Source organism: Pantoea sp. Lij88, from assembly GCF_030062155.1.
Taxonomy (GTDB): Bacteria; Pseudomonadota; Gammaproteobacteria; order Enterobacterales; family Enterobacteriaceae; genus Pantoea.
In genome coordinates, this window is record NZ_CP118269.1 from 1 (window position 1) to 57,671 (window position 57,671).

55 protein-coding genes (1 of these 55 running past the window's edge) are annotated in these 57,671 nt (G+C 56.7%); 16 read left to right on the top strand and 39 right to left on the bottom strand.

Annotation, left to right across the window (positions count from 1 at the left end; all coding sequences use genetic code 11):
* From dnaA to PU624_RS03895, 7 genes are all read left to right on the top strand, one after another.
* Positions 1 to 1,416: a chromosomal replication initiator protein DnaA gene (dnaA, locus tag PU624_RS03865; protein WP_031591042.1), complete on the top strand. Its 1,416-nt coding sequence runs from the start codon at positions 1 to 3 to the stop codon at positions 1,414 to 1,416.
* Positions 1,417 to 1,420: 4 nt separating this feature from the next.
* Complete coding sequence (dnaN, locus tag PU624_RS03870) at positions 1,421 to 2,521, top strand: DNA polymerase III subunit beta (protein ID WP_090966562.1); 1,101 nt, start codon at positions 1,421 to 1,423, stop codon at positions 2,519 to 2,521.
* A 245-nt stretch (positions 2,522 to 2,766) separates the two neighbouring features.
* Positions 2,767 to 3,852 carry a DNA replication/repair protein RecF gene (gene recF, locus PU624_RS03875; protein ID WP_283546657.1) on the top strand — a complete coding sequence of 362 codons (1,086 nt, stop codon included), beginning with the start codon at positions 2,767 to 2,769 and terminating at the stop codon, positions 3,850 to 3,852.
* Between the two features lie 18 nt (positions 3,853 to 3,870).
* Positions 3,871 to 6,279: a DNA topoisomerase (ATP-hydrolyzing) subunit B gene (gene gyrB, locus PU624_RS03880; protein WP_283546658.1), complete on the top strand. Its 2,409-nt coding sequence runs from the start codon at positions 3,871 to 3,873 to the stop codon at positions 6,277 to 6,279.
* Between the two features lie 191 nt (positions 6,280 to 6,470).
* Entirely contained in the window at positions 6,471 to 6,950 is a 480-nt protein-coding gene (locus PU624_RS03885; protein ID WP_283546659.1) for a NanQ anomerase/TabA/YiaL family protein, read from the top strand.
* 99 nt (positions 6,951 to 7,049) lie between these two features.
* Complete coding sequence (gene yidA, locus PU624_RS03890; protein ID WP_090966570.1) at positions 7,050 to 7,859, top strand: sugar-phosphatase; 810 nt, start codon at positions 7,050 to 7,052, stop codon at positions 7,857 to 7,859.
* A gap of 117 nt (positions 7,860 to 7,976) precedes the next feature.
* Entirely contained in the window at positions 7,977 to 9,245 is a 1,269-nt protein-coding gene (locus PU624_RS03895; RefSeq protein WP_283546660.1) for a YidR family protein, read from the top strand.
* Here the strand turns inward: PU624_RS03895 and PU624_RS03900 are convergent.
* On the bottom strand, positions 9,211 to 9,579 hold the full coding sequence (locus tag PU624_RS03900; protein ID WP_283548061.1) for a YceK/YidQ family lipoprotein: 369 nt from the start codon (positions 9,577 to 9,579) through the stop codon (positions 9,211 to 9,213). The two genes, PU624_RS03895 and PU624_RS03900, sit on opposite strands and share 35 nt — an antisense overlap.
* A gap of 290 nt (positions 9,580 to 9,869) precedes the next feature.
* On the opposite strand from PU624_RS03900, the gene ibpA reads away from it, so the two are divergent.
* A complete protein-coding gene (gene ibpA, locus PU624_RS03905) occupies positions 9,870 to 10,286 on the top strand; it encodes a small heat shock chaperone IbpA (RefSeq protein WP_003849623.1) in 417 nt (138 codons plus the stop codon).
* Between the two features lie 283 nt (positions 10,287 to 10,569).
* Here ibpA and PU624_RS03910 read toward each other — a convergent pair whose 3' ends face one another.
* Genes PU624_RS03910 through PU624_RS03935 form a run of 6 tightly spaced genes read right to left on the bottom strand, consistent with a single transcriptional unit; the run spans position 10,570 to position 16,304 of the window.
* The gene (locus PU624_RS03910) at positions 10,570 to 11,481 is read right to left on the bottom strand and encodes an EamA family transporter (RefSeq protein WP_283546661.1); all 912 of its coding nucleotides are present in this window, start codon (positions 11,479 to 11,481) and stop codon (positions 10,570 to 10,572) included.
* Between the two features lie 21 nt (positions 11,482 to 11,502).
* Positions 11,503 to 12,003: a YbaK/EbsC family protein gene (locus PU624_RS03915; RefSeq protein WP_283546662.1), complete on the bottom strand. Its 501-nt coding sequence runs from the start codon at positions 12,001 to 12,003 to the stop codon at positions 11,503 to 11,505.
* Between the two features lie 41 nt (positions 12,004 to 12,044).
* Complete coding sequence (locus PU624_RS03920; RefSeq protein WP_283546663.1) at positions 12,045 to 12,845, bottom strand: 2OG-Fe(II)-dependent halogenase WelO5 family protein; 801 nt, start codon at positions 12,843 to 12,845, stop codon at positions 12,045 to 12,047.
* Positions 12,846 to 12,850: 5 nt separating this feature from the next.
* Positions 12,851 to 13,558, bottom strand: coding sequence for a class II glutamine amidotransferase (locus PU624_RS03925; protein WP_283546664.1), 708 nt, complete (start codon positions 13,556 to 13,558; stop codon positions 12,851 to 12,853).
* On the bottom strand, positions 13,546 to 14,820 hold the full coding sequence (locus PU624_RS03930) for an ATP-grasp domain-containing protein (protein ID WP_283546665.1): 1,275 nt from the start codon (positions 14,818 to 14,820) through the stop codon (positions 13,546 to 13,548). Before PU624_RS03930 ends, PU624_RS03925 begins: the two co-directional genes overlap by 13 nt.
* Positions 14,821 to 14,837: 17 nt before the next feature.
* Entirely contained in the window at positions 14,838 to 16,304 is a 1,467-nt protein-coding gene (locus tag PU624_RS03935; RefSeq protein WP_283546666.1) for a hypothetical protein, read from the bottom strand.
* Positions 16,305 to 16,472: 168 nt separating this feature from the next.
* Between PU624_RS03935 and PU624_RS03940 the strand changes: the two genes are divergently transcribed.
* Positions 16,473 to 17,933, top strand: a complete 1,461-nt coding sequence (locus PU624_RS03940; RefSeq protein WP_283546667.1) for an aminotransferase-like domain-containing protein — start codon at positions 16,473 to 16,475, stop codon at positions 17,931 to 17,933.
* Here PU624_RS03940 and PU624_RS03945 read toward each other — a convergent pair.
* The 9 genes from PU624_RS03945 to PU624_RS03985 all read right to left on the bottom strand — a co-directional run bounded on the left by PU624_RS03945 (position 17,930) and on the right by PU624_RS03985 (position 27,032).
* Positions 17,930 to 19,180: a valine--pyruvate transaminase gene (locus PU624_RS03945; RefSeq protein ID WP_283546668.1), complete on the bottom strand. Its 1,251-nt coding sequence runs from the start codon at positions 19,178 to 19,180 to the stop codon at positions 17,930 to 17,932. The genes PU624_RS03940 and PU624_RS03945 overlap by 4 nt on opposite strands.
* A gap of 81 nt (positions 19,181 to 19,261) precedes the next feature.
* The gene (ghrB, locus tag PU624_RS03950) at positions 19,262 to 20,236 is read right to left on the bottom strand and encodes a glyoxylate/hydroxypyruvate reductase GhrB (protein WP_283546669.1); all 975 of its coding nucleotides are present in this window, start codon (positions 20,234 to 20,236) and stop codon (positions 19,262 to 19,264) included.
* 74 nt (positions 20,237 to 20,310) lie between these two features.
* Positions 20,311 to 21,591, bottom strand: coding sequence for an MFS transporter (locus tag PU624_RS03955; protein ID WP_283546670.1), 1,281 nt, complete (start codon positions 21,589 to 21,591; stop codon positions 20,311 to 20,313).
* A 32-nt stretch (positions 21,592 to 21,623) separates the two neighbouring features.
* Positions 21,624 to 22,583, bottom strand: a complete 960-nt coding sequence (locus PU624_RS03960) for a sugar kinase (protein WP_283546671.1) — start codon at positions 22,581 to 22,583, stop codon at positions 21,624 to 21,626.
* 9 nt (positions 22,584 to 22,592) lie between these two features.
* A complete protein-coding gene (locus PU624_RS03965) occupies positions 22,593 to 23,342 on the bottom strand; it encodes an IolE/MocC family protein (protein WP_283546672.1) in 750 nt (249 codons plus the stop codon).
* Between the two features lie 139 nt (positions 23,343 to 23,481).
* A complete protein-coding gene (locus PU624_RS03970; protein WP_283546673.1) occupies positions 23,482 to 24,507 on the bottom strand; it encodes a LacI family DNA-binding transcriptional regulator in 1,026 nt (341 codons plus the stop codon).
* A 65-nt stretch (positions 24,508 to 24,572) separates the two neighbouring features.
* The gene (locus tag PU624_RS03975; protein ID WP_283546674.1) at positions 24,573 to 25,556 is read right to left on the bottom strand and encodes a LacI family DNA-binding transcriptional regulator; all 984 of its coding nucleotides are present in this window, start codon (positions 25,554 to 25,556) and stop codon (positions 24,573 to 24,575) included.
* Positions 25,557 to 25,692: 136 nt separating this feature from the next.
* Complete coding sequence (locus tag PU624_RS03980; RefSeq protein WP_013359583.1) at positions 25,693 to 26,355, bottom strand: OmpA family lipoprotein; 663 nt, start codon at positions 26,353 to 26,355, stop codon at positions 25,693 to 25,695.
* Between the two features lie 110 nt (positions 26,356 to 26,465).
* Positions 26,466 to 27,032 carry a DNA-3-methyladenine glycosylase I gene (locus tag PU624_RS03985; RefSeq protein WP_283546675.1) on the bottom strand — a complete coding sequence of 189 codons (567 nt, stop codon included), beginning with the start codon at positions 27,030 to 27,032 and terminating at the stop codon, positions 26,466 to 26,468.
* Between the two features lie 155 nt (positions 27,033 to 27,187).
* Here PU624_RS03985 and PU624_RS03990 point away from each other — a divergent pair, with 155 nt between their 5' ends.
* The 5 genes from PU624_RS03990 (at position 27,188) to PU624_RS04010 (ending at position 31,418) form a co-directional block, all read left to right on the top strand.
* Positions 27,188 to 27,874, top strand: a complete 687-nt coding sequence (locus tag PU624_RS03990; protein WP_283546676.1) for an autotransporter — start codon at positions 27,188 to 27,190, stop codon at positions 27,872 to 27,874.
* A gap of 74 nt (positions 27,875 to 27,948) precedes the next feature.
* On the top strand, positions 27,949 to 28,629 hold the full coding sequence (locus PU624_RS03995; protein WP_283546677.1) for a hypothetical protein: 681 nt from the start codon (positions 27,949 to 27,951) through the stop codon (positions 28,627 to 28,629).
* A gap of 111 nt (positions 28,630 to 28,740) precedes the next feature.
* Positions 28,741 to 29,277 carry a primosomal protein DnaT gene (gene dnaT, locus PU624_RS04000; protein ID WP_283546678.1) on the top strand — a complete coding sequence of 179 codons (537 nt, stop codon included), beginning with the start codon at positions 28,741 to 28,743 and terminating at the stop codon, positions 29,275 to 29,277.
* A complete protein-coding gene (gene dnaC / locus PU624_RS04005; protein ID WP_033734618.1) occupies positions 29,277 to 30,017 on the top strand; it encodes a replicative helicase loader DnaC in 741 nt (246 codons plus the stop codon). The genes dnaT and dnaC overlap by 1 nt, the downstream gene beginning before the upstream one ends.
* A gap of 267 nt (positions 30,018 to 30,284) precedes the next feature.
* Entirely contained in the window at positions 30,285 to 31,418 is a 1,134-nt protein-coding gene (locus tag PU624_RS04010) for an ROK family protein (RefSeq protein WP_283548062.1), read from the top strand.
* A 59-nt stretch (positions 31,419 to 31,477) separates the two neighbouring features.
* Here the strand turns inward: PU624_RS04010 and xylR are convergent, their stop codons facing one another.
* From xylR to xylF, 4 genes are all read right to left on the bottom strand, one after another.
* Positions 31,478 to 32,656, bottom strand: coding sequence for a D-xylose utilization transcriptional activator XylR (xylR, locus tag PU624_RS04015; RefSeq protein WP_283546679.1), 1,179 nt, complete (start codon positions 32,654 to 32,656; stop codon positions 31,478 to 31,480).
* 93 nt (positions 32,657 to 32,749) lie between these two features.
* On the bottom strand, positions 32,750 to 33,934 hold the full coding sequence (xylH, locus tag PU624_RS04020) for a xylose ABC transporter permease XylH (RefSeq protein WP_003849574.1): 1,185 nt from the start codon (positions 33,932 to 33,934) through the stop codon (positions 32,750 to 32,752).
* Entirely contained in the window at positions 33,927 to 35,447 is a 1,521-nt protein-coding gene (locus tag PU624_RS04025; protein ID WP_283546680.1) for a xylose ABC transporter ATP-binding protein, read from the bottom strand. Before PU624_RS04025 ends, xylH begins: the two co-directional genes overlap by 8 nt.
* 28 nt (positions 35,448 to 35,475) lie before the next feature.
* A complete protein-coding gene (gene xylF, locus PU624_RS04030) occupies positions 35,476 to 36,468 on the bottom strand; it encodes a D-xylose ABC transporter substrate-binding protein (protein ID WP_283546681.1) in 993 nt (330 codons plus the stop codon).
* A gap of 344 nt (positions 36,469 to 36,812) precedes the next feature.
* On the opposite strand from xylF, the gene xylA reads away from it, so the two are divergent.
* Positions 36,813 to 38,135, top strand: coding sequence for a xylose isomerase (xylA, locus tag PU624_RS04035; RefSeq protein ID WP_283546682.1), 1,323 nt, complete (start codon positions 36,813 to 36,815; stop codon positions 38,133 to 38,135).
* A gap of 17 nt (positions 38,136 to 38,152) precedes the next feature.
* On the top strand, positions 38,153 to 39,595 hold the full coding sequence (gene xylB / locus PU624_RS04040) for a xylulokinase (protein WP_283546683.1): 1,443 nt from the start codon (positions 38,153 to 38,155) through the stop codon (positions 39,593 to 39,595).
* Positions 39,596 to 39,705: 110 nt separating this feature from the next.
* Here the strand turns inward: xylB and PU624_RS04045 are convergent, their stop codons facing one another.
* From PU624_RS04045 to mnmG, 19 genes are all read right to left on the bottom strand, one after another.
* Positions 39,706 to 40,944, bottom strand: a complete 1,239-nt coding sequence (locus PU624_RS04045) for an MFS transporter (RefSeq protein WP_283546684.1) — start codon at positions 40,942 to 40,944, stop codon at positions 39,706 to 39,708.
* Positions 40,945 to 41,051: 107 nt separating this feature from the next.
* Entirely contained in the window at positions 41,052 to 41,786 is a 735-nt protein-coding gene (gene phoU / locus PU624_RS04050; RefSeq protein WP_003849553.1) for a phosphate signaling complex protein PhoU, read from the bottom strand.
* A gap of 17 nt (positions 41,787 to 41,803) precedes the next feature.
* Positions 41,804 to 42,577, bottom strand: coding sequence for a phosphate ABC transporter ATP-binding protein PstB (pstB, locus tag PU624_RS04055; protein ID WP_283546685.1), 774 nt, complete (start codon positions 42,575 to 42,577; stop codon positions 41,804 to 41,806).
* A 44-nt stretch (positions 42,578 to 42,621) separates the two neighbouring features.
* The gene (gene pstA, locus PU624_RS04060; protein WP_090966628.1) at positions 42,622 to 43,512 is read right to left on the bottom strand and encodes a phosphate ABC transporter permease PstA; all 891 of its coding nucleotides are present in this window, start codon (positions 43,510 to 43,512) and stop codon (positions 42,622 to 42,624) included.
* Positions 43,509 to 44,471 carry a phosphate ABC transporter permease PstC gene (gene pstC / locus PU624_RS04065; protein WP_090966630.1) on the bottom strand — a complete coding sequence of 321 codons (963 nt, stop codon included), beginning with the start codon at positions 44,469 to 44,471 and terminating at the stop codon, positions 43,509 to 43,511. Before pstC ends, pstA begins: the two co-directional genes overlap by 4 nt.
* A gap of 86 nt (positions 44,472 to 44,557) precedes the next feature.
* A complete protein-coding gene (gene pstS / locus PU624_RS04070; protein ID WP_283546686.1) occupies positions 44,558 to 45,601 on the bottom strand; it encodes a phosphate ABC transporter substrate-binding protein PstS in 1,044 nt (347 codons plus the stop codon).
* A gap of 165 nt (positions 45,602 to 45,766) precedes the next feature.
* Positions 45,767 to 47,596: a glutamine--fructose-6-phosphate transaminase (isomerizing) gene (gene glmS, locus PU624_RS04075; protein ID WP_283546687.1), complete on the bottom strand. Its 1,830-nt coding sequence runs from the start codon at positions 47,594 to 47,596 to the stop codon at positions 45,767 to 45,769.
* A 154-nt stretch (positions 47,597 to 47,750) separates the two neighbouring features.
* Positions 47,751 to 49,121, bottom strand: coding sequence for a bifunctional UDP-N-acetylglucosamine diphosphorylase/glucosamine-1-phosphate N-acetyltransferase GlmU (gene glmU, locus PU624_RS04080; RefSeq protein ID WP_283546688.1), 1,371 nt, complete (start codon positions 49,119 to 49,121; stop codon positions 47,751 to 47,753).
* Between the two features lie 160 nt (positions 49,122 to 49,281).
* The gene (locus PU624_RS04085; RefSeq protein WP_283546689.1) at positions 49,282 to 49,701 is read right to left on the bottom strand and encodes a F0F1 ATP synthase subunit epsilon; all 420 of its coding nucleotides are present in this window, start codon (positions 49,699 to 49,701) and stop codon (positions 49,282 to 49,284) included.
* A gap of 24 nt (positions 49,702 to 49,725) precedes the next feature.
* Positions 49,726 to 51,123, bottom strand: coding sequence for a F0F1 ATP synthase subunit beta (gene atpD, locus PU624_RS04090; protein WP_008926373.1), 1,398 nt, complete (start codon positions 51,121 to 51,123; stop codon positions 49,726 to 49,728).
* 30 nt (positions 51,124 to 51,153) lie between these two features.
* Complete coding sequence (atpG, locus tag PU624_RS04095) at positions 51,154 to 52,020, bottom strand: F0F1 ATP synthase subunit gamma (protein WP_179898913.1); 867 nt, start codon at positions 52,018 to 52,020, stop codon at positions 51,154 to 51,156.
* Positions 52,021 to 52,072: 52 nt separating this feature from the next.
* Positions 52,073 to 53,614: a F0F1 ATP synthase subunit alpha gene (gene atpA, locus PU624_RS04100; protein ID WP_003849532.1), complete on the bottom strand. Its 1,542-nt coding sequence runs from the start codon at positions 53,612 to 53,614 to the stop codon at positions 52,073 to 52,075.
* Between the two features lie 14 nt (positions 53,615 to 53,628).
* Positions 53,629 to 54,162: a F0F1 ATP synthase subunit delta gene (gene atpH, locus PU624_RS04105; protein WP_090966638.1), complete on the bottom strand. Its 534-nt coding sequence runs from the start codon at positions 54,160 to 54,162 to the stop codon at positions 53,629 to 53,631.
* Positions 54,163 to 54,176: 14 nt separating this feature from the next.
* Positions 54,177 to 54,647 (bottom strand): F0F1 ATP synthase subunit B, encoded by a 471-nt coding sequence (gene atpF / locus PU624_RS04110; protein ID WP_003849528.1) that lies wholly within the window; start codon positions 54,645 to 54,647, stop codon positions 54,177 to 54,179.
* 107 nt (positions 54,648 to 54,754) lie between these two features.
* Complete coding sequence (gene atpE / locus PU624_RS04115; RefSeq protein ID WP_003849523.1) at positions 54,755 to 54,994, bottom strand: F0F1 ATP synthase subunit C; 240 nt, start codon at positions 54,992 to 54,994, stop codon at positions 54,755 to 54,757.
* Between the two features lie 105 nt (positions 54,995 to 55,099).
* Positions 55,100 to 55,918 (bottom strand): F0F1 ATP synthase subunit A, encoded by an 819-nt coding sequence (gene atpB / locus PU624_RS04120; RefSeq protein ID WP_283546690.1) that lies wholly within the window; start codon positions 55,916 to 55,918, stop codon positions 55,100 to 55,102.
* 8 nt (positions 55,919 to 55,926) lie between these two features.
* The gene (atpI, locus tag PU624_RS04125; RefSeq protein ID WP_283546691.1) at positions 55,927 to 56,307 is read right to left on the bottom strand and encodes a F0F1 ATP synthase subunit I; all 381 of its coding nucleotides are present in this window, start codon (positions 56,305 to 56,307) and stop codon (positions 55,927 to 55,929) included.
* 689 nt (positions 56,308 to 56,996) lie between these two features.
* Positions 56,997 to 57,614, bottom strand: a complete 618-nt coding sequence (gene rsmG, locus PU624_RS04130; RefSeq protein ID WP_090966643.1) for a 16S rRNA (guanine(527)-N(7))-methyltransferase RsmG — start codon at positions 57,612 to 57,614, stop codon at positions 56,997 to 56,999.
* Positions 57,615 to 57,661: 47 nt separating this feature from the next.
* A protein-coding gene (mnmG, locus tag PU624_RS04135; protein ID WP_283546692.1) for a tRNA uridine-5-carboxymethylaminomethyl(34) synthesis enzyme MnmG crosses the window boundary here: on the bottom strand, positions 57,662 to 57,671 show its 3' end. The gene runs 1,880 nt beyond the window's last position; only the last 10 of its 1,890 coding nucleotides appear in the window; the start codon falls outside the window, past its right edge; its stop codon occupies positions 57,662 to 57,664.

Below are 57,671 nucleotides of genomic sequence, written 5' to 3' on the forward strand. Positions count from 1 at the left end.
GTGTCACTTACGCTTTGGCAACAGTGTCTTGCCCGTTTGCAGGATGAGCTTCCTGCCACCGAATTCAGCATGTGGATCCGTCCACTGCAGGCTGAGTTAAACGACAATACGCTTGCCTTGTATGCTCCAAATCGCTTCGTACTCGACTGGGTTCGGGACAAATACCTTAATAGTATCAATGCACTGCTGAATGAATTCTGCGGTCCAAACGTGCCAGCACTGCGTTTTGAAGTGGGTACGCGTCCGGTTCAGCAGCAGGCGGCAGCGGTCAGCCAGCCGGTCATGGCCAGCGTCAGCGCGCCCGTGATGCCTGTACAGAGTCACATCCGTCCGGCCCCGACGCAGATCATGCGTCCCAGCTGGGATAATGTCCCGGCACCGGCCGACGTCACCTATCGCTCGAATGTGAATAACCGTCATAACTTCGATAACTTCGTCGAGGGTAAATCTAACCAGCTGGCGCGCGCGGCGGCACGTCAGGTAGCGGATAACCCAGGCGGCGCTTACAACCCGCTGTTTCTGTATGGCGGCACCGGTCTCGGTAAAACGCATCTGTTGCACGCGGTAGGCAATGGCATCATTGCCCGCAAGCCGAATGCGAAAGTGGTTTACATGCACTCCGAGCGCTTTGTACAGGATATGGTTAAAGCGCTGCAGAACAATGCGATTGAAGAGTTCAAACGCTATTACCGTTCTGTCGATGCGTTGCTGATCGATGACATTCAGTTCTTTGCTAATAAAGAGCGATCGCAGGAAGAGTTCTTCCACACCTTTAATGCCTTGTTAGAGGGGAATCAGCAGATCATCCTCACCTCGGATCGCTATCCAAAAGAGATCAACGGGGTGGAAGATCGTCTCAAATCACGTTTCGGCTGGGGTTTAACGGTGGCGATCGAGCCGCCTGAGCTGGAAACGCGTGTGGCGATCCTGATGAAAAAAGCGGATGAGAACGACATCCGTCTGCCGGGTGAAGTCGCCTTCTTTATTGCCAAGCGTTTACGCTCTAATGTGCGTGAGCTGGAAGGCGCGCTGAATCGCGTAATTGCCAACGCCAACTTTACCGGCCGGGCAATCACGATCGACTTCGTGCGCGAAGCGCTGCGCGATCTGCTGGCGCTGCAGGAAAAGCTGGTCACCATCGATAATATTCAGAAGACCGTGGCTGAGTACTACAAGATTAAGGTGGCGGATCTGCTTTCCAAGCGCCGTTCGCGCTCGGTAGCGCGTCCGCGCCAGATGGCGATGGCGATGGCGAAAGAGTTGACGAACCACAGCTTGCCAGAAATTGGCGATGCTTTTGGGGGGCGCGACCACACAACGGTGCTTCATGCCTGCCGCAAGATTGAGCAGCTGCGTGAAGAGAGCCACGATATCAAAGAAGATTTCTCTAATCTCATCAGAACATTATCTTCCTGACGCTATGAAATTTATTGTTGAACGTGAGCAGCTGCTGAAGCCGCTGCAACAAGTAAGTGGCCCCCTGGGTGGTCGTCCGACACTGCCGATCCTCGGAAACCTGCTGCTGCAGGTAACAGAAGGTTCGCTGCTGCTGACCGGTACCGATCTGGAAATGGAGATGGTTGCCCGCGTGGCGCTGACTCAGCCCCACGAGCCAGGCTCCACCACCGTTCCGGCGCGCAAATTCCTCGATATCTGTCGCGGATTGCCGGATGGCGCAGAAATCACGCTGGCGCTGGAAGGCGATCGCATGCTGGTTCGCTCTGGCCGCAGCCGTTTTTCGCTGTCGACCCTGCCCGCCAGTGACTTCCCGAATCTTGATGACTGGCAGAGTGAAGTTGAATTCACCCTGCCGCAGGCGACCCTGAAACGGCTGATCGAAGCGACGCAGTTCTCGATGGCCCATCAGGATGTGCGTTACTACCTCAACGGCATGATGTTTGAAACCGAAGGGGAAGAGCTGCGCACCGTGGCCACTGACGGTCACCGTCTGGCCGTCTGCTCGATGCCGATTGGTCAGGCGCTGCCGAGTCACTCGGTGATCGTGCCGCGTAAAGGCGTGATTGAGCTGCTGCGTCTGCTGGATGGCGGCGATACGCCGCTGCAGGTCCGGATTGGCGGCAGCAATATCCGCGCACACGTCGGCGACTATATCTTCACATCTAAGCTGGTTGATGGCCGTTTCCCGGATTATCGCCGCGTGTTGCCGAAGAATCCCGACAAAGCGCTGGAAGCGGGCTGCGATTTGCTCAAACAGGCTTTTGCCCGTGCAGCCATTCTCTCTAACGAGAAGTTCCGCGGTGTTCGCCTCTATATCACCGAAAATCAGCTTAAAATCACCGCCAACAACCCTGAACAGGAAGAAGCGGAAGAGATGCTGGATGTCAGCTACAACGGCACGGAGCTGGAGATCGGCTTCAACGTCAGTTACGTGCTGGATGTGCTGAACGCGCTGAAGTGCGAAAACGTCCGCCTGCTGCTGACGGATTCGGTGTCGAGCGTGCAGATCGAGGATGTGGCGAGTCCTGCAGCGGCCTATGTCGTCATGCCCATGCGCTTGTAGGTGTTACATATCGGCCTGGCTTACTTGCCATTCTGATTCCGGGCAGTGCTCGCCCCTGGTCACATACTTCAGTATGCTCCCAGGGCCTGTGCGCTGGCCGGAACCAGACTGGCGTCGACGCCGACGGCCTGGTGACGAAGATATCGGGCAAACCTGCTTCGACTTCGACGCCCTGGATCGTTAAAGGTAAGTCCTGAATTTTTACCATTTCATCCCGATTATTGCCCTTCACGCTGGATTGATTCATGGCTTTAACCCGCCTTCTTATCAAAGATTTTCGTAATATCGAGCAGGCTGACCTGCAGCTGGCACCCGGCTTTAATTTCCTGGTGGGTGCCAACGGCAGTGGGAAAACCAGCGTTTTAGAGGCGATCCATACGCTGGGACATGGCCGTTCGTTTCGCAGTTTGCAGGCGGGGCGCGTGATCCGTCACGACGAGGCAGCGTTTGTGCTGCATGGACGTCTGGAAAATAAAGAGCGGGAAATCTCTGTCGGGCTGACCAAAAACCGGGCCGGTGACAGCAAAGTGCGCATTGATGGCAGCGATGGTCACAAGGTCGCGGAGCTGGCGCAGCTGCTGCCGATGCAGCTCATCACGCCGGAAGGCTTTAGTCTGCTGAATGGCGGCCCCAAATACCGCAGAGCCTATGTCGACTGGGGCTGTTTCCATAACACCCCCGGCTTCTTTAACGCCTGGAACAACATGCGTCGCCTGCTTAAACAGCGGAACGCGGCGCTGCGCCAGGTCTCACGTTACAGCCAGATTCGTCCCTGGGATCAGGAGCTGGTCCCGCTGGCTGAACAGATCAGCCAGTGGCGTGCTGAATACAGTACGGCGATTTCCGCGGAGATCACCGCGACCTGTGCCCAGTTCCTGCCGGAGTTTGAGCTGCGCTTCTCCTTCCAGCGTGGCTGGGACAAAGAGAGCGACTACGCCGAGCTGCTGGAACGTAACTTCGAGCGCGATCGCGCGCTGACCTATACCGCCAGCGGTCCTCATAAAGCCGATTTTCGTATTCGGGCTGAAGGGACGCCGGTAGAAGATTTACTCTCACGCGGGCAGTTAAAACTGCTGATGTGTGCATTGCGTCTGGCACAGGGCGAGTTCCTGACAAGCCAGAGCGGACGCCGCTGTATTTACCTCATTGATGACTTTGCTTCTGAGCTGGATGAGAGCCGCCGACGCCTGCTGGCGGACCGGTTAAAAGCCACTCAGGCTCAGGTGTTTGTCAGCGCAATTTCTGCCGGACATGTAATCGACATGACCGACGAAAAGGGCAAGATGTTCCGCGTGGAACAGGGTAAAATAGCGGTTCAACCTGAAGATTAAAATGAGCGAGAAACGTTGATGTCGAATTCTTATGACTCCTCAAGTATTAAAGTCCTGAAAGGACTTGATGCGGTACGCAAACGCCCGGGCATGTATATCGGCGATACCGATGACGGTACCGGTCTGCATCACATGGTATTCGAGGTCGTGGATAACGCAATCGACGAAGCGCTCGCTGGTCACTGTAGTGACATTGTGGTCACCATCCACGCGGACAACTCCGTATCAGTGCAGGATGATGGACGCGGCATTCCAACCGGTATTCACGAAGAAGAGGGCATCTCTGCCGCTGAAGTGATCATGACCGTGCTGCATGCTGGCGGTAAGTTCGATGATAACTCCTATAAAGTCTCCGGCGGCCTGCACGGCGTGGGCGTCTCCGTGGTTAACGCCCTGTCGCAGAAGCTGGAGCTGACCATCCGTCGCGAAGGCAAAGTGCATCAGCAGGTTTACGTCCATGGCGTACCGCAGGCACCGCTGGCCGTGACGGGTGAGACCGACATCACCGGGACCCGCGTGCGTTTCTGGCCAAGCCACGAAACCTTTACCAACGTGCGCGATTTCGAGTATGACATCCTGGCGAAACGCCTGCGTGAACTGTCATTCCTGAACTCAGGCGTGTCGATTCGTCTGGAAGACAAGCGTGATGGCAAAAGTGATCACTTCCACTACGAAGGCGGCATCCGCGCGTTTGTTGAGTACCTGAACAAAAACAAAACGCCGATTCACCCTACCGTGTTCTACTTCTCTACCGAGAAAGATGGCATCGGTGTGGAAGTGGCACTGCAGTGGAACGACGGTTTCCAGGAAAACATCTACTGCTTTACCAACAACATCCCACAGCGTGACGGCGGTACCCACCTGGCCGGTTTCCGTTCAGCGATGACCCGTACCCTGAATGCCTACATGGAAAAAGAGGGTTACAGCAAAAAGGCCAAAGTCAGCGCCACCGGTGATGATGCCCGTGAAGGCCTGATCGCCGTGGTCTCGGTGAAAGTGCCGGATCCAAAATTCTCCTCACAGACCAAAGATAAACTGGTCTCGTCCGAGGTGAAATCGGCGGTTGAACAGCAGATGAATGAACTGCTGGCGGAATACCTGCTGGAAAACCCATCAGACGCTAAAATCGTGGTCGGTAAAATCATCGACGCCGCCCGTGCCCGTGAAGCAGCACGCCGCGCCCGTGAAATGACCCGCCGTAAAGGCGCGCTTGATCTGGCTGGTCTGCCAGGCAAACTGGCAGATTGCCAGGAGCGCGACCCGGCGCTGTCTGAAATCTACCTGGTGGAGGGTGACTCCGCAGGCGGCTCGGCCAAACAGGGCCGTAACCGTAAGAACCAGGCGATTCTGCCGCTGAAAGGTAAGATCCTGAACGTTGAGAAAGCGCGTTTCGACAAGATGCTCGCCTCTCAGGAAGTCGCCACGCTGATCACCGCACTGGGTTGCGGCATTGGTCGCGATGAGTACAACCCGGACAAGCTGCGCTATCACAGCATCATTATCATGACCGATGCCGACGTCGATGGTTCACACATCCGTACCCTGCTGCTGACCTTCTTCTATCGTCAGATGCCTGAAATCATTGAGCGCGGCCATGTCTATATCGCCCAGCCGCCGCTCTACAAAGTGAAGAAAGGCAAGCAGGAGCAGTACATCAAAGATGACGAGGCGATGGATCAATATCAGATCGCTATCGCGCTTGATGGTGCGACGCTGCACACCAATGCCAGCGCCCCGGCGCTGGGCGGTGAGCCGCTGGAGACGCTGGTTTCTGACTTCAACAGCACCCAGAAGATGATCAAGCGTATGGAGCGCCGTTATCCGATGGCTATGCTGCGTGCGATGATTTATCACGACACGCTGAGCGACCTGAGCAACGCAGCAGAAGTCACCACCTGGCTGAACGGTCTGGTGAGCTATCTGACCGAACGCGAAGCGCACGGCAGCACCTATCTGGCACAGGTGCGTGAAAACCGCGAAACGAACCTGTTCGAGCCGGTGCTGCGCGTCCGTACCCACGGTGTGGATACCGACTATCCGCTGGATGCGGATTTCATTCAGGGTCCTGAGTACCGCAAAATCTGCGCCCTGGGCGGCCAGCTGCGTGGTCTGCTGGAAGAAGATGCTTACATCGAGCGTGGTGAGCGTCGTCAGCCAGTGGCAAGTTTCGAACAGGCGATTGAGTGGCTGGTTAAAGAGTCGCGTCGCGGCCTCTCCGTCCAGCGCTACAAAGGTCTGGGCGAGATGAACCCGGATCAGCTGTGGGAAACCACCATGGATCCAGACAGCCGTCGTATGCTGCGCGTCACCATCAAAGATGCGATTGGCGCTGACCAGCTGTTCACGACGCTGATGGGCGATGCGGTTGAACCGCGCCGCGCCTTCATCGAAGAGAATGCGCTGAAAGCCGCCAATATCGATATTTAACCGGCAGCGGACGAACAGGCCATCACTCAGGTGATGGCCTTTTTTTTTGTGCTGTACGGGCGGAAACCCACCAGGCTGCGGCATCCTGCCCGCATGCTGCGACCCCGATCACGTTTTAACCCGGTCAGCTCCCTTACTCTTGCCTCTCTTTGCGCTATTCCGGCGCACGAATGATTACAGGGAGTTACACCATGATTGTTTGCGATCGTCACGACTGGGACAGAGAACGTCACGCCTTTCATCCGGTAGTCGATCAGGCGATAAGCTGGATTGCCGGAACAGACTTCAGCCAGCTGGAAACCGGCAAATATGAGATCCTGCCCGACAATAAGATGTTCTGTCTGGTGCAGGAGATGATGACAGAACCGGCCAGCGCACGTCGTGCGGAGTCCCACTTCAGCTACATCGATATTCAGTATCTGCTGGCAGGCAGCGAAAATATCGGCGTGGCTCGCGCCCATCCCGACCAGCACATCACCGAAGATTTCGCCCAGGCGCGTGACGTCGTTTTTTATCAGAAGATACTGAATGAGTCAGTGATTACGCTGCTGCCGGGCATGTTCGCGCTCTTTTTCCCGCACGATATTCATCGCCCCTGCTGCGCGCCAGGCGAACCCGCAACTATCCGAAAAGCCGTGATTAAAATCCACCGCGACCTCTTTGCCGCCTGAAGCTGGCGGTTTGCTGACCGTCCTCGCCTGCCATGGAACTGGTCAATGTGCGCTGAATCGCGCTAGCATTGAACAAAACCCAGACGCTACGAGGACTCTATGGCTATTAAATTGATCGCTATCGACATGGATGGCACCCTGCTCAACCCGCAACATGAAATCACGCCGGGGGTGAAATCTGCACTGGATCGCGCCCGCCAGAAAGGGGTGTCGATTGTGCTGACCACCGGCCGGCCATTTGTGGGTATCCAGCGCTATCTGATGGAGCTGGATATGCAGGCGCCCGGTCAGTATGCGATCAGCAACAACGGTGCGCTGGTTCATCAGGCCGAAGATGGTGAGTGCGTAGCGGAAGTGACGCTGACCTTTGACGACTACCTCTACATTGAGAATCTGGCGCGCGAGCTTGGCGTGCATTTCCAGGCGTTCGACAAATCCCATCTCTACACCCCTAACAAAGACATCAGTGAATACACCATCCATGAGGCGAGCCTGACCGGTATTCCGGTACGCTATCGTGCCGTGGAAGAGATGGATCGCGCCACGCGCTTCCCGAAACTGATGATGATTGACCGCCCGGATCTGCTCGACGCAGCGATTGCCCGCCTGCCCGAACACGCCCACCAGACTTACACCATCCTGAAGAGCGCGCCGTACTACCTGGAAATCCTCGATCGTCGGGTGAATAAAGGTCAGGGCGTCAAAATGCTGGCTGAGAAGCTGGGTCTGAAGCAGGAAGAGGTCATGGCGATTGGCGATCAGGAAAATGACCTGGCGATGATCGACTATGCCGGAACCGGCGTCGCGATGGGAAATGCCATTGATTCGGTTAAAAAAATCGCGCAGTTCATCACTAAAACCAATATGGAAGATGGCGTTGCGCATGCCATTGAAGAGTTAGTGCTGTAACGGCCCTGTTCTCTTGCCGGGCCGCTGCGGCCCGGCTCCCTTAACCCGGCAAAAAAGCTGCACCGAAAAACAGAATCGCGTAATTTGTCGGGCAACTCTTTCTCCGCGGGTTTCATCATGTCAGAAAAACAGATCACCTTTGCTGCCCGTCAGCATCAGCTCACCAATATCAATGTCTGGACGGCCGACAGTCAGTGGCTGGCGTTTGACGTCCGTCCCTCGGGCGCGTCGTTTACCAGCCAGACTATTGAGCGGGTCAATGTGATGACCGGTGAGGTGGAGGTGCTCTATCAGGCCCGGCACGGTGCCCACGTCGGCGTCGTCACGGTCAGCCCCGATCTGCCTCCGCGCTACGTCTGCATTCATGGCCCGGAACATCCTGATGCCAGCTGGCAGTATGACTTCCATCACCGGCGCGGTGTGATCGTTCAGAACGGTGCGGCGGTCAATCTTGATGCCTGTGATATCACGCCGCCCTTTACCCCTGGCGCGCTGCGCGGCGGCTCGCATGTACACGTCTTCAGCCCCGACGGTTCTCGCCTGAGTTTTACCTACAACGATCATGTGATGCATGAGCTGGATAGCCGTCTCGATTTGCGCAACGTCGGCATCGCGGTGCCGCTGCACGCGGTGACGCCGGTTAAACAGCATCCGCGCGAATATGACGGCAGCTATTTCTGCCTGCTGGTGAGCAGGACGCATGCGGAACCCCAACCCGGCAGTGACCAGATCAATCGTGCTTATGAGGAGTGCTGGGTCGGTGATCGCGGCTATCAGAAACCGGATGGCAGCTGGCAGCGCTGGGCCATCGCCTTTATTGGCGACACCGTGACGGCGCAGGGCGAGAAACGGCCTGACGTGTTTATTGTTGATCTGCCGGACGCGCTGGAGGATTACGCCCGCGCCGGAGAGATGCCGCTGGAGGGCAGCAGTCAGCAGTTGCCTGCACCACCGGCTGGCGTGCAGCAGCGCCGCCTGACGCACGGCCGCGGCGTGGCTCTGCAACCGCGCCACTGGCTGCGTACAGCACCCGATGGCAGCCAGATCGCGTTTCTGATGGCGGATGCCGGAGGGGTCATTCAGCTCTGGACGGTCTCTCCCAACGGCGGCGAACCGCGTCAGATCACCCGGCTCAGCCACAGCATTCAGTCCGCCTTTAGCTGGCATCCTGACGGCAAGTCGATCGCCTTTATCTGCGATAACAGCGTGATGCGATGTGACGTTGAGAGCGGCGCGTGTCAGCGACTGACCCGCAGAACAGAAGAGGCGCCATCAGGTGACGCGGTGGTCTGGTCACCTGACGGAACACAGATTGCTTTTATGCGTGAGGTTAACGGCTGGCGGCAACTCTTTACGGTTGCGGCTGTGACCGCACAGGAGGCATAGGCTGCGCCTGCGCCAGGCTTTCACTGGTATGCGCCAGCCTTTCGCTCTGCAGGATCCGTTCACGCGGGGAGTCGAGGGTTTTATCTTTGTCGCTACGGTAGTAATCCCACGGCAGCAGCAGCGTATCCAGCACGGCAGAGAAAGGAAGATCGATTAACGCCAGCGGCTTCAGTGCCCAGCTGGTATCACCATCGGCCAGCATGTCAGCGCTGGCACGGGTGCCGGGATAGTAGCCCTGACTCGCACCGGTGTGAGACATCACGCTGGAACAGCCGGTTGTTGCCATTGCGCAGCACACCATTCCAGCCAGAGGTAAAGTCTTCATTAATTTCATCATCATCATCCCTTCAGTCATGGCATAAGCCTGGCTGAGTTGGCTTGCCAGACAACGTCAACACTCTGGGGCGAAGTCCGTTCTGGTCTGGCAAAAGTAGTCCTGAGTGTATGTCATTTCCTCAATTTGGCGAAAAAAATTGCATTTTGCCCTCTTGAAAATCGTCTTATGACACCCATTTTTAGTTTACGGACGCACTCACGGTTGCCGCAAGGGACAGTGAGGTGCCGTAACCAGCCTGTCCAGTCGTGGAAGGTTGCCAAAACTTGCTGAATTTCAGGAGTCTTAATATGCGTAATTTTGATCTCACCCCACTTTATCGCTCTGCTATCGGTTTTGATCGCCTGTTTAACCTGCTCGAATCTAATCAGAATCAGAGCAACGGCGGCTATCCTCCTTATAACGTTGAACTGGTCGATGAAAATCACTATCGCATTACCATTGCGGTGGCCGGTTTTTCGCAGAGCGAACTGGATATCACGGCGCACGATAACGTGCTGATCGTGCGGGGTGCCCATCCTGAAGAGCAGGCCGAGCGTAAATACCTGTATCAGGGAATCGCCGAACGTAACTTCGAGCGTAAATTCCAGCTCGCCGACCACATTGTGGTGCGCGATGCCCGTCTCGAAAATGGTCTGCTGAGCATCGACCTTGAACGTCTGGTGCCGGAAGAGGCGAAACCACGCCGTATTGAGATTCTGAAGTAATATTCAGATTCTGAAGTCATCCTGACAAACGCCGCTAATGCGGCGTTTTTTTTTGATGTCAGTGGGAGCACAGGCTCAGGGAGCATACGCCTTTCGCAAAGACGCAAAAGCGCCATCCATGGCGGCTCAGCGCGGGCCGTCCCTGGCCCGCTATGCTTTGCTACAGGCATATGCTCCCATCGCTTTGAATTTATGAGCTGCCTGAAAAAGAGGGTAGCGCCAGCGCTGTTTTGCGCTCTGAGCTAAAACGCTTACAAAGGCCGCGTCAGCGGAGATTTTTAACTTACAGCTGCGTCCGCATCGCCAGACGCTGCCCCAGCACGCCACCAAACACATTAACCAGCAGCCCCAGAATAATCACCACCGCCCCCAGCATCTGCTGACCGGAAAGACGCTCATCCAGCACCAGCGCAGCAGTAATAATCCCCACGACCGGCACCAGCAGCGACAGCGGCGCGATACGCCAGGTTTCGTAGCGACTCAGCAAATTCCCCCAGATGGCGTAGCCCACAATCGTGGCGACAAACGCCAGATAGATCAGCGCCAGCACGGTCTGCAGGCCGATATGCAGCAGGCTGTTAACGATGGCGGCCTCGCCATCAAACAGCAGCGAACAGGCAAAGAACGGAATGACCGGCACCAGCGCACTCCAGACCACCAGCGACATGATCGGCACGCTACGGTTACGCATGATGATCTTATTGGTGATATTCCCCAGCCCCCATGACAGCGCCGCCGACAGCGTCAGCATCATAGTCGTCAGCGTAATGCCGGCGCTGGTCTGCCCCTCCATTCCTGCCGTCGCCAGCATAAACATCCCCAGCGTGGCGATGATAATCCCGACGATATGATTCCAGCGCAGCTTCTCCGCCAGCAACAGCGCGCCCAGCAACAGGGTAAAGAATGCCTGCGCCTGCAGCACTAGTGAGGCCAGCCCGGCGGGCATGCCGAGCTTGATCGCCAGAAACAGAAACGCGAACTGACCAAAGCTGATAGTCATGCCATAAACCACCAGCCAGTGCAGCGGGATCGGTGGGCGTCGCACAAAGAAAATGGCGGGAAAGGCGACCAGAGTAAAACGCAGTCCGGCGAGCAAAAAAGGCGGCATGCCCTGTAGCCCCAGCTTAATCACCACAAAATTCACGCCCCACGCCACCACCACGCACAGCGCTAACAGCATATCTTTTACCGACATCAGAAACTCCTTGTCCCGCCGTCAGGCGGTGATCGCCATCGGGGACGCGATATCAGCACAGCACGCGTCACCCACGATGCGAAAATAATCATCTGCAGCCAGCGCGATCGACTTCTCCAGCTCGCCCGCGTTAAACCATAACGTGCCGACCTGCTGCAGCCGGGTATCCACCCGCAGCGCCAGCCGGTCATCAAAACTAAACGGCGGCACCGCGCCCATCACACAGTCGGTCAGCGCCTGCGCCAGCTCCGGCGCGGCGAACGAGGATTTCTTACCGCCGATAGCGCGCGCCGCGTTTTTGAAATTGATCCGGCAGTCGCCCGGCACAATGGCCAGCAGCTGTCGCGACGGTGCACCGTCCGGCATGATCACCTCCAGTACCATCGCTTTGGCCGCCTGACCCAGCTGGTTACCGCGTATCTGGCTAATCTGCTCGGTCTGCCCTACCGCCTCATGCTCCACCACATGGTAGCTGGCCTGATGCTGATCCAGCAGCGCAGTAATCTTTTCAAACGTCGTCATTCCCTTCTCCTTTTCTGGCACAACTTCTGGCATAACCCGGCTTAGCTCCAGGCGATAGCGTGTTTCATCTTTTTATCGGTCAGCCCGAAAAAGAACCCCATGGTGATGCGGGTATCGCCTTCGACCCGGTCGATCTCATGATAAAAAGCAGGATTAAACAGATAGATATCGCCACTGCGCGGTGAAAACTCACAGATCTCGTTGTGACCAATCACCCCACTGCGATAACCCAGTTCACCGGCGGTCTTGAACTGCTCATCCTCCGGCGTCCACTTTTTGTTATAGATGCGCAGCGCCCCGCCCGCATTGCACTCCTGCAGGCAGACCACACAGCTGAGCTGATGCAGGATCTGCGTCACCACCAGCGAGGTCCCTGCGGCGTCGCGCACGATATTGTCGTTATGCAGCGGATTCGCGACGCCATCGGCATGAAAGCGCACGATGGAGCCGGCGTAGTCACCACAACCCGGTTCGTAGGCGATGTTTAAACTCTCCAGCCGCAGCGCATGCTGCACCCAGCCGTAAATCTGTTCGCGCAGCTGGTTCAGCGAAGGTGGCAATGCCGGCTGGATATCACGCAGCTCCGTAAAGTAGTTATCGGGTGCCGCGGTGTGGCGCGCCAGATAGGGGCCCAGCGTGGTCAGTGCGCCATTGGGATAGTGAGAGACACGGATCTTTTCCCGGCAGCTCTGCAGGTCAGCCACCACTGCCTGCCGCACCTCTGGCGTCAGGAAATTACGCAGCACCAGCAGCGGCACCCGTGCGGTGACGATGTCATCCAGCCAGGTTGATTCCACAAACATGTTGGGATTAATCACGCGGAACTGATTGAAAATTGCCATGTTTATCACTCCCTAAACGGTATTTCATAGAGTTCATGATTATTCATTCGCCGCCAGCTGCCGGCGCTGCCTGGTATTGCCACGGGTTCAGAGGCGATCAGCGTGCAACCGTCCTGTTGCCGAAAATGCATCGTAAAATAGTCGGGCCAGGGCGTGTCGTGCGGATACCACTGCCACGCCCAGGCTTTGTCGCGGGTGACGAAAATGGCATTGCCTGCGCTGCCGCCCGGCTCAACCTGCGCCATCTTTGCGCGCAGATAGTCGCGGGTGAAATCGGCGGGCGTGGTCTGATCCACCAGATAGCGCAGATACTCTTCGGAATCGAAGCGTGACTCCGCCAGGCCAAGCTGGCGGTAAATAGTCGGCAGAAAACCGTTATGCATCATGTACCACTGATGTCCGGCGCTGTTGCGCCACAGCGGATGTGAAAATTCGATCCCCTGATTTTTAGTCAGCGTGGCGTGACGCACATGCACCGCCAGAAACCGGCTGCGCAGGCGATCCACATCAATACCCGGCAGGGCGTCTGCGAACGGGCCGGTGCCGTGCAGGGTGCGGATTTCGCCCTCTTCCAGCCACAGACAGCCCCAGCCGTTGGGATGCGATTTGATCGGGCCGTCGTGTTCGGCGCCTTCACCGCAACTCATGGCGCGCGCCGCCTCTAAAATCTGTGCGCTGTCGAACCGGCCATGCGCCAGAATCATCCTGCACATACTTTGTCTCTCCCTGCGGTGACGGACTGCGCGGCAATCACCTGTTGAAACGTGGTCATGATCGGCTCACGCGCCGTGGCCGTCAGGCTGAAGGTGGCGAGAATGCCCGCATGACGGGTCAGATCGGCATAGAGCGAGGAGCGCGGTGAAACCTGCAATGCAGGCAATCTGAGGGGGGGCAACAGCGCGCCCTGCTGATGCTGAGCGATCCAGCGTTCGGCTGCCTGCAGCTGCGCCGGTTGCCGTAAACGCAGCTGGCCGACGGCACCGGGTGTGGTGAAGGTAAAGGCGGGTAACACGCCGCCCGCTTCCAGCCGGAAGGTGACATCCGCCCAGTTGATGCCCGTCGCCTCCTGCACCAGCGTCGCGACGCCCATGCCGGAGAGCCGGAACCCCATCTCCAGGAAATGCGGCACACCGTTCACTACAATGAAATCAATATGAAACGCGCCCTGACGATAGCCAAAGGTTTCGCAACAGAAGGTCATCAGGCTGCTGAACGACGCCGGTAACGCCGCTGCCGCCATCGCCACATGGCCCGACTCATAAAAACTGACGCAACCCTCCGCATCACGGTGCTGCTCAATCACCTTCTGGCAGCAGGTCAGCGCCTGGGGATGGCCCTGATGCACCACGCCCTGCAGCGAAAACTCCTCGCCGATCAGGGCACTCTCCACAATGAAACCGCTGAAGCCGCGTCCGCCGTAGTTCATGGTCTGCACCAGCTGTTTCACCACGCGGTGCAGCTGATCGGCGCGCTCAATGAGCCAGATGCCCAGCCCGCCGCCGCCATCTACCGGTTTCACGACGCAGGGATAGATCAGCGCCTGTTCCGCATCCAGAATGCTGAGCGGCGAGGCGAAAAAGCGGAACTCCGGCTGCGGGAAGCGCGGCCAGGCTTTTTTCAGCGCCATGCGCTGCGCATATTTATCCAGCGGAATAAAGGCGGCGGGTGCGTCCGGTCCGGCCAGCATCTCGCGCAGTCGTCCGGCGCTGGCGTTGTAGGCCTCAAAGCCCGCCAGCACCACCAGCGGATGCGCCAGTAAACCGGCGTGCAGATAGGCCTGCATGACCTCCCACGGATTCTCAGGACGGTCGAGGCGGATGATCAGATCAAACGGCAGCGCCAGGCTGATGGACTGGTAATCGACAAAGTCACCCATCTCTGCCAGCACGGTGAAATAGCCATCGCGCTTCGCCACCGCGCAGTAGGGGTTTTGTCCGTCGCGGGTGGCGCCAATTTGCAGGAAAATCTTCTTCATCGCCTCGCCTTACCGGGTTAACGCCCGGAAATGATTTCTGTCACGATGTCATTGAGCACACCGTTATTGACCTGAATCACCGCTTTGTGGGGATCAAAACGCAGCACGCGCGACAGCGGGTCGCTGCTTTTGCCCTCCAGCAGCGAACTGACCGGTTTACTCTGCCAGCAGTGGCGCATCTGCGTCAGCGTCAGGCCAGAGAGCTGCGTTAACTGCTGTGCCAGCGCGAGATCCTCACTGCGCTGCTCAAGCAGGTCGCGAATGGCTGTTTCATCCAGCGCAATCTGCTGCTGCGACAGCCAGTCTCCGAGCTGCGCGCCCTGCGCGAGGAAAGGTGAGTAGATCATGCAGATCAGCTGATCTTCACTGAGATCAAATGCCTGCATGGCGAAGTCCGCCGCGCGCTGCCGCTGCTGCCGGATGGCGTCGTCATCCTGATAGCGCGCCGCCATCTCATTGATAAGCGCGGGCGGAAAATCCTTCTTCGCCATCAGCCCCAGCGCAAAGCGCACATACTCGCGGATCCCTTCGGCATAGTTGCGCTGCAGCAGCGTTTCTGCCCGCAGTCCGCGCAGATGTGCCATCAGCGTTGGATTACCGCAGTCGGACTCCGAAAAGCTGAACATCAGTTCATCAAACCGGAAGCGCATAAATTCGCTGAGCAGCGCCCAGTGCGCGCCCGCTTCATAGGCAGTGTCCTGATAGATGTTGAAAAACAGCGGATCGCGCGCCAGCTGGTGGGTGATGCGGTGCGCAGGCGTCAGCTGATCGGCGCCGTAAACCTCGCTGAAGTAGCGCTCAGCAACGCCGTCCAGCGTCTGGAGAAACCCGCTGAAGCCCCGGCTTTTACTGGTGACCTGCGCATCAAACAGCCGGGAAAGGTGCCGCGCCCAGGCGACATAGGCAGCCTGCTCCTGCGGGGAGTCGCCGGTGATAATCAGATCCACGCCGCCGTTGTAGTCAGCCGCCAGGCCAAAGGAGTTCACCATGCTGAGATTACAGGCGTTGCAGAAGGTCGAGCGCGCATCGGCGCGAAAGCGGTGGCCATTCATCAGCACGTCATTACGGTTCTGCTGCCGCACGCTCTCCGGCATCGGCAGGTCGCGGGCAAACGGCCGGATCAGCAGGCCATCCACCACCAGACATTCTGCCCGTTCATCGTCATGCATCGCCAGCGCCTGATAAACGCGATGGATGTTCTCCATCACGCTCTGATTCATTGCCGCATGACGGTTGGTACTGACCCGCAGATGAAACGTGCTGCCCTGCTGCAGCCAGATCAGTCCCTGAATGTAACGCACGTACGCCACCATGTAGCTGCTGTCTTTTCCACCGCCGTAGGCGAGCAGCACACGGTTATTCTCCAGCTGCTGCTGATCCGGCAGCGCCGCCAGCAGGCGCACAGCGCAGCGCTGAGCCGACTCAATGATGGCGGGTGACAGATACGCTTCAATCTCCTTCATCATGGCGGGCAGATTATTCATTTTTCACGTTTCCCTCAGGTGAACAGAATCACTTTATGGCCTGAAGCCGGGCGGCTGGCGGGGTCGCCGTGCCGCTTAGCGTCATGAATAATTAAGAGATGCAGCCTAAACTACTTTGAATGTACTCTGTTGAATATGCACAGATCAGCGCGATATGGGGTGGAACAGATGGCCGATATTATCGGAGAACAGGAGAGTCAGAGCAGTCGTTATCGCCAGATCGCAGAACAGATTAAGCAGGCCATTCACGCCGGTTCGCTGGCACCTGACAGCCGCCTGCCGTCGGTACGGACGCTGGCGACACAGTACAATGTCAGCCTCACCACCGCTCTGAAAACCCTGCGTACGCTGGAAGATGAACGCTACGCCGTCGCCCGTCCTAAATCGGGCTTTTTTGTCGCCCCGCAGCGGCCCGCTTCACGTCAGCTGCCCGCCGTCAGCGAACAGCCGCGCGCCATCGCGCCGCTGGATGAGCAGACAGAACTGCATCTGGCGATGCTCGGCTCAGACTGCCGGGTGCGTCTCGATCTGGCCAACGGCGACAGCGCGCTCTATCCGGTCAAACGCATCGGCCTGCTGATGCGCCAGATGGGCTACAGCAAACCGGCCCTGCTCGGCAATACGGTCAAGGGCACCGGCTATGCGCCGCTGAAAACGGAGATTGCCCGTCGCGCGGTCGATTACGGCTGCAATATCAGCGCCGACGATATTCTGATCACCAACGGCTGCATTGAGGCGATCTCGCTGTCGCTGCGCGCCACCACCCAGCCGGGCGACGTGGTGGCGGTGGAGTCCCCCTGCTATTTCGTGCTGCTGCAGATGCTGCATAACCTGAATTTACGGGTGATTGAGGTGGAAGCCGGTCCGGAAGGGTATGTGAATGTGGCGAAGCTGACCGGCCTGTTTCAGCGCAAGGCGGTGCGGGTCTTTCTCACCCTGTGCAACGTCAATAATCCGCTGGGCAAGAGCATTCCCAACGAACATAAAGCCTATATCGCACGGCAGGCCGATGAAAACGATGTGGTGATCATTGAGGATGACATTTTTGGTGACACCGCCTTTGGTGAGCGGCGTCCGTTCCCGATGCGCGCCTTCAGCCCCAACGCCATTCTCTGCAGCGGCTTTTCCAAAACCGTGGCTCCGGGCATTCGTATTGGCTGGGTTCACAGCGTCAACTACATGCGCAAAATCGCCTCACTGAAATATACCTCCACCATGGGCACCTCGGTGCTGTCACAGGCGGCGGTAGCGGAGCTGCTGCGCAGCGGCGGCTATGATGCTCACCTGCGCAAGCTGCGGCGCGAGCTGGCGCGGCAAATCCGTGAGATGCGTCAGTCGGTGCTGCGGGAATTTCCGGCAGGCACGCGGGTGTCCGATCCGGAAGGAGGCTATGTGCTGTGGGTTGAGATGCCGCGAGCGGCGCTGAACGTGCGCGAGCTGTTTCTGAAAGCGCGTAATGGGGGTATCGGGATTGCGCCGGGCCACATTTTTGCCACCGATCAGCGCTACGATCACTGTTTCCGGCTGAATGCCGGTTTCGGCTGGAATGATGAAGTGGAACAGGCCATTAAGCAGCTGGCACAGTGGTGCCAGCTGTCGTTAACCGATTCACAGGAAGAGCAGGTTTAGCTGTCGCGCCAGGCGATCTCAACCTCTTCCGCCAGAATCTGCACCGCCCGCTCAATGTTCTCTGCATCCGGCACATAGTTCATCCGCATACATTGATGGGTGTGTGGCCACGCCTGCTCCAGTCCCGGGAAGAAGAAGTGGCCTGGCACCATCAGCACGCCACGCGCTTTAAGCCGCTGATAAAGCAATTCAGTGGTGATCGGCAGATCGCGGAACCAGAGCCAGAGGAAAATCGCCCCTTCCGGCTTGTGAATCAGGCAGCGCTCTTCCGGCAGATAACGCCGCAGGATCGCGAGGGTCTGCTGCACCTTCTGCTGATAGAACGGCTTAATCACCTCTTCGGAGAGCCGCAACAGATCGCCACGACGGATCATCTCATTAGCGATAGCCGGTCCGATGCTGCCTGGTGCCAGACTAATGATGCCGTTCATGTTACTCAGTGCAGAAATCGTTTTCTCGTCCGCGATAATGATGCCGCAACGCGCGCCCGGCAGGCCGAGCTTCGACAGACTCATGCAGAGAATGATGTTGGGATTCCACAGCGGGCGCACCTCGCTGAAGATGATACCGGGGAACGGCACGCCATAGGCATTGTCGATCAGCAGCGGCACGTCATGCTGCTGGGCCAGCGCATCGAGCTGCATCAGCTCATCATCGGTGATCACATTGCCGGTCGGGTTAGTCGGGCGCGAGACGCAGATCAGCCCGACATCCTCGTTCATCGGCAGATGCTCGAAATCGACATGATATTTAAACTGGCCTTCCGGCAGCAGCTCAATGTTCGGCTTCGCCGAGACAAACAGCCCCTCTTCCAGACCGGCATCCGCGTAGCCAAGATATTCAGGCGCCAGCGGGAACAGCACCCGCTTTTTGCTGCCATCGGCCCGGCGACCGGCGTACAGGTTAAACAGATAGAAGAAGGCGCTCTGGCTGCCGTTGGTCAGCGCGATGTTCTCTGCGGTGATCGGCCAGCCAAGCTGTTCACGCAGCAGTTCAGCCAGCGACGCCAGCAGCGTCGCTTTACCACGCGGGCCGTCGTAATTGCACAGTGCCTCGCTGAGTTTGCCTTCCTCATGCAACTGCTGCAGCAGTTGCTGAAAGTAGTCGTTCATGGCCGGAATTTGCGCCGGATTACCGCCACCCAGCATGATGGTGCCGGGCGTGCGGAGGCCCGCGCCCATATCTTCCATCAGACGTGAGATGCCGGAATGTTGGGTAAATTTGTCGCCGAACTGAGAAAAGGACATAGCGGTTAAATATTTGTGATAGCGAATCGGGGGTCCACCATAACGCCCGCCATCGGCGGGCGCAATGGGAAGGCGTGGGGATTACTTCAGCGCCTGCGGGTTAACGCAGTTTTTCTCAACGCTGCCGCCGAGTGCGGCGATAAGATTTTCTACCGCATCCTGCATCATGCCGTAGCGGGTTTCATGCGTTGCAGAACCGATGTGCGGCAGCGTCACCACATTAGGCAGCGACAACAGCGGCGAGTCAGCTGAAACCGGCTCCTGCTCAAACACATCCAGCCCGGCGGCATGCAGTTTGCCTGCCTGCAACGCGGCGATCAGCGCCTTCTCGTCCACCACCGGCCCGCGACCGGCGTTGATCAGCACCGCATCCGGCTTCATCAGTTCCAGCTCGGCGGCACCAATCAGATGGTGCGTCTCTTCAGTCAGCGGCAGGCTGATGCAGACGAAATCACTCTGCTTCAGCAGCGCCTCCAGTTCACAGCGCTGCGCACCAAAGCGCGACTGCGCCTCTTCATGCTCGCGGCGGGCGTTGTAGAGGATTTTCATGCCGAAGCCAAAGTGGGCGCGCTGTGCCAGCGCCATCCCGATACGCCCCATGCCAAGAATACCCAGCGTTTTATGATGTACATCGATGCCGAACTGCGCCGGACCGATGCTCTTCTGCCAGTTGCCCGCTTTGACCCAGGCATCCAGTTCCGGCACCCGGCGTGCTGTGCTCAGCACCAGCGCCATCATGGTGTCCGCCACGGTTTCTGTCAGCACGGTCGGCGTGTGCATCAGCACCACGTTATGCTGATTCAGCGCTTCTACATCAAAATTGTCGTAGCCCACAGAGACGCTGGAGCAGACGCGCAGATTGGGCATTTTCGCCAGCAGTTCGCCATTCACTTTACCGCCGGATCCCAGCAGACCTTCTGCCTGCCGGAATGCCGCAGCATGTTCCTGCTGGCTTTCCGGTGAGAGATCGCTGATTTCCGTCACGTCACACTGTTCAGCCAGGCGCGCAAAGAGATCGTCAGGCAGTTTTTTATAAAGAATTACAGCGGGTTTCATTCGGTGGCTCCCGGTCAATACGTTGCGGGCGGCTTGCAGGCCGCCCGGAGAAATAGAGGCTAACGTTTACGCTTTCAGGCCGGCTTCGCACCCTGCAGCGGTGGCGCTTTATTCTGCGCCGGTTTCACAATCAGCGTCAGCCACACCGAAACCAGCAGGGCCGATCCCATAAAGATGTACGAGGCGGACGGGCTGCCGGTGGCACCATTAAGATAGCCGACAATCCAGGAACCGATAAACGACCCCAGCGCACCCATGCTGTTGATCAGCGCCATCGCGCCACCTGCGACATTACGCGGCAGCATCTCAGGAATGATGGCGAAGAACGGTCCGTAAGGCGCATACATCGCGGCACCGGCAATCACTAACAGGGTGTAGGACATCCAGAAGTGGTTCGATCCCACCAGATAAGAGCCGAGGAACGCCAGCGCACCGATCAGCAGCAGCGGCCAGACGAACAGCTTACGGTTCTGGGTTTTGTCCGACGCCCACGAGACAACCACCATCGCAATGGTCGCCGCCAGATAAGGTACCGCTGACAGCCAGCCCGCTTCTACCATGCCCATCTGCGTGCCGTTACGCAGAATCGACGGCAGCCACAGCACAAAGCCATACACGCCGATGCTCCAGGCAAAATATTGCAGGCAGAGAATGATCACGTTACGGTTACGGAACGCTTCACTGTAGTTGCGCACCGCTTTGATGTTTTCCTGCTCTTTCTGCAGTTCAGCCTGCAACGCCGCTTTCTCGGTATCACTCATCCAGCGCGCCTGCGCCGGTTTATCCTGCACCAGGAACCACCAGGCAATCGCCCAGACCACTGCCGGAATCCCTTCGAAGATAAACATCTCACGCCAGCCAAAGGATTCGATCAGATAGCCCGACACCACCGACATCCACAGTACCGTGACCGGATTCCCCAGGATCAGGAAGGTGTTGGCGCGTGAGCGTTCGGATTTGGTGAACCAGTTACTGATGTAAATCAGCATCGCAGGCATTACGGCGGCTTCCACCACGCCCAGCACAAAGCGAATCGCTGCCAGCATGGGAATATTGCTGACCACGCCGGTCAGGGAGGCGCAGCCGCCCCACAGAATCAGGCACCAGAAGATCAGTTTCTTGACGCTGCGACGTTCGGCGTAAATTGCACCCGGGATCTGGAAGAAGAAGTAACCCAGGAAGAACAGCGCACCCAGCAGCGAGGACATGCCTTTGGTGATGCCGAGATCGTCGTTAATCCCGGCAGCAGAAGCGAAGCTAAAATTTGCACGATCGAGATACGCCAGGCTGTAGGTGATAAACACGATGGGCATGATGAACCACCAGCGTTTTGGCGCGATTGTCTGCTTTTTCATCGGGAACTCCTGTGTCTGTAGAGGGGCGCGGACTACACGTCGCCCAGTTGCTGACGCGTCGGCAGACCTTCGCTGTCACCAATGACCTGAATTGCCATCGAACCAATTTTGTTGCCGCGACGAATCGCCTGCGGCAGCGACTGACCTTCCAGCAGGGCGCTGATGACGCCAACGGCAAAGCCGTCACCGGCCCCCACGGTATCCACCACGTTATCGACTTTGATCGCCTCAACCTGGCCCTGTTCACCCTGCGCCGTTTTATACCAGGCACCGTCACAACCGGTTTTAATCACGACGGCTTTCACACCCCTGTCGAGATAGAAATCCGCGATCGCTTCCGGCTGGCGATAACCCGTCAGAATCAGCCCCTCTTTTTCACCCGGCAGCACCCAGTCGGCATACTCCGCCAGCAGATTGAGCTGCTTGCGCATCTCCTCTTCGCTGCGCCACAGCACCGGCCGCAGGTTAGGGTCAAACGAAATGGTTTTACCGCGCGAGCGCATCTCTTTGGCGGTGTATTTCAGCAGCTCCAGCGAACTCTCTGACAGCGCCGCAGCCACCCCGCTCAGGTGCAGATGACGCGCCGAGCCAAAGTAGTCGGCGTCAAAATCGTCAACCGACAGATGGCTGGCCGCCGAGCCTTTCCGAAAATATTCCACCAGCGGATCGGAACCGTCATCGACTTTAGACTTGAGCTGAAAACCGGTGGGATAGCGCTTATCGACCGTCACACAGGCATGATCGATCCCCTCTTTTTCCAGCTGCTGGCAGATAAACCGGCCAAAGGCGTCATCACCGATACGGCTGACCCAGCCGACTTTCAGGCCAAGACGTGCCAGACCGGTCGCCACATTGAGCTCAGCCCCCGCCGCGCGTTTAACAAAGGTCTCTGCTGCGGCCAGATCGCCGGTCTCGCGGGCGATGAACATCGCCATCGCTTCGCCGATGGTGACAACATCAAGTGGACCGTTGTGATGATTAGTGTGCGTCATATCTGTTCCTTACACGTTACGCAGCAGCGACACATAGTGGCGTGTCACCGCCGTCAGATCGTCGCCTTCCAGCGGAAATTCGATACCGCGCGGTACCTGTGCGGGCAGCTGTTGCAACAGTGTGCGCCAGTGGTCGTCTGCCTCATCCAGTGCAATCGCCCGGAAGCTATCCTGATGCGGCACGGCTGCTTTGACATGCACATAGCCCACCTGCGCGGCCAGCTGCTGCGCCGCCTGATCGGCATCCTCGCCGGTCCAGCGCCAGTTCCCCATATCAAAGGTCATGGTGATCGGCAGATCGGCTTCCCTGACCGCCGTGAAAAACGCAACTGAAGGTGCCAGTCGGCCATGTTCGGTCTGGTCGTTTTCCACGGTCAGCTGAAACGGCAGATCCGCCAGCAGCGCCTGCAACGTTTCGCGAGGCAGCGCACCGGTAAAGTCTCCCAGCGCCACTTTCAGCCGCTGAGCATCTAACTGGCGTGCTTCTTCAACGTAGTGGGTTATGCGTGGATTGATTTCGCCGCCGTCACAAAACAGCGTATCGGGTACCGAATAACTGGCGTGCAGCTCATGCTGCGCCACCGCCCGGCCCAGCGCCGGCAGATCGGTGAGCGCCGCATCATCAAGCAGTTCGCGGCGGATTTCGACCCCGTCAGCGCCCGCCCGCTGGATGATCGGCAGCAGCGCAGATTGACCGCCGAGAGCGGCGATCTGCGTATGGCCATAAGCGGCGGTCACCACGATGATGTCAGGTTTCATGTTCTACTCCATGGCAGGGTTCTGCCGATAACGAATACAAAAACCCTAAATGGAACCGGTTCCAAAGCAAAGCATCAAACTGTGAAATTATGATCGTGCTCACGAAGCGAGCATGTAAACGGAAGGTTAAATCTGAAATTCAGCCCAGAGGCTGGCTGGAGCCGCGAACGATCAGTTCGCCTGAGAAGACCTGCTCGGTAACCGGCAATTCGCTGCCCTCGATACGCGCAATCAACCGTTCCAGCGCACTGAAGCCAATCTGCCAGGTCGGTTGTTTCAGCGTGGTGATACCGACACCGGCCAGCGCCGCCCACTCCAGTTCATCAAAACCGAGCAGGCCGATATCGCGGCCCCAGTGCAGATTGAGCCGCTGCAGCGCTCGCGCCACCTGCAGCGTCAGCGCGCCGTTGGCGACCATCACCGCACAGCGTTTGCCGGTATAACGCTGATGGAAGGCCAGCAACGCCTGATCCAGCGCATCGGGATGATGCAGCGCCACCTCGGTATTCTCATGCTCAACCTGCGGATGCGCCGCCAGCAGCTGGCGGAAAGCCTGCAGACGCTCGCGGCGCGTATTCACGCTGCCCAGCGGCTCACTGAGGAACAGCAGCGCGTCATAACCATTGTCGACCAGATGACGCGTGGCCGTTTCGGCCGCCTCGGCGTTGTTCAGGCCCACTACATCGCAGGGGAAAGCGGGAATTTTACGGTCAATCAGCACCATCGGCAGCAGGGACTGTTGCAGATGGTTCAGCACCTCTTCACGCATCCCGACCGCGTTCACCACGATGCCCTCGACCTGATAGCTGCTCAGCAGTTGCAGATAGTGCTGCTCCAGATCCACTTCGTTGTTGGTGTTACACATCAGCAGCGTAAAGCCCTGCTCGCGGCAGGCGGCTTCAATGCCGCTCATGACATCAACAGAATAGGGATTAGTGATATCGGCGATAATCAGCCCGATCAGGCGGGTGCGTCCGCGCTTCAGGCCGCGCGCCATCTGGCTTGGACGATAGCTGAGATCGGCAATCGCCTGTTCAATCCGCGCTTTTAATCCGGCAGAGAGCAGATGCAGTTCACCATTCAGATAACGTGAAACGCTGGTTTTACCGGTTCGTGCCGCGTGAGCAACATCGCTGATGGTGGCGCGAGGCGGCCTGATTTTCATGAGATATCCTGCGAAAGAAGAAACCTGGCAGAGACTAGCACAAGCAAAGCCCACCGCAAAAAGTGCTACGCCGGTAATTGCAGCCAGGGTTGCCACAGGGTCTGTAACGTTTCCGGGGGCGCGCCGTTGATCAGCTGCATCACCATTTCAGCCACCTGCTCACCCGCCTGATGCGGTGTTGCCTGGCGAATAGCAGCAATGGGATGATCGAGAATCGCATCCCGCGGCAATCCTTCCCAGCCCGCCAGCAGAATGGCACCCTCGCCCGCTGCGCGTCCGGCCTGTTGCAGCGCCAGGGCTGCGCCTTCAGCCAGCACAGCGCAGTCGGTGATGATCACTTCCGGCGTGGGAGCCTCTGCCAGCCATTCACGGGTCTGGTGATAGCCGGCACGGCGCGATGGTGTGACCGCTGCCATCGCATAAGGCGCAACATCTCCCAGCGCCGTCAGATAACCCTGACGACGGTCACGTACCCGCGTGCTGTTTTCATTGCTGCCAAGCCAGGCTATCCGCTGTCGTCCCTGCGCCAGCGACCAGCCCACCGCCAGCTGTGAACCTGCAACGTGATCAACATCAAACCAGGCATAGGTAGAGGGCAAATCGCTGCGACCCAGTGCCAGAAAGCGAAAACTGGTTTGTTGCAGAGCGCGAAGCCGACTGTCTTCAGGCGTGGTGTGACCGACAATCAGGGCATCAACGGCTCCACTGCGCAGCAGGCGTGTCAGGGTCGACTGGCTCTGCTGCTGTTTATCCGCCAGCAACAGCAGGTTAATTTCATAACGGGCAAGGTGATGATCCAGCGCCAGCAGCATATCGCTGAAGTCGCTGCCACCCAGGGGAGAGGCACTGATCGGGTAGACGAGTCCCACCGCGTTGGCACGACCGGTTTTCAGACGCTGCGCCGCCGCATTGGGCCGGTAGCCACGCCGCTGCGCTTCCTCTTCGATGCGTTTACGCGTCTCGTGAGCGACATCCTGATAACCATTGAGGGCGCGGCTGACTGTGGTAACGGAAAGACCTAAAACTGCAGCGATGGCTTTAAGAGACATGGGAGAGGAGTCCGCTGATCAATTTTTGATCAGGCTACCATAAAGCCACTTCTGGCTCTATCTGCAGAAAGATTACTGGTGCGTTTAACGTGATACTTTACAGAAAAGGTTCGCCCCCGGGCGGGGGCGACCGCGATTATCCCAGTGGGCTGAGCGTGATCTCAACACGACGGTTTTGTGCTTTGCCTGCTTCGGTGCTGTTGGTGGCAACCGGGTTATCCGGGCCTGCACCCTGCGTACGCAGGCGATCGCTGGCAACACCCTGCACGATCAGCGCGCTGGCGACACTTTCAGCACGCTGCTGTGACAGACGCATGTTCAGCGCGCGGCTGCCGGTGCTGTCGGTGTAACCCACTACGTTTACCGCCGTTTTTGGATACTCTTTCAGCACCATTGAAACACCGGTAAGCGTGTTCGCGCCTGCAGGTTTCAGATTGCTGCTGCTGGAGTCGAAGGTGACATTGTTTGGCATATTCAGAACGATGTTATCGCCATTACGGGTCACGCTGACGCCGGTACCGCGCATCTTGTCGCGCAGTTTCGCTTCCTGCACGTCCATGTAGTAGCCCACGCCACCGCCCAGTGCAGCACCACCAGCGGCACCAATCAGCGCACCTTTACGGCGATCTTTCTTCGACGAGGAGAGCACGCCGACACCCGCACCCACTAATGCACCCAGGCCTGCGCCCACGCCCGACTTACCCGCCTGAGATTCGCCGGTGTAAGGATTGGTTGTACAGCCTGGCAGGGCCAGACTGCCGCTTAATAACAAGGTGATGGCGATTAATTTCTTCTGCATTTTTGTTCCCTTACATTCGACACACAGGGGAAAACCTTTCCCATAAGTGGCACGATTATGCCGCGTGGTCACGGGGAATGTAGTGCAGAAAAATCCTGATTTACCGGGAATCACCCCTTTTGATTATCAGGATGACAAAAACAGTTGCTCTGATGATCGTTTATCAGTCCACAGGCCTGCAAAAACGAGTAGCAAATTGTGGGACCGATGAATTTGAAACCACGTGTCTTAAGTGCCTTCGAGAGCGCAATAGCGTGCTCTGACGTGGTGGGCGCCTGGCTGTAGTCAGGATAATGATGAACGATTTGCACGTTATCGACAAATTGCCAGACGAAGTGGCTGAAATCCTCCCCTTTCGCTTCCATCTCCAGATAAGCGCGGGCATTAGCAATAATGGCGGCGATTTTCCCGGCGTGGCGGATAATGCCGCTGTTGAGCATCAGCGAGTCGATATCTGCAGCATCCATCTGCGCAATCGCCTGCGGGTCAAACTGGTGAAACGCCGCCCGATAGTTTTCCCGCTTTTTCAGCACGGTGATCCAGGATAATCCCGCCTGCTGTCCTTCCAGACAGAGCATCTCAAACAGCGCATGTTTGTCCCGCTGCGCCACACCCCATTCCCTGTCGTGATAAGCCAGATAGAGGGGATCCTGCGTTACCCAACCACATCGTTGCATCGCTTTGTTCCTTAAATATCGAGAATATTTTAGCGGTCCGCTTGATCTTAGAATTAATGGGTTGATAGTTAAACGATCAGCGGTTAAATAACAGAGACGGGCCGAAAATTTAATTCAGACGCCGGATAATAACTTCAGTTTTGCCCGGAGAATCAATGTTGCCGAGAAGCGGTTGGAAAGGTCTGCGGATCTGCTGTGCTGTAGGGCTGTTCATCTTTACGCAACCGACTTTTGCCCGCGGAGGCGCCTCTGCGCCTCAACATCCTGAGTTTCTTCCCGACTACGACACGATTCTGGCGGAGAAGATCGCCCTGACCCCACTCGCTTTCAGCGATGAGAGTCGCGCCCTGTTTGAAGCCGCCATTAACTCGCCCACCGCCTCTCCCATCGCCCTGCACAGTGAAACCGGCAGCGTAGGCACCACGCCGCTGGGCAAACGCTATCGCGCTGGCGTTGATATGCCCATCGCCCCGTCACTGACCACCGGACCTGTGGCGCAGTATGCGGTCGATCCGCAGCAGATGAACTGTCTGCAATGCGACTACAGCGATCAGCAGAGCCGTGAGCAGAGCGCCAGCGTTGGCTGGAGAATCGATTCGCAGCAGGGATGGATCTCGCCCTGGGCGCAGCTGAGTTACCACTATCTGATGGCAGATTCGCCGCAGAATCCCCGGCATGAAACGACGAACAGCACCGATCAATCTAACGGCATCGATGTGAGCATCGGTGCACAGATGCCACTGAACGATAATCTGGCGGCTTTCGCTTCGTTTTCACAAAGCGAAGCGCTGAATAATCAGGATCAGCAACTTTATACCTTCGGCTTCAGCGCCAGCTTCTAGCGGGGCATGAAAAGAGAAAGGGAATCGGGCGTTTAAAATATAATGAGTCCGCTAATCATTATACTGGTAACAAAATGCGCAACGATTTGACAATTATTGGCCGCGAAATAGCGGTCTTCCTTCTGGCAGCACTGGTTCTCGCTTTGACTCTCGTCCCTGTCTACATTGATGTGGCCTGGATGAACGATGCACTTCACGAAACCTCTTTTACTGAAACCACCCAGGAATGCATGCTGGCGATGATCGCCGCGCTGTTTTTCATTGCGGCTCAACGCCGTCCCGCCCAGCGCGGGGCGCTGACCTTAGTCGCGGGCTTTTACAGCTGCATGCTGATCCGCGAGCTCGACTTCGTGTTTGATACCATCCAGCACGGCAGCTGGGTCTGGTTTGCCCTGGCCGTTACGGCGGGTTCGCTGGCCGTTGCGCTGCGGACGCCAGAGAAAACCGTGCATGCGCTGGCTAACCTGCTGCTGCATCGCAGCTGGCCGGTGATGGCTTCCGGCTTTTTAGTGGTGCTGGTTTTCTCCCGGCTGTTTGGTGTGCACGCGCTGTGGCAGCATCTGATGCTGGACGATTACAACCGCGTGGTGAAAAACATGGCCGAAGAGGGCACCGAGCTTCTGGGGTACAGCCTCTGCTGGCTCGCCTCAGTGCGCTATTTATGGCAGACCCGTCCGGCCGCAGTTGCCGTCAGCGCGCGCGCCACCGAATCTGCATCGGCCCGTCACCACGCCTCTCCGGTCACCTCGCACTGATTTGCCCTCAAGCTTTTTAAGCGATCCGCACTCTTAAAACAGGTACAATAAACACTTCTGCGTCGGCGACGGGTTCCCGACGCAAGGTGTTCGTTAACCTCAGGTCTTTTCATGTCAGCTAAAATCTTAACTTCAACGCTCATTGGCCTGGATGCCTTCCGACAGGATCCGCTGACTGCGCTGCAGCAGGCGGAAAAGGGCACGCTGGCGGTGTTAGATAATTATGCGCCGGTGATGTACGCCATCACGCCGGCGCGTCTGGCTGAGCTGCTGGCGCTGGAAGCCGCCGCCCGGCAGCCGAATGATGTGGCGCTGGATGACAGCCTGTATGACGATGCGCCCGCCGCGATCCATACACCGGTAGGCAAGTTCGCCATGTATCAGGGCTGGCAGCCGGATGCCGACTTTACGCGTCAGGCCGCCATCTGGGGCGTGGCGCTGGGTGAACCGGTCACGCCCAGCGAGCTGGCGGCCTTTGTGGCCTACTGGCAGGCGGAAGGCCGGATGTTCCATCATGTGCAGTGGCAACAGAAGCTGGCGCGCAGCATTCAGATGAACCGCGCCGCAAACGGCGGGCAACCGAAGCGTGATATCACGCAGTTGCCTGATCCTGACCGTACCATTCCCGATGGTTTCCGAGGTGAATGATGAAAACGCCAGATGATCTCTTTAACCGTCTGAAAAGAATGATGCCTGCGGGCACCCGTCCTAAATTTGCCAATGGCGAAGAGCTGCTGGCGTGGAATCAGGAGCAGGGTCGCCTGCGTTCAGAGGCGATTGTGCGTGAGAACCGCGCAATGAAAATGCAGCGCGTGATGGGCCGTTCCGGCATTCGCGAGCTGCACATGAACTGCTCATTTGATAATTACCGGGTAGAGAACGAGGGACAGCGCAAAGCGCTGGAGCTGGCACGTCAGTACGCTGCTGAGTTTGATGGCAGCATCGCGAGCTTTGTCTTTTCAGGCCGCCCCGGCACCGGTAAAAACCATCTGGCCGCCGCGATTGGCAATGACCTGATCCTGCGCGGTAAGAGCGTGCTGATTGTGACGGTTGCCGATCTCATGTCGAGCATGAAGGGCACCTTCAGTGGCAGCAGCGGCATTACTGAAGAGCGGCTGATTCAGGATCTCAGTAGCGTTGATCTGCTGGTGATTGATGAGATCGGTATGCAGAGCGAATCGCGCTACGAAAAAGTGATCATCAACCAGATTGTCGATCGCCGCTCTTCGTCAAAACGCCCGACCGGCATGTTATCCAACCTCGACCATGCGGGTATGAATGCGCTGCTGGGCGAACGCGTCATGGATCGTATGCGCCTCGGCAACAGCCTGTGGGTGCGTTTCGACTGGGAAAGCTATCGCAGCAGGGTGCGTGGCGACGAATATTAAACAGAGCCTGCAGCGGGCCTGACAAAACGCGTTATTGCATCCGGCTCCCTTTCCCCAGCCTTTCAGCCACTGCCCGGCGCAGCCGGGCACGCTGCACCCAGGCTCACTCCGGCCAGCCGGTACAGCAGAAAACCCAGCGATCTGATCGCCGTCACGATCTCAGCCACACCCGATCGGGTTGTGTGAAACAGCACGCAAAAGTGTGGGATGTGGAAAGCGTATGGGCTGATACACTCAATTCTTACTCCTCTGTTGAGTGAACCCGTGATGAAAACAAACGGCAAAGGCCCTGCACTACTGCGACTGAATAACCAGAAACGGGTGATGACTCAGCTGCGCAAGCTGCGCGTGACATCGCGTCAGGATCTGGCCGAGACGCTGACACTCAGCAAAAACACTGTCTCATTAATCATTGATGACCTGCTGGAACAGGGCCTGATAGAGGAACTGGGGCCGGTCAGCGTTGCGGCTGCCGGACGGCCTAAAATCGGGATTACCCTTCGGCCGGAAAAACTCAAGAGCGCAGGCATCATGGTGGAACGTAACGTTATCCACTGGCGGGTCTGCGACTATTTCTCTCAGGTGCTGGCGGAAGCGACGCTGCGCACCGACACCAGTAACCCGACGCGACTGCTGGCTGAGCTGGCCATGCTGTGCCGGGAACTGATAGAACACTATCCCGATCTGCTCGGCATTGGCCTGGGCTTCCCTGGAATCGTCGATCCCCGCCGCGGCTGGATGCACATTTCATTACCGCTTGAATGGCAGGATGTTGACCTGCTGAGCGCACTACGCAAGCACGTCCGTCTGCCCATTCGCATTATGAATAATGTTAAAGCCGCTGCGCTGCTGGCTGTGGAGCAGCGTGGATTATCGGTAGAAAGCGGGCACTTTTATCTGCGAATTTCTGAGGGAATTGGCGGCGCACTGGTACAGCATGGCGAAGTGTTTACCGGGCACAGCTGGACGGCGGGTGAAGCGGGACATCTGGTTGTGCAGCCCGAAGGACCGCGTTGCAGCTGTGGCCGCCGGGGTTGCCTGGAAGTGCTGGTCAGCCAGCCTGCGATTAAACAGCAGCTGGCGCAGCGTCAGCCTGGTCTGAGCTGGGAGAACCGCGACAGCGCGCCGCGCGTAGTGGATGAGGTGATGGCGCAGGCGGGGGGATATCTGGGGGCGGCGCTGAGCCAGATTATGCTGCTGCTCAATCCCGCCACCATCATCATTGATTGCCAGTGGAGCGCCAGTGAAGTCTTCTGCAAAGCGGTGCGCGATACGGCTCACGGCAACGCGCTGGCCTTTACCGCCGCGCATACCCAGCTGCACTTCCCGGAAAACCGGATTGATCCGGCTAACGGGCTGGCGCTGGCTGTACTGGAGCAGAGTGAGCAGCGGATGATCTAGCAGGTCAGACCGTGTGGGGTCATCCGGTCTCACTTCACACCACACTCAGCCTGTTCCCCTCACAACACATTCTCCCCATGATGCTGGCGATACTCTTTCGGCGTGGTGTCGTAGCTTTTGCGGAAGACTGAGTAAAAGTATTGCAGCGAAGGATAGCCGCACATCTGCGAGATCTCATTGATGTTAAGCGACGAAGAAGCCAGCAGTTCGCGGGCTTTTTCCAGTTTTTCGCGATGGATCATTGCATGAATAGTGTCGCCGGTCTCATCCCGGAAGCGTTTTTCAAGATTAGAGCGTGACAGCCCGACCGCATCCAGTACCTGCTCCACTTTTATCCCCTTACAGGCGTTGAAGCGGATGTAGTGCATCGCCTGAATCACTGCCGGATCGCGCAGCGAGCGGAAATCGGTAGAGCGCCTGGCAATAACCTTTACCGGCGGCACCAGAATGCGCTGAAGCGGCAGAGGCTGATTATCCAGCAGCCGGTGCAGCAGTTTAGCTGCCTGATAGCCCATCTGTCGTGAGCCCTGCGCCACGGACGAGAGCGCCACGCGTGACAGGTAGCGGGTCAGCTCCTCATTATCAATCCCGATCACCGTAAGCTTCTCGGGCACCGGTATTTTCAGGTGCTCACACGCCTGCAGCAGATGTCGCGCCCGTGAGTCAGTGACGGCGATGATGCCGGTTTGCGGCGGCAGCGTCTGCAGCCAGTCGGCGAGTCGGTTCTGGGCGTGCTGCCAGTTTTCCGGCGCGGTTTCCATGCCCTGATAGACCACGCCCTGATAACGTTCACGCCCCACCAGCTGGCGGAACGCCTGTTCCCGCTCCTGCGCCCAGCGCTTGCCGCTGGACGCCGGTAAACCATAAAAGGCAAAGCGGTTGATGCCCTTCTCTTTCAGATGCAGAAAGGCTTTCTCCACCAGCGCGGCGTTGTCCGTAGCGATGTAATGCACCGGGGGATAATCTTCCTGACGATGGTAAGAGCCGCCAACGCCGACAATCGGGACAGAAACATTCGACAGCAGGGTTTCGATGGAGCGATCGTCGTAATCGGCGATCACCCCATCGCCCAGCCACTCACGGATGTTGTCGATGCGGCAGCGGAAATCTTCTTCGATGAAGATATCCCAGTCAGTCTGCGACGCCTGTAAATACTCACCGACGCCCTCCACAACCTGACGGTCATACACTTTATTGGCGTTAAACAACAGCGTAATGCGATAACGTTTATCATGCATGATGGCGCGTTCCCTTAAATCCTCAGCGCATTGCATAACACGGCTGAAAGGGGCAAAAAAATTGTTTGCGCCACAATGTGATCGCCCGCGCGATTACACCCGACGCCGCGTTGCGGTATCCATCCACACCGCCAGCAGCAGAATCGCGCCTTTGACGATGTACTGCCAGAAGGTCGGCACATCCATCATGCTCATGCCGTTATCCAGCGAGGCCATAATAAAGGCCCCCATTACCGCGCCCGCAACCGATCCCACGCCACCCGCCAGGCTGGTGCCGCCAATCACGCAGGCGGCGATAGCGTCGAGTTCCGCGATGTTACCCGCCGACGGCGAACCTGCGCCAAGCCGCGAGCTGAGGATCAGCCCGGCAATCGCCACCATTACACCGTTGATGGCAAATACCGCCAGCTTGGTGCGCGCCACGTTAATGCCAGACAGGCGGGCAGCATCAATGTTGCCGCCGATGGCGTAGATACGACGGCCAAATGCGGTGCGGGTTGCCATAAACATGCCCGCCAGCAACAGTACGGCCAGCAGTAACACCGGCGTCGGCACGCCGCGATAGTCGTTGAGTAACCAGATGGCACCGAGCACTAAGATTGCGGTGATCGCCTGACGTCCCACGGTGCCGCTGGCAGCGCCCTGCGGTAACCCGAGTTGCTGACGACGCAGCCGCAGCCGCCACTGCCACAGGGTAAACAGCGCCAGACCGGCAACGCCAAAGCCGAAACCGACGCCGCCCGGCAGATAACTCTGTCCAATCTGTGACATGCCCGGCGTGATTGGCGCAACCGTGGTGCCATCCGTAATCCCGACCAGAATGCCGCGAAACGCCAGCATCCCCGCCAGCGTCACGATAAACGACGGCACTTTGCGGTAGGCCACCCACCAGCCATTCCAGGTGCCGAGCAGCAGCCCCATCACCAGCGTCACCACGATGGTCAGCGGCAGCGGCCAGCCGAGCCAGACGTCAAATATCGCCGCTGCGCCGCCGAGCAGGCCCATCATGGAACCCACTGACAGGTCGATCTCCGCCGAGATAATCACGAACACCATACCCACGGCCAGAATGCCGGTGATGGCGGTCTGGCGCAGCAGGTTGGAGACGTTACGCGCGCTGAGCCAGGAGCCGTCGGTAGTCCAGGTAAAGAACAGCGCAATCAGCACAATCGCGCCCAGCATCACCAGCACCTGCAGATTAGGCAGCGTGAACCTGCCCGGTGACGGTTTGCCCGGCGTGCCGGAGAGGCGGCTTTGGGTACTTTCACTTTTAAGCATAATGTTCACTCCGCAGGGCAGCTTCCATCACCTGCTCCTGAGTCAGGTTATCGTTAATCAAGTCGGCTTTGATCTGTCCTTCGTGCATCACCAGCACCCGATCGCTCAGGCCCAGCACTTCCGGCAGCTCAGATGAAATCACAATCACCGCGATACCCTGCTGAACCAGCGCATTGATCAGCAGATAGATCTCCTGACGTGCACCCACATCAATGCCACGCGTCGGTTCATCCAGGATCAGGATTTTGGGATTAAGCAGCAGGCACTTCGCCAGAATCGCTTTCTGCTGGTTGCCGCCGCTCAGGCGGCCAATCGGCAGCTCCGATGAGGAGGTTTTCACCCGCAGCCGGCTAATCGCATCGTTGATCGCCTGCTGCTCCTGCGCTTCATCCAGCGTTGAGAGGCGATGGCTGAACTGGTCCAGCGCCGCCAGGGTAATATTTTTGCCCACCGCCATCAGCGGCACGATGCCATCCTTTTTGCGATCTTCCGGCACCATCGCGATGCCGTGCGCAATGGCAGCGCGGCAATCAGTAATGGTGACCTGCTGGCCATTGATCCAGATATCGCCCTGCCAGCGCCCTGGCCAGACGCCAAACAGACACTGCACTGTTTCAGTCCTGCCCGCGCCCACCAGCCCGGCAATACCAAGGATTTCACCGCGTCTGAGCGTGAACGAGACATTGTTAACGCGACGGATGTGGCGGTTAACCGGATGCCAGGCGGTGAGGTTTTCGACTTTCAGAATCTCATCGCCAATCTGATGGGGCGCGTGGGGATAGAGCGCGGTCAGCTCGCGTCCGACCATCATGGTGATGATGTCATCTTCGCTCAGGCCCGCCGCCGGACGGGTGGCGATATGCTGGCCGTCACGGATCACGCAGATGGTGTCGGAGATCGCCTTAACCTCATTCAGCTTGTGCGAGATGTAGATGCAGGCGATTCCGTGTTCACGCAGATTACGGATGATGCCAAGCAGCACATCCGTCTCCTGCTCTGTCAGGGAAGAGGTCGGCTCATCGAGAATCAGCAGCCGGACCTGTTTGTTCAGGGCGCGGGCAATCTCTACCAGCTGCTGCTGGCCCAGACCTAACTCACCGACCCGGGTCGCAGGAGAGACGTTCAGCCCGACCCGCGCCAGCAGCTGCTGGCAGCGCAGAGTCATGGTTTCATCATCCACCATGCCGAAACGGCTCAGTTCGGCACCAAGGAAGATGTTCTCCATCACCGTCAGTTGTCGCACCAGCGCCAGCTCCTGATGGATAATCACAATGCCTTTACGCTCCGTATCGCGAATGGTCTGCGCCTGAATGTCGTCGCCAGAGAAGTGAATCTGCCCCTCAAAATCACCGTGCGGATAGAGTCCGCACAGGATTTTCATCAGCGTCGATTTGCCCGATCCATTCTCACCGCACAGCGACATCACTTCGCCCGCCTCAAGTTGCAGGCTGACATCATTCAGCGCCTTCACCGCACCGAAACGTTTGGTGATGTTTTTCATTTCCAGCAGCATCGACTGTTCTCCCTCACGCTATGCGCGGTCAGAGTTCGCTCTGTTTGTGGAAACCGTCTTTCACCACGGTGCTTTCGATATTGTCTTTGTTGACCGGAATCGGCTTCAGCAGTCGTGACGGCACATCTTTCAGGCCATTGTTCAGTTTGCTGTTGCTGGCCGGCGTTTTGCCCTCGCCCAGCTCGACGGCAATTTTCGCCGCTTCGGTGGCCAGCTCGGTAATCGGTTTATAAACCGTCATGGTCTGGGTGCCCGCTTTGATACGTTTAATCGCGGCCAGATCGGCATCCTGTCCGGAGATCGCCACTTTTCCGGCCAGCCCCTGCGCACTCAGCGCCTGAATTGCGCCGCCAGCGGTGGCATCGTTAGAGGCGACGACCGCATCGATGTGGTTGCTGTTGGCGGTCAGGGCGTTTTCCATAATTTTGAGGGCGTTTTCTGGCAGCCAGGCATCGACCCACTGATCGCCGACAATTTTAATGCTGCCATTATCAATATAAGGTTTTAACACTTTCATCTGTCCGGCGCGGAACAGGCGGGCGTTATTATCCACAGGCGATCCACCCATTAAAAAATAGTTGCCCTTAGGCACCTGTTTCACAATGCTTTCGGCCTGCAGTTCGCCTACTTTTTCATTATCGAAAGAGATATAAAAATCGATATCGGCGTTATTTATCATTCGGTCATAGGCCAGCACTTTAATGCCTTCCCGTTTCGCTTCAGCGACAACGTTACTCAATACCTGACCGTTGTAGGGAATTATCACCAGCACATCGACACCGCGGTTGATCATATTTTCAATCTGCGACATCTGCGTCTCTTCGTTGCCATTGGCTGACTGAACAAACACCTTAGCGCCCAGCGTTTCCGCCTGTTTAACGAAAATGTCGCGGTCTTTCTGCCAGCGCTCAAGGCGCAAATCGTCAATCGCCATGCCGATCTTCACTTCTTTTGCCACGCTGGTCTGGCTGAACAGCGCCAGCGCCGCGCAGGCGGCGAACAGTGCATGTTTCATCTTCATTGTGATTATCCTGTAGGTTGAGGCTATTGTCGTTTCAGGCCGATAAACCAGGCGGATGAATTGTTGCCCTTCTTTTCGGATTACAGCAATTACTGATTTTTATCCGGCTATTACGTTTTTTGGTTTATTTCCTTTTTTATGAGCGCGATCGAGGTTTCATCTTTTTCGGACACGCGAGTGATAATGATAAACCGCCCCTCAAATAACATTATTTTGCGAGCCAGCGCACAAATAATAATTATCTGATGCCCGGAGTGAAATATCGTAATTGAGCTGAGGCAGCAGCCCATATTGAATATTGCTTCTACGCAGACCATTCGGGTACTGATGCTAAGGAGCAAACCATGCACGCTTATTTCGATCAGATCGATCGGGTTCGTTATGAAGGCACCCAGTCGACTCATCCTCTCGCTTTCCGCCATTACAACCCTGATGAAGTGATCCTCGGCAAGACCATGGCGGAGCATCTGCGCTTTGCTGCCTGTTACTGGCACACCTTCTGCTGGAATGGTGCGGATATGTTTGGTGTTGGCGCCTTTGATCGTCCGTGGCAGAAAAGCGGAGATGCGCTGCAGCAGGCAAAACTGAAGGCGGATGTGGCCTTTGAGTTTTTCCACAAGCTGAATGTGCCGTGGTACTGCTTCCATGACGTTGATGTCTCACCGGAAGGCGATTCGCTGCACAGCTACAAAGAAAACTTTGCCGCCATGACCGATAAACTGCTGGAGAAACAGCAGGAGACAGGCGTGAAACTGTTGTGGGGCACGGCTAACTGCTTTACCCATCCGCGCTACGGTGCGGGCGCTGCCACCAATCCCGATCCGGAGGTCTTTGCCTGGGCCGCGACGCAGGTCTGCAGCGCAATGCAGGCGACCAAAACCCTGGGTGGCGAAAACTATGTGTTATGGGGCGGGCGTGAAGGCTATGAAACCCTGCTGAATACCGATCTGCGCCAGGAACGCGAGCAGATCGGCCGCTTTATGCAGATGGTGGTCGAGCACAAACACAAAATTGGCTTCCAGGGAACGTTGCTGATCGAGCCGAAACCGCAGGAGCCGACCAAACATCAGTATGACTATGATGTCGCGACGGTATATGGCTTCCTGAAACAGTTCGGGCTGGAGAAAGAGATCAAGGTTAACGTTGAGGCGAACCACGCCACGCTGGCCGGCCACTCTTTCCATCATGAAATTGCGACCGCCATCGCGCTGGGTATTTTCGGTTCCGTGGATGCCAACCGCGGCGATCCGCAGTGCGGCTGGGATACCGATCAGTTCCCGGTCAGCGTGGAAGAGAATGCGCTGGTGATGTACGAAATCCTTAAGGCGGGTGGCTTTACCACCGGCGGCTTAAACTTTGATGCCAAAGTACGTCGTCAGAGCACGGATAAATATGATCTCTTCTACGGCCATATTGGTGCGATGGACACCATGGCGCTGGCACTGAAAGTGGCGGCCCGCATGATCAGCGATGGGGAACTCGATAAGCGTGTGGCACAGCGCTACAGCGGCTGGAATGGTGAGTTCGGCCAGCAAATTTTGAAAGGGGAGTTTTCACTGGAGGCGCTGGCGGCGCATGCTCAGCAGCAGCAGCTCAATCCGAAGCATCAGAGCGGACGTCAGGAGCAGCTGGAAAATCTGGTGAATCACTACCTGTTTGATTTCTAACCCTTCAGGAGCAGAGCATGTTTATCGGGATCGATTTAGGCACCTCTGGCGTCAAAGTGGTGCTGATGGATGCACAGGGCAACGTGGTGGCGACCGAAACGTCGCCCCTGCAGGTTTCGCGTCCACAGCCCTTGTGGAGCGAGCAGGATCCCGAAAGCTGGTGGCAGGCGCTGGATTTATCCATGCAGGCGCTGAGTGCGCAGCAGGACCTGCGCGCGGTGCAGGCCATCGGGCTGAGCGGACAGATGCACGGTGCCACGCTGCTCGACAGCGCTCACCAGGTGCTGCGTCCGGCCATGCTCTGGAATGACGGGCGCAGCGAGGCGCAGTGCCGTGAGCTGGAGCAGAAGGTACCGGATTCGCGGTCGATCACCGGCAACCTGATGATGCCCGGCTTCACGGCACCCAAACTGCTGTGGGTGCAGCAGCATGAACCGGCCATCTTCAGTCAGATTGCGCACGTGCTGCTGCCCAAGGATTATCTGCGCTGGCGACTGAGTGGCGACTTCGCCACCGATATGTCCGATGCCGCAGGCACAATGTGGCTGGATGTGGCGCAGCGTGACTGGAGCGATGTGATGCTCCAGGCCTGCGACCTCAGCCGCGATCAGATGCCGCAGCTTTATGAAGGCAATGCCCTGACCGGCACCTTACAGGCTGAACTGGCCGCACGCTGGAAGATGAACGCGGTGCCGCTGGCGGCGGGCGGAGGCGACAACGCGGCGGGTGCCATTGGTGTCGGCATGACCGAACCAGGCCAGGGAATGCTGTCGCTGGGAACGTCGGGCGTCTATTTCGTGGTGAGCGACGGCTATCTCAGCAATCCGGAGCGCGCAGTGCACAGCTTCTGTCATGCGTTACCGCAGCGCTGGCATTTAATGTCGGTGATGCTCAGCGCGGCCTCCTGTCTCGACTGGGCGGCAACGCTGACCGGTTGCAAAGATGTTCCTGAGCTGCTGGCTGAAGCCGGGCGGGCGCGCGATGACGTGCCCGGCCTGTGGTTTCTGCCCTATCTTTCCGGCGAACGCACGCCGCATAACAACCCCAATGCTTTGGGCGCTTTCTTTGGCTTCACCCACCAGCATGGTCGCCCCGAGCTGGCACGATCGGTGCTGGAAGGCGTGGGATTTGCTCTGGCGCAGGGCATGGACGTGCTGCATGACTGTGGCGTTCAGCCAGAGAGTATTATGTTGATCGGCGGCGGCGCACGCAGTGCACTGTGGCGTCAGATGCTGGCGGATATCAGTGGTCAGACGCTGGATTACTGCCATGGCGGTGAAGTGGGTCCGGCACTGGGCGCCGCAAGGCTGGCGCAGCAGGCGCTGGATCCCGCGGTCACCGTCCCGACGCCGGTTCTGGTGCAGCGACATCAGCCGGATCCGGACAGGCTGGCACATTATCAGTCGCGTCGGGAGACCTTTGCGACCCTGTATCAGCAGCTCCTGCCGCTGATGAAGTAAAAACAACGCCAGGCAGAGTGAGTTATTTTGCCTGGCGTTCTGCTTCGCGGGTGATAACTCGCCGTAATCGCGGGGATCACACGCCTCCCGGCCTCACTCTCAAAGCCGCATCAGCCAATCGCGCCCAGCGCATCTTCCTGACTCTGTTTCTTCGGCAGCAGGAACAGCGTCGCCGCAATATCCAGCAGATAAATCAGCGCCAGCAGGGTAATCGCCGCCGTGAATGAGAACTGGCTCGCCAGCAGACCAATCACTACCGGACCGAAGCCGCCCACGCCGCGTCCAAGATTGAACAGGACATTTTGCGCGGTGGCACGTACCTGCGGCGGGAAGGTATCGGAAATCAGCGCACCGTAGCCGCCAATCATGCCGTTAACAAACATCCCCATGATCGCGCCGGTAAACAGCATGATGTTCGGGTCGCGCAGCTGGGCATAGATCACCACCATGACTACCGCACCAAACTGATAGAGCAGGAAGATTTTCCAGCGCGCAAAACGGTCGGCCAGCACGCCAAACAGCCAGATGCCAAAGGTCATTCCGACCACCGTCACCGCCGTCCAGAGGCCCGACTTCGTCAGGCTGAAGCCAAAGCTGGAGGAGAGGTAGCTCGGCATCCAGATCATCAGCCCGTAGTAACCAAAGTTCTGTACTGAACAGAGGATGAAGATACCCAGGCTGGCTTTGGCGGTGGCACGATCGCGTACCAGCAGCTTCAGGCGTGCCGGAAACGAGAGTGACGGCACATGTTTAACCTGCCGCTGATACGCCTCCGGTTCGCCCATGCCGCGACGAATAGCGAACGAGACCAGCGCAGGCAGTAAACCGACCAGGAACATGCCACGCCAGCCGATAATATTCAGCAGCGGTGGCGTGATAAAGGCCGCCATCAGCACCCCGAGCTGCCAGCCGATACCGACCCAGGCCGACGCACGATTACGCTTCTCTGCGGGCCAGGCTTCGGCAATCAGCGCCATGCCGATACCAAACTCACCCCCCAGCCCCACACCCGCCAGCGTGCGCCAGGCGAGCAGATCCCAGTAACCCTGCGCCACCGCGCACAGGCCGGTAAAGACTGAGAAGACCAGAATCGTGACGGTCAGCATGCGGATGCGGCCATAACGGTCGCTGAGATGACCGAAGACGATGCCACCGATGACCGCGCCAATCAGCGTCCAGGTCACCAGCGATCCCGCCTGTGATGGATTGAGCGCCAGCGAAACACTGATAGCCGGCAGCATAAAGCCGAGTATCAGCAGGTCAAATCCATCCATGGCATAACCGCTGACCGCAGCCAGCATCGCTTTGCCCGGCGTGACGCCTGGCTTAGATTGGGGAGAAGGGGACATCGTTGCGCACCTCAGAGAGAAAAGTGCCGCAATTATAAAGAGAGTTCAGGATGTGACCAATTTAAAAGACTTATCCCTGCGCCGGACAGACGCAGAGATAAGGTTTATCAGGAAGGTTTGTTGCTGCCGTCGTCGCCCGACAGTAATTCATCGAGCCGATCGCCGCCAACGTGACGGAAATCCTGACCTTTGACGAAATAGAAGATGATTTCGCAGATGTTCTGGCAACGATCGCCGATGCGCTCAATGGCGCGGGCACAGAACAGCGCTGTCAGCACGCTGGGAATGGTGCGTGGATCTTCCATCATGTAGGTCATCAGCTGACGCACAATGCCTTCGTACTCTTTATCCACCTTTTTGTCTTCACGGTAGATGGTGATCGCTTCATTAAGATCCATGCGGGCAAAGGCGTCCAGAACATCATGCAGCATCTGTACGGTGTGACGCCCCAGCGACTCAAGGCTCACCAGCAGCGGAAGATGCTGCTGACCAAACTTCTCCAGCGCCGTGCGGCTGATCTTCTCCGCCACGTCACCAATGCGCTCCAGCTCGGAAATGGTTTTGATGATCGCCATCACCAGGCGCAAATCGATCGCGGTCGGCTGACGTTTGGCGATGATGCGCACGCAGGCTTCATCAATCTCCACTTCCATCATGTTGACCTTCTGGTCGCCGTCGATCACCCGCTGCGCCAGTTCGCCATCCAGATTATGCATCGCGGTAATGGCATCGGTCAGCTGCTGCTCGACCATGCCGCCCATGATCATCACCTGGGTACGGATATGCTCCAGTTCGGCATTGAACTGACCGGAGATGTGCTTATTCAGATTCAGATTATCCATGTCGATCTCCTGTCAGATCAGCCGTAACGGCCAGTAATGTAGTCTTCGGTTTGCTTCTGCGCGGGCTTGGTGAACAGCGTGTCGGTGTCGCTGAACTCAATCAGTTCGCCCAGGTACATGAAAGCGGTATGGTCAGAGCAGCGTGCCGCCTGCTGCATGTTGTGCGTCACAATCACCACGGTGTAATCCTGCTTCAGCTCGGTGATCAGCTCTTCAATACGGCCGGTCGAGATGGGATCCAGCGCGGAGCAGGGCTCATCCAGCAGCAATACTTCCGGGCGAATGGCGATACCGCGCGCAATGCAGAGACGCTGCTGCTGGCCGCCGGAAAGACTGTAACCGCTCTGATGCAGCTTGTCTTTGGTTTCATTCCACAGCGCCGCTTTGCTCAGCGCCCACTGCACACGCTCATCCATATCGGCACGCGACAGCTTTTCAAACAGGCGCACGCCAAAGGCGATGTTGTCATAGATCGACATCGGGAACGGCGTCGGCTTCTGGAATACCATGCCGACGCGGGCGCGCAGCAGCGCGATATCCTGCTGGGTCGCCAGAATGTTTTCGCCATCCAGCAGAATGTCACCTTCAGCCCGCTGTTCCGGGTAGAGCGAGTACATTTTATTGAAGGTACGCAGCAGGGTCGATTTACCACAGCCCGATGGCCCGATAAACGCGGTGACCTGATTCTTAGCGATATCCAGATTGATGTTCTTCAGCGCATGAAACTTGCCGTAATAGAAGTTCAGATTACGGACCTGAATTTTATCGGCTGATGCTGTCGCAATACTCATAATTCATCTCTCTTATTCGGCGCCGCGCAGGGCCACGCCGGAAGTTAACCGTGTTTACCTTTGGCGAAAATCACCCGCGCCACAATATTCAGCAGCAGCACGCAGAGGGTAATGATCAGCACACCCGCCCAGGCCAGGCTCTGCCATTCGGCGAACGGGCTCATGGCGAACTTGAAGATGGTGACCGGCAGGTTCGCCAGCGGCTGCATCATGTCGGTGCTCCAGAACTGGTTCGACAGCGCCGTAAACAGCAGCGGGGCCGTTTCCCCTGCGATGCGGGCAATCGCCAGCAGCACGCCGGTGATGATGCCGGAGACCGAGGCTTTCAGAGTGATGGCCGAGATCATCTTCCACTTAGGCGTGCCAAGCGCGTAAGCCGCTTCGCGCATGCTGTCGGGCACCAGACGCAGCATGTTTTCGGTGGTACGAATCACAATCGGCACCTGCAGCAGCGCCAGCGCAATCACCCCGGCCCAGCCGGAGAAGTGCTGCATCTTCGCCACCACCAGGGTGTAGACGAACAGGCCAACCACAATTGAGGGGGCCGAAAGCAGAATGTCGTTAATAAAACGGATCACTTCTGACAGGGCCGATTTGCGCCCATATTCCGCCAGATAGATACCCGCCATAATGCCCAGTGGTGTGCCAAAGAAAGTAGACCAGAAAATCAGTAATCCACTGCCGGCCAGGGCGTTCGCCAGACCGCCGCCCGCGGTATTCGGCGGTGGCGTTGATTCGGTGAACAGGGACCAGGAGAGTCCATCCACGCCCCGTGTGACGGTGGTGAACAGGATCCACACCAGCCAGAACAGGCCAAACGCCATGGTCAGCAGCGACAGGGACAGCGCAATTTTATTTTTAGTACTGCGCCAGGACTGCATTTTACGGCGTGATGCGTCCAGTTCGGCGCGCGCCTGAATTTCAATCGTGGTCATGAGCGCGCTCCTTCACTTTTCTGCAGTCGCATAATCATCAGTTTTGAAATCGCCAGCACGATAAAGGTAATCACAAACAGGATCAGTCCCAGCTCCATCAGCGCGGCAACATGCACGCCCGACTCCGCTTCAGCGAATTCGTTGGCCAGCGCGGAGGTAATGCTGTTACCCGGCATAAACAGCGACGGGCTGTCGAGCTGGTAGGTGTTGCCGATGATAAAGGTCACCGCCATGGTCTCACCCAGCGCACGACCCAGTCCCAGCATCACGCCGCCAATCACGCCATTTTTGGTAAATGGCAGTACGACGCGCCAGATCACTTCCCAGGTGGTGCAGCCGATACCGTAGGCTGACTCTTTCATCATTACCGGGGTCTGCTCAAACACGTCGCGCATGACCGAGGCGATGTACGGGATGATCATGATTGCCAGAATCACCCCCGCCGCAAGAATACCGATACCGAAAGCGGGGCCGGAGAAGAGCTCGCCGACAATCGGAATACCCGACATCACGTCGTTAACCGGCGTCTGAAAATATTCGGCAAACAGCGGCGCGAAGACAAACAGGCCCCACATGCCGTAAACGATACTCGGGATTGCTGCCAGCAGCTCAATGGCGGTACCCAGCGGGCGACGCAGCCAGGCGGGTGAGAGTTCGGTCAGGAACAGCGCGATACCAAAACTCACCGGCACGGCGATAATCAGGGCGATGATGGAGGTCACAAGGGTGCCGTAGATCGGTACCAGTGCGCCAAATTGTTCGTTGGGTGCATCCCAGGTTTTGGTCCACAAAAAGGCGAAACCAAACTTCTGGATGCTGGGCCACGAAGAGATGATCAGGGAGACAATAATGCCGCCCATCAGTAACAGCACAATCAGCGCAGCCAGCCTGACCAGCGCGCCAAAAATCCTGTCACCTTGTTTACCTGGGGCTTTGAATGCCGGCTTCGTTGCAGCCATAGAAGTCTCAGTCTTCAGAAGTTATCAGGGCGGCATGAGCCGCCCGTTGGGTCTGACCGGACCGCTGTCCGGTCAGGGTCGGTCAATTACTGATAAAGCGCTTTACCAGAACTGTCTTTGATGTTGGCTTTCCAGGCGGCGCGAATCTGCTCGGTCACGCTCTCTGGCAGCGCAGCATAATCCAGCGCCGTGGCCGTTTTGCTGCCTTTCTTATAAGCCCAGTCGAAGAACTTCAGCACTTCAGCGCCTTTGGCCGCATTTGCCTGATCTTTGTAGATCAGGATGAAGGTGGTTGAGGAGATTGGCCAGGCATCCGCGCCCTTCTGGAAGGTCAGATCCTGTGCGAACGATTTGCTCCAGTCCGCGCCTTTCGCGGCATTACTGAAGCTGGTCTCGCTTGGAGCGACCGCTTTGCCATCGGCATCAACCAGTTTGGTGTAGGTCAGGTTGTTCTGTTTGGCGTAGGCATATTCCACGTAGCCGATGGAACCTGGCAGACGCTGAACAAACGCGGCGACGCCGTCGTTGCCTTTACCGCCCAGACCCACTGGCCAGTTAACGGTGTTGCCTTTACCAATTTTGCTGTTCCAGTCCGGGTTCACTTTGGCCAGATAGCTGGTGAAGACGAACGAGGTGCCTGAACCATCCGCGCGACGTACTACGTTGATGTTGGTTTCTGGCAGTTTTACGCCTGGGTTAAGTTTGGCGATCGCCGGGTCGTTCCACTTTTTGATGGTGCCGAGGTAGATATCACCGATGGTTTTGCCATCCAGCGTCAGCTGGCCTGACTTGATGCCCGGCAGGTTTACCGCCAGTACCACGCCACCGATCACGGTAGGGAACTGGAACAGGCCATTTTTCTGCAGATCTTCATCTTTCATTGGCGCATCGGACGCACCGAAATCAACGGTTTTGGCGATGATCTGTTTAACGCCGCCAGAGGAACCGATGCCCTGGTAGTTAATTTTGCTACCGGTGGCTTGCTGATATTCTGCTGCCCACTTGGCATAAACCGGCGCCGGGAACGTCCCGCCTGCGCCAGTCAGATCGGTGGCCGCAAAAGCAGATACCGCGCTTACGGCGAAGGTGGTGGCGAGGATTCGGGCTACGGTGCTACGCATCAGTGTCATGTTCCCTCCAGGGGAGAAAAGTCAGGCTAGGGGCCGTTTTAGTAAGAGTCTGTGATTGCTGCAGGAGGGAAAATAGGACAGTTTGATGACAGTGAAATGTACGAAATATGACAGTTATATGACAGAGGGCCAGAATGAAGTGGGCCCGCGACGGGGCCCACCAGGTTATTCTACGGTAACCGATTTTGCCAGGTTACGAGGCTGATCGACGTCAGTGCCTTTGATCAGGGCAACGTGATAGGAGAGTAGCTGCAACGGCACGGTGTAGAAGATAGGCGCAATCACCTCTTCGACATGCGGCAACGGAATAATCTTCATGCCGTCACTGTCGCTGAAGCCTGCATCCTGATCGGCAAACACATAGAGCAGACCGCCGCGTGCGCGCACCTCTTCGATGTTGGATTTGAGCTTCTCCAGCAGTTCGTTGTTAGGTGCCACCACGATCACCGGCATGTCAGCATCAATCAGCGCCAGCGGACCATGTTTCAGCTCGCCTGCGGCGTAGGCTTCCGCATGAATGTAGGAGATCTCCTTGAGCTTCAGCGCCCCTTCCATGGCAATCGGGTATTGATCGCCACGGCCCAGGAACAGCGCGTGATGCTTGTCAGAGAAGCCTTCTGCCAGATTCTCAATCAGCTTATCCTGCGCCAGCATCTGCTCAATGCGGTTCGGCAACGCCTGCAGGGCATGAACGATCTCATGCTCCTTCCCGGCAGACATGCCTTTCAGACGGCCCAGTTTCGCCACCAGCATCAGCAGCACCGCTAACTGGGTGGTGAACGCTTTGGTAGAGGCGACGCCGATTTCGGTGCCCGCTTTGGTCATCAGTGCCAGGTCAGATTCCCGCACCAGTGACGAACCGGCCACGTTGCAGACCGCCAGCGAGCCCAGGTAGCCCAGCTCTTTAGAGAGACGCAGCGCAGCCAGAGTATCTGCCGTTTCACCCGATTGAGACAGGGTGATCAGCAGGCTGTTTTTGCGTACGGCTGACTTGCGATAGCGGAACTCGGAGGCGATCTCCACATCACAGGGGATATTTGCCAGCGACTCAAACCAGTAGCGTGACACCATGCCCGAGTTGTAGGAGGTGCCGCAGGCGATAATCTGAATATGTTCTACCTGGCTCAGCAGCGCTTCTGCACCCGCGCCCAGTTCGCTGAGATCAACCTGACCCTGGCTGAACCGGCCGCTCAGGGTGCTTTTCAGCGCCATCGGCTGTTCGTAGATCTCTTTCTGCATGTAGTGACGGTAAATGCCTTTGTCACCGGCATCATATTGCAGGTTCGATTCGATCTCGGCACGCGTCACGGTGTTACCTTCACGGTCAATCACCGTAACATCACGACGGCTGATCTCGGCGATATCACCCTCTTCCAGATAGATGAACCGACGGGTCACCGGCAGCAGGGCCAGCTGATCGGAGGCGATAAAGTTTTCGCCCATCCCCCGGCCAATCACCAGCGGGCTGCCGGAACGGGCCGCCACCAGCAGTGACGGATCGCGGCTGTCCATGATCACCATGCCATAGGCACCGCGCAGCTGTGGGATCACACGCAGCACGACTTCGCGCAGCGAACCGCCCTGCTTCTGCTCCCAGTGAACCAGATGCGCCACCACTTCGGTGTCGGTTTCAGAGGCAAAGACGTAGCCGCGCTCAATCAGCTCTGCGCGCAGCGGCTCATGGTTTTCAATGATGCCGTTGTGCACGATGATGATGTGCTCTGAGATATGCGGATGCGCATTCGCTTCCGACGGCTCACCATGGGTTGCCCAGCGCGTGTGCGCGATGCCGGTTCCACCGATCAGCGGCTGCTCTTCAGCGGCTTCGGCCAGTTTCTGCACTTTTCCTAACCGCCGCAGGCGCGTGACGTGCCCCTGACGATCGACCACGGCCAGACCGGCCGAATCATATCCGCGATATTCAAGACGACGCAGACCTTCCAGCAGAATTTCTGCGATATCGCGTTGTGCTACTGCACCAACAATTCCACACATAATGATGTTTTCCTGACTACATGGCTTTTCGCCACTTCTGTTGTCATGCGACCTGATATCCGGCTTTGCCGGTTCCCCGAGCCTTGTAGAGAGTGGGGATTATAGTTTTGGCACTGCACTGCATCGGCCCGCATAAAGCGGGCCGTTAAAAAATTTATTTTTTCTTCACCGGACGCTGCCAGTCCGCTTTGTGATTCTGCTCTTTACGGTTATAGACCAGTCCGGCCTCGGTCACATCCTTCATGATGGTGGTGCCCGCCGCAATGGTGGTGCCTGCCGCGACGCTGACCGGGGCCACCAGCTGCGTATCTGAGCCGACAAACACGTTATCGCCAATCACGGTTTTGAATTTATTCGCGCCGTCGTAGTTGCAGGTGATCGTACCCGCACCGATGTTCACGTTGTCGCCAATCTCCGCATCACCCAGATAGGAGAGGTGACCCGCTTTCGATCCTTTGCCGAGACGCGCCTTCTTCATTTCGACAAAGTTGCCTACGTGGGCGGCGTCAGCCAGCTCACTGCCAGGACGCAGACGGGCAAAGGGCCCGACGGTGCAGGCGGTGGCGAGATTGGCATCCTCGATCACCGTATAGGGGCTGATTTCACAATCATCGCCAATCACACTGTTTTTGATGATGCAGCCCGCGCCGATTTTGACGCGCGAGCCCAGCGTGACCTGGCCTTCAATAATGACGTTGGTGTCGATTTCGACATCCCGTCCATGCGTCAGCGTCCCGCGCAGGTCAAAACGCGCCGGATCGCGCAGCATCACACCGGCCAGCAGCAGTTTTTCCGCCTGCTCAGCCTGGTAAGTGCGCTCTAATGTCGCCAGCTGCAGCCGGTTATTCACGCCATCGGTTTCACTGATACGTGCCGGATGGACCGCGTTGATCACCCGGCCTTCCTGATGCGCCAGCGCGATAATATCGGTGATGTAATACTCACCCTGCGCATTGTTGTTGGTGAGCTGCGCCAGCCAGCGTTTTAAATCACCGCCGTTGGCGATCAGGATGCCGGTGTTGATCTCTTTAATGGTGAGCTGCGCCGGGCTGGCATCTTTCTGTTCAATAATGCCGGTGATGGTGTCGTTCTCACGCACAATGCGCCCGTAGCCGGTAGGGTCATCCAGTACCACGGTGAGTAAGCCGATGCCACCCTGCGGTTTTGCTTCGCGCAGGCGCTGTAATGTCGCCTGAGTGATCAGCGGCACGTCGCCATAGAGCATCATGATATCTTCATCATCGGCGAAGGCAGGCGCGGCCTGCTGCATCGCATGGCCGGTGCCGAGCTGTTCAGCCTGCAGCACCCAGTTAAGCGAGCTGTCAGTGAGGGTCGCTTTCAGCCGATCGCCGCCGTGACCATAAACCAGATGCACCTGCTGTGCGCCCAGCCCTTTGGCTGCGTCGATCACGTGCTGAACCATCGGTTTGCCTGCCAGCGTATGCAGAACTTTAGGCAGATCGGAATACATACGGGTGCCCTTGCCAGCAGCAAGGATCACCACACTCATCGCACTGTTAGACATAACTATCCTGAGTGAATTTTTACGGGTGAAAGTAAAACGGTTTGGGGGTGAGATTACTACATTTTTCTCAGGCCGAAATTAGGCGGACAGGCAGATCGGGCGTCGCAGACAAAAAAAATGCCAGCCCGAGGGCTGGCATTTCGTGACGCATAAAGCTGGATTACATCGCTTTTTTGGTCAGTTCGATCACGCGCAGTTTAGCAATGGCTTTCGCCAGCTCGGCAGAGGCCTGAGCATAGTCCACGTCGCCGTGGCTGCTGTTCATGTGCTCTTCTGCTTTGCGTTTTGCTTCCAGAGCACGCGCTTCATCCAGATCGGTACCGCGAATCGCGGTATCGGCCAGAACGGTGCTGCTGCATGGTTGCACTTCCAGCACGCCGCCAGAGAGGTAGATATACTCCTCTTCGCCGTGCTGTTTCACGATACGGATCATTCCAGGCTTAATGGCAGTCAGTAGCGGCGCATGGCCAGGGAAAATCCCCAGTTCACCTTCGCTACCTGACACCTGAATTTTCTGTACCAGACCAGAGAACAACTGCTCCTCTGCGCTGACCACATCCAGGTGATAAGTCATAGCCATAATCTTCCTCCCGGGAAACCGTTATTACAGTTTCTTCGCTTTTTCCACGGCTTCTTCGATGGCGCCAACCATGTAGAAGGCCTGCTCTGGCAGGTGGTCAAACTCACCTTCCATGATGCCTTTAAAGCCACGGATAGTGTCTTTCAGCGTAACGTATTTACCCGGTGAACCGGTGAATACTTCCGCAACGAAGAACGGCTGAGACAGGAAGCGCTGAATCTTACGCGCACGTGCCACCAGCAGTTTGTCTTCTTCAGACAGCTCATCCATACCGAGGATGGCGATGATGTCTTTCAGTTCCTGATAACGCTGCAGCAGTGACTGAACGCCACGCGCAACATCATAGTGTTCCTGACCGACAACCAGCGGATCCAGCTGACGGCTGGTAGAGTCCAGCGGGTCAACGGCCGGGTAGATACCCAGAGAAGCGATCTGACGGCTCAGCGTTACCGTTGAGTCTAAGTGCGCAAAGGTGGTTGCTGGTGACGGGTCAGTCAGGTCATCCGCAGGGACGTAAACGGCCTGTACGGAGGTGATTGAACCGGTCTTGGTGGAGGTAATACGCTCCTGCAACACACCCATCTCTTCTGCCAGCGTTGGCTGGTAACCTACCGCAGATGGCATACGACCCAGCAGTGCAGAAACTTCTGTACCGGCCAGGGTATAACGGTAAATGTTATCGATGAACAGCAGAACGTCGCGGCCTTCATCACGGAATTTTTCCGCCATGGTCAGACCGGTCAGAGCAACGCGCAGACGGTTACCCGGCGGCTCGTTCATCTGGCCATAGACCAGAGCAACTTTATCGATAACGTTTGAGTCAGTCATTTCGTGGTAGAAGTCGTTACCCTCACGAGTACGCTCACCCACACCAGCAAACACAGAGTAACCTGAGTGTTCAGCTGCGATGTTACGGATCAGTTCCATCATGTTGACGGTTTTACCTACACCCGCACCACCGAACAGACCCACTTTACCGCCTTTGGCAAACGGACACATCAGGTCGATAACCTTGATGCCGGTTTCCAGCAGTTCCTGCGAGTTAGACTGATCTTCATAAGAAGGCGCTGCGCGGTGAATAGAGGCGATCTCTACTGCGCTGCCATCTTCTTCTTTCAGCTCGCCTTTCATATCGATTGGCTCGCCGAGAACGTTCATGATACGGCCCAGGGTCGCTTTACCGACTGGAACCTGAATCGGTTTCTGCAGGTCGTTGACGTTCAGACCACGCTTCAGGCCGTCAGACGTACCCATTGCGATGGTACGTACTACGCCGCCGCCCAGCTGCTGCTGTACTTCCAGCACCAGACGCGCATCACCATTCATCACCTCGAGGGCGCTGTACACTTGCGGTACCGCGTCCTGAGGGAATTCGACGTCAACAACGGCGCCGATAATCTGGACAATCTTTCCAGTTGCCATCTTGAATCCTCTACCTAATTCCAAACCTGGTTAAACCGCGGAGGCCCCCGAGACGATCTCGGTAAGTTCCTGGGTGATGCTGGCCTGACGAGCTTTGTTGTAAACCAACTGCAGCTCTTTGATCAGATTTCCGCCGTTATCGGTTGCGGCTTTCATCGCTACCATACGTGCGGCCTGCTCACTGGCCAGATTTTCCACCACACCCTGATAAACCTGCGATTCGACATAACGACGCAGCAGGGTATCCAGCAGCGCTTTCGGATCGGGTTCGTACAGGTAATCCCAGGTCTTCGCCTTCATCTCTTCTTCACCTTCCGCTGGCGCTAACGGCAGCAGTTGGGTGATGGTCGGAGTCTGAGACATGGTGTTATTGAACTTGTTACTGACGATCATCAGTTTGTCGATGCGGCCTTCATCATAAGCCTGCAACATCACTTTTACCGGGCCAATCAGATCAGACAGGGCAGGTTTATCGCCCATGCCGCTGACTTGCGCCACAATGTTGCCACCCACAGCACTGAAGAATGACGCCCCTTTTGAACCGATAATCGACAGATCGCTCTGCACGCCTTTATCGGACCAGGACTTCATATCCGCCAGTAATTTTTTGAACAGGTTAATGTTCAAACCACCACAAAGCCCGCGGTCTGTTGAAACGACCAGGTAGCCGACGCGCTTCACGTCGCGCTCTTCCAGGTAAGGGTGCTTGTATTCCAGATTACCCAACGCAAGGTGACCAATCACTTTGCGCATGGTGTCTGCATACGGACGGCTGGCCGCCATGCGTTCCTGCGTTTTACGCATCTTGGAGGCGGCGACCATTTCCATCGCTTTGGTGATCTTCTGCGTGTTTTTCACGCTTCCGATCTTGCTTCGTATCTCTTTTGCGCCGGCCATTAGCTTCTCCTCAAAGCCTTGCGGCCTGCCTTTTCAGACAGGCCGCCAGACATTACCAGGACTGGGTTGCTTTAAACGTATCGATCAGGCCTTTCAGCTTCGCTTCGATATCGTTGTTAAAGTTACCCGACTGGTTGATTTCAGCCATCAGCTCAGCGTGGTCGCGATCGGCGAAGGCCAGCAGTGCAGCTTCGAAGCTGCCAATTTTTGCCAGTTCAACGTCGTTCAGGTAGCCACGCTCTGCAGCGAACAGAACCAGACCCTGCTGCGCGACTGACATCGGCGCATACTGTTTCTGCTTCAGCAGCTCAGTCACTTTCTGACCATGGCTCAGCTGTTTGCGGGTTGCATCGTCCAGATCAGACGCGAACTGCGAGAACGCCGCCAGTTCACGATACTGTGCCAGCGCGGTACGGATACCACCGGACAGTTTCTTGATGATCTTGGTCTGTGCAGCACCACCTACGCGGGATACCGAAATACCTGGGTTAACGGCCGGACGAATACCGGAGTTAAACAGGTTCGATTCCAGGAAGATCTGACCATCAGTAATCGAGATTACGTTGGTCGGAACGAACGCAGAAACGTCGCCCGCCTGGGTTTCGATGATCGGGAGCGCGGTCAGTGAACCGGTTTTACCTGTCACTGCGCCATTGGTGAAACGTTCAACATAATCAGCGCTTACGCGTGATGCACGTTCCAGCAGACGGGAGTGGAGATAGAACACGTCGCCAGGGAAAGCTTCACGGCCTGGTGGACGGCGCAGCAGCAGAGAGATTTGACGGTAAGCGATAGCCTGCTTGGAGAGGTCATCGTATACGATCAGCGCATCTTCACCACGGTCACGGAAGTATTCGCCCATCGCACAACCTGCGTACGGAGAGAGATACTGCAGTGCAGCAGATTCAGAAGCAGACGCCACAACAACGATGGTGTTCTGCAGTGCGCCATGCTCTTCCAGCTTACGAACCACGTTAGAGATGGTTGAGGCTTTCTGACCAATCGCAACGTAGACACACTTGATGCCTGAGTCGCGCTGGTTGATGATCGCATCGATCGCCATCGCGGTTTTACCGGTCTGACGGTCACCGATGATCAGCTCACGCTGGCCACGGCCGATTGGAATCATCGCATCGACCGACTTATAACCGGTCTGAACCGGCTGGTCGACTGACTGACGATCGATAACGCCAGGTGCAATCACTTCGACCGGTGAGAAACCGTCGTTGTCGATTGCGCCTTTACCGTCGATCGGCGCACCCAGGGTGTTCACGACGCGGCCCAGCAGGCCACGGCCTACCGGTACTTCAAGAATACGGCCAGTACACTTAACCTTCATGCCTTCGGCGAGGTCAGCGTAAGGACCCATCACCACTGCACCAACCGAGTCACGCTCGAGGTTCAGGGCGATAGCGTAACGGTTACCCGGCAGGGCAATCATCTCACCCTGCATCACATCGGCCAGGCCGTGTACGCGGATGATACCGTCACTTACAGAAACAATCGTACCTTCGTTGTGAGCTTCACTCACGACATTGAACTGAGCAATGCGCTGCTTGATCAGTTCGCTGATTTCGGTGGAATTCAGTTGCATATGCTCCAGTCCCCTTAAGACTGCAAGACGTCAGCCAGACGGTCAAGTCGGCCGCGTACGCTGCCGTCAATAACCAGATCACCCGAACGGATGATCACGCCTGCCATCACAGACTTATCAATTTTGCAATTCAGCTTAACTTTGCGTGACAGACGTTTTTCCATCGCGGCGCTGATTTTATTCAGCTGGTCGTCACTCAGCGTACTGGCGGAGATAACATCAACTTCAGCGGTGGCTTCATAAGCGTCACGCAGTTCGATGTATTGAGCCAGTACAGCCGGAAGCGCTGTCAAACGTCCGTTTTCCGCCATCACCTTAATCAGGTTCTGCGCGGGTTCATCCAGTTGATCACCACAGACTGCGTTGAACGACGCTGCCAGCGCTTCGGGTGCTAATGCACCTGAGAGAAGATCAGCCATCTGTTCATTGCGAGCCACTTCTGCGGCAAACGCCAGCATCTGTTGCCAGCGTTCTATACTTTGATGCTCAACAGCAAAGTCAAAAGCTGCTTTGGCGTAGGGGCGAGCTACAGTAATCAGATCAGACATCAGCCCCTCCCTCCTTACAGTTCAGCGACCAGTTTATCAACGATGTCGCTGTTAGCAGCTTCATCCACGGAGCGTTCGATGATCTTCTCGGCGCCAGCCATAGCCAGCAACGCAACCTGCTTACGCAGTTCTTCACGCGCACGTTTGCGTTCGGCATCAATTTCAGCCTGCGCTTGTGTCACGATGCGATTACGTTCGTTTTCAGCTTCGGTTTTGGCTTCGTCCAGAATCTGCGCGCGACGCTTGTTCGCTTGCTCGATAATGACCTGAGCGTCTTCTTTGGCTTTTTTCAGCTGGTCGGTCGCATTAGCCTGCGCGAGATCCAAATCTTTCTTAGCACGTTCAGCAGAAGCAAGGCCTTCAGCAATTTCTTTCTGGCGCTTTTCGATAGCAGCCATAAGCGGCGGCCATACGTACTTCATGCAGAACGCGACAAACAGGATGAACGCGATAGCCTGGCCGAGGATTGTTGCATTAATGTTCACAGCACAATGCCTCTAGATTGAGTATTTAACTTTTCTGCCGTTATCGTTGTGATAAGCGGCAGAATCCGTTCACCCTTGCACATTGTGCGCTGAGTGAACACAGGGCTTTAGGCGACAGCAAACATCACGTACAGACCCAGACCAACAGCGATCATCGGGATTGCATCCACCAGACCCATTACAACAAAGAACTGCGTGCGCAGCAGAGGAATCAGGTCAGGCTGACGAGCAGCGCCTTCCAGGAATTTTCCTCCGAGGATGCCGATACCGATCGCAGCACCGATTGCCGCCAGGCCCATCATCACAGCGGCAGCCATGTACAGCAGATCCATATTCAGGTTTTCCATGACAGTCTCCAGTTTGTTTCAGTTAAATGCTCCCTTCATCTCCCGGGCTTCAGCGGTGTGCGCCGTAACCCGGAATCAAGAGGGAAAGTAGTGTTGAGAAAAAAATCAATGCTCTTCAGATGCCATCGACAGATAGACGATCGTGAGGACCATGAAAATGAAAGCCTGTAGCGAAATGATCAGGATGTGGAAAATGGCCCACGGCACATTCAGCACCCACTGCGACCACCACGGCAACAGACCGGCAATAAGGATAAAGATCAGTTCACCCGCATACATGTTACCGAACAGTCGTAAACCCAGTGATACAGGCTTAGACAGCAGGCTCACACCTTCCAGAATCAGGTTGATCGGGATGAAGATCGGGTGGTTAAAAGGCTGCAGCGTCAGCTCTTTCGTGAAGCCGCCAATGCCTTTCATTTTGATGCTGTAGAACAGAATCAAAATAAATACGCCCAACGCCATAGATAGCGTGATGTTCACGTCTGCAGATGGTACGACGCGAAGCGCCGGCAAACCAAACACGTGCTCGCCAATATATGGCAGCAAGTCGATTGGCAGCAGATCCATGAAGTTCATCAGGAAGACCCAGACAAAGATTGTCAGAGCCAGCGGGGCGATAAGTTTGCTCTTACCGTGATACATGTCGCGAACGTTACTATCGACGAAACCGACAACCAGTTCGATAGCCGCCTGCATTTTCCCTGGCACACCGCTGGTGGCAGACTTCGCCACGCTACGGAACAACACCAGGAAGATGATTCCCAGCACCATAGAGAAAAACATGGAATCGATATTTAATACCCAGAACGTCGCGGGAGCGTCGTGCGGATTCACTATCTCGAAGGTACGCAGGTCCAACTGAAGATGAGTCAGGTGGTGACCGATGTACTCTTGCGGAGTAGAGATTTCTCCTGCAGCCATGATGCCTCTTACCCTTTGTTGTTAATTACCGCCGGTGCCAGCATTTGAACCACCAGCACCGATAACCAGGTTATTCCGACCGGCCAGAAGACCGCCCCGAACAGACCCAACGCCACAATGAGCAAAATGATGGTCGCAAACACTTTGGCTATTTCACCTAAAGCGAAGCTCCACGCGACTCGCCCCGAAGCGGGGGGTTGCCCCTGCAGGCGCCAGGCTAAAAACAAAAACAATACGTTTGGCAGCCAGGCTGCCGCTCCGCCAGCAAGAGCAGAGACACCCCATGTGACATCTTTAACAGCAAAGAGCGCGCCGATGATGACTATTGTCACCAGCTGAATCATCAGCACCGTTCTGGCGAATTTTACACTGTAAAGAGACACTGACATGACGCTGATACTCTCCTGCCCCGTTAGGGGTATGTCGCGTGTCGTATAAGACTGCCTTTGCGCAGTTGAGTCAAGCAGCAAAAGCCGTGCAAATTATACGGGCCGCACCTGCGATTTCAATCGGTAAGTAGCGAAAAGGTGAACAATTATTTAAATTTCTTTCCGGAGGGCTATTTTTCCAAAGATTACCCTGCAGAGATTCACGCTAATCTGACTGAAAATTCCCTCGCATCTTGCTTTTAAAGCGTGCTTTAGATCACATAATAAGCACTCACACTACACTGAGTTTTATCTGGCACCTATTTAAGAACAATCTGTAAAACAGATTAAACCTTTAAAATCAGTGTATTGAAATTATAAAATTGCGCATGCAAGCCTATTTTCACCTAAAACACGCTATTGACATCGAAGTATGCTTAAGAATCGTGAAATTGATATTACGCACGCAAAGTTATTACCACGATATATTTTCCGGCGTGACTACTTTTATTCCGCGACCCGCCTATACAAGTGATATTTCTGATAAATAAATGTGAACTAATCGTTAAATGTAACAGAGCTTTTCGGATAATTTCCGTGGCCCTTTTTAACCTTCTGCCAGCCAGGGGTTAATCAAAATCTTTTATTGATAGCGCATCATATGCACTTTTTTCATTGGAACCCTGATAAAACCCCTGGTAAATAAAGGCCTACTGGTGACGAATGATGACCAGATGACGGTCACCTTCCAGCTGCGGCACCTGCAGCTTAATCACCGCATCGGAGACATAACCGGCCGGTAATTCAGCGATTTCATCATCCGGACGCACACCTTTGAGCGCAAAGAACCGCCCTTCTCTTCCCGGCAGATGATGACACCAGTTCACCATGTCGGTCAGCGAGGCAAATGCGCGACTGATTACGCCATCAAAAGGCGGCTCAGCCGGGAATGCCTCAACCCGGCTCTGCACCGGAGTAATGTTAGTGAGTCCTAACTCATGCTGAACCTGACGCAGGAAACGCACCCGCTTGCCCAGGCTGTCGAGCAGCGTAAAGTGCGCATCGGGCATCACGATAGCCAGCGGAATGCCAGGCAATCCGGGTCCGGTTCCGACATCAATAAAACGTGAGCCTTTCAGATGCGGCGCCACCACGATGCTGTCGAGAATATGGCGGACCAGCATCTGCTGCGGGTCGCGCACGGATGTCAGATTGTAGGCTTTGTTCCACTTGTCCAGCAGGCCGACATAGGCAACCAGCTGCTGTTTTTGTTGATCGGAGAGGGAAATACCGGCTGCTTTTAGCAGCGACGTGAGTGTGTTGATCACAGCATAAGTCCATTCAGCGGGGGCGAGTCGCCTCGCCCCGTTTCAGATCAGGCGCTT

Bases quoted from the DNA above. Each gene is read 5' to 3' on its own strand.
- dnaN (WP_090966562.1), top strand. From the start codon at position 1,421: ATGAAATTTATTGTTGAACGTGAGCAGCTGCTGAAGCCGCTGCAACAA.
- recF (WP_283546657.1), top strand. From the start codon at position 2,767: ATGGCTTTAACCCGCCTTCTTATCAAAGATTTTCGTAATATCGAGCAG.
- gyrB (WP_283546658.1), top strand. From the start codon at position 3,871: ATGTCGAATTCTTATGACTCCTCAAGTATTAAAGTCCTGAAAGGACTT.
- PU624_RS03885 (WP_283546659.1), top strand. From the start codon at position 6,471: ATGATTGTTTGCGATCGTCACGACTGGGACAGAGAACGTCACGCCTTT.
- yidA (WP_090966570.1), top strand. From the start codon at position 7,050: ATGGCTATTAAATTGATCGCTATCGACATGGATGGCACCCTGCTCAAC.
- PU624_RS03895 (WP_283546660.1), top strand. From the start codon at position 7,977: ATGTCAGAAAAACAGATCACCTTTGCTGCCCGTCAGCATCAGCTCACC.
- PU624_RS03900 (WP_283548061.1), bottom strand. From the start codon at position 9,579: ATGAAATTAATGAAGACTTTACCTCTGGCTGGAATGGTGTGCTGCGCA.
- ibpA (WP_003849623.1), top strand. From the start codon at position 9,870: ATGCGTAATTTTGATCTCACCCCACTTTATCGCTCTGCTATCGGTTTT.
- PU624_RS03910 (WP_283546661.1), bottom strand. From the start codon at position 11,481: ATGTCGGTAAAAGATATGCTGTTAGCGCTGTGCGTGGTGGTGGCGTGG.
- PU624_RS03915 (WP_283546662.1), bottom strand. From the start codon at position 12,003: ATGACGACGTTTGAAAAGATTACTGCGCTGCTGGATCAGCATCAGGCC.
- PU624_RS03920 (WP_283546663.1), bottom strand. From the start codon at position 12,845: ATGGCAATTTTCAATCAGTTCCGCGTGATTAATCCCAACATGTTTGTG.
- PU624_RS03925 (WP_283546664.1), bottom strand. From the start codon at position 13,558: ATGTGCAGGATGATTCTGGCGCATGGCCGGTTCGACAGCGCACAGATT.
- PU624_RS03930 (WP_283546665.1), bottom strand. From the start codon at position 14,820: ATGAAGAAGATTTTCCTGCAAATTGGCGCCACCCGCGACGGACAAAAC.
- PU624_RS03935 (WP_283546666.1), bottom strand. From the start codon at position 16,304: ATGAATAATCTGCCCGCCATGATGAAGGAGATTGAAGCGTATCTGTCA.
- PU624_RS03940 (WP_283546667.1), top strand. From the start codon at position 16,473: ATGGCCGATATTATCGGAGAACAGGAGAGTCAGAGCAGTCGTTATCGC.
- PU624_RS03945 (WP_283546668.1), bottom strand. From the start codon at position 19,180: ATGTCCTTTTCTCAGTTCGGCGACAAATTTACCCAACATTCCGGCATC.
- ghrB (WP_283546669.1), bottom strand. From the start codon at position 20,236: ATGAAACCCGCTGTAATTCTTTATAAAAAACTGCCTGACGATCTCTTT.
- PU624_RS03955 (WP_283546670.1), bottom strand. From the start codon at position 21,591: ATGAAAAAGCAGACAATCGCGCCAAAACGCTGGTGGTTCATCATGCCC.
- PU624_RS03960 (WP_283546671.1), bottom strand. From the start codon at position 22,583: ATGACGCACACTAATCATCACAACGGTCCACTTGATGTTGTCACCATC.
- PU624_RS03965 (WP_283546672.1), bottom strand. From the start codon at position 23,342: ATGAAACCTGACATCATCGTGGTGACCGCCGCTTATGGCCATACGCAG.
- PU624_RS03970 (WP_283546673.1), bottom strand. From the start codon at position 24,507: ATGAAAATCAGGCCGCCTCGCGCCACCATCAGCGATGTTGCTCACGCG.
- PU624_RS03975 (WP_283546674.1), bottom strand. From the start codon at position 25,556: ATGTCTCTTAAAGCCATCGCTGCAGTTTTAGGTCTTTCCGTTACCACA.
- PU624_RS03980 (WP_013359583.1), bottom strand. From the start codon at position 26,355: ATGCAGAAGAAATTAATCGCCATCACCTTGTTATTAAGCGGCAGTCTG.
- PU624_RS03985 (WP_283546675.1), bottom strand. From the start codon at position 27,032: ATGCAACGATGTGGTTGGGTAACGCAGGATCCCCTCTATCTGGCTTAT.
- PU624_RS03990 (WP_283546676.1), top strand. From the start codon at position 27,188: ATGTTGCCGAGAAGCGGTTGGAAAGGTCTGCGGATCTGCTGTGCTGTA.
- PU624_RS03995 (WP_283546677.1), top strand. From the start codon at position 27,949: ATGCGCAACGATTTGACAATTATTGGCCGCGAAATAGCGGTCTTCCTT.
- dnaT (WP_283546678.1), top strand. From the start codon at position 28,741: ATGTCAGCTAAAATCTTAACTTCAACGCTCATTGGCCTGGATGCCTTC.
- dnaC (WP_033734618.1), top strand. From the start codon at position 29,277: ATGAAAACGCCAGATGATCTCTTTAACCGTCTGAAAAGAATGATGCCT.
- PU624_RS04010 (WP_283548062.1), top strand. From the start codon at position 30,285: ATGAAAACAAACGGCAAAGGCCCTGCACTACTGCGACTGAATAACCAG.
- xylR (WP_283546679.1), bottom strand. From the start codon at position 32,656: ATGCATGATAAACGTTATCGCATTACGCTGTTGTTTAACGCCAATAAA.
- xylH (WP_003849574.1), bottom strand. From the start codon at position 33,934: ATGCTTAAAAGTGAAAGTACCCAAAGCCGCCTCTCCGGCACGCCGGGC.
- PU624_RS04025 (WP_283546680.1), bottom strand. From the start codon at position 35,447: ATGCTGCTGGAAATGAAAAACATCACCAAACGTTTCGGTGCGGTGAAG.
- xylF (WP_283546681.1), bottom strand. From the start codon at position 36,468: ATGAAGATGAAACATGCACTGTTCGCCGCCTGCGCGGCGCTGGCGCTG.
- xylA (WP_283546682.1), top strand. From the start codon at position 36,813: ATGCACGCTTATTTCGATCAGATCGATCGGGTTCGTTATGAAGGCACC.
- xylB (WP_283546683.1), top strand. From the start codon at position 38,153: ATGTTTATCGGGATCGATTTAGGCACCTCTGGCGTCAAAGTGGTGCTG.
- PU624_RS04045 (WP_283546684.1), bottom strand. From the start codon at position 40,944: ATGTCCCCTTCTCCCCAATCTAAGCCAGGCGTCACGCCGGGCAAAGCG.
- phoU (WP_003849553.1), bottom strand. From the start codon at position 41,786: ATGGATAATCTGAATCTGAATAAGCACATCTCCGGTCAGTTCAATGCC.
- pstB (WP_283546685.1), bottom strand. From the start codon at position 42,577: ATGAGTATTGCGACAGCATCAGCCGATAAAATTCAGGTCCGTAATCTG.
- pstA (WP_090966628.1), bottom strand. From the start codon at position 43,512: ATGACCACGATTGAAATTCAGGCGCGCGCCGAACTGGACGCATCACGC.
- pstC (WP_090966630.1), bottom strand. From the start codon at position 44,471: ATGGCTGCAACGAAGCCGGCATTCAAAGCCCCAGGTAAACAAGGTGAC.
- pstS (WP_283546686.1), bottom strand. From the start codon at position 45,601: ATGACACTGATGCGTAGCACCGTAGCCCGAATCCTCGCCACCACCTTC.
- glmS (WP_283546687.1), bottom strand. From the start codon at position 47,596: ATGTGTGGAATTGTTGGTGCAGTAGCACAACGCGATATCGCAGAAATT.
- glmU (WP_283546688.1), bottom strand. From the start codon at position 49,121: ATGTCTAACAGTGCGATGAGTGTGGTGATCCTTGCTGCTGGCAAGGGC.
- PU624_RS04085 (WP_283546689.1), bottom strand. From the start codon at position 49,701: ATGGCTATGACTTATCACCTGGATGTGGTCAGCGCAGAGGAGCAGTTG.
- atpD (WP_008926373.1), bottom strand. From the start codon at position 51,123: ATGGCAACTGGAAAGATTGTCCAGATTATCGGCGCCGTTGTTGACGTC.
- atpG (WP_179898913.1), bottom strand. From the start codon at position 52,020: ATGGCCGGCGCAAAAGAGATACGAAGCAAGATCGGAAGCGTGAAAAAC.
- atpA (WP_003849532.1), bottom strand. From the start codon at position 53,614: ATGCAACTGAATTCCACCGAAATCAGCGAACTGATCAAGCAGCGCATT.
- atpH (WP_090966638.1), bottom strand. From the start codon at position 54,162: ATGTCTGATCTGATTACTGTAGCTCGCCCCTACGCCAAAGCAGCTTTT.
- atpE (WP_003849523.1), bottom strand. From the start codon at position 54,994: ATGGAAAACCTGAATATGGATCTGCTGTACATGGCTGCCGCTGTGATG.
- atpB (WP_283546690.1), bottom strand. From the start codon at position 55,918: ATGGCTGCAGGAGAAATCTCTACTCCGCAAGAGTACATCGGTCACCAC.
- atpI (WP_283546691.1), bottom strand. From the start codon at position 56,307: ATGTCAGTGTCTCTTTACAGTGTAAAATTCGCCAGAACGGTGCTGATG.